Origin of the sequence: Anaerococcus sp. Marseille-Q7828, assembly GCF_949769285.1 — a bacterium.
Taxonomy (GTDB): domain Bacteria; phylum Bacillota; class Clostridia; order Tissierellales; family Peptoniphilaceae; genus Anaerococcus.
Genome location: NZ_OX458331.1, coordinates 1 through 57671 on the forward strand (window position 1 = coordinate 1; position 57671 = coordinate 57671).

53 protein-coding genes (1 of these 53 running past the window's edge) are annotated in these 57671 nt (G+C 35.1%); 15 read left to right on the top strand and 38 right to left on the bottom strand.

The genetic code is table 11. From position 1 onward, the window contains the following. From QNH69_RS00005 to rpsL, 4 genes are all read right to left on the bottom strand, one after another. Positions 1–806: elongation factor Tu (locus tag QNH69_RS00005; protein ID WP_282928607.1), on the bottom strand; the 806-nt coding region annotated here is incomplete at its 3' end. Positions 807–825: 19 nt separating this feature from the next. Then, positions 826–2898 (bottom strand): elongation factor G, encoded by a 2073-nt coding sequence (gene fusA, locus QNH69_RS00010; RefSeq protein ID WP_282928608.1) that lies wholly within the window; start codon positions 2896–2898, stop codon positions 826–828. Between the two features lie 14 nt (positions 2899–2912). After that, positions 2913–3383, bottom strand: a complete 471-nt coding sequence (gene rpsG / locus QNH69_RS00015; protein WP_044567735.1) for a 30S ribosomal protein S7 — start codon at positions 3381–3383, stop codon at positions 2913–2915. A gap of 139 nt (positions 3384–3522) precedes the next feature. Then, a complete protein-coding gene (gene rpsL / locus QNH69_RS00020; RefSeq protein WP_282928609.1) occupies positions 3523–3936 on the bottom strand; it encodes a 30S ribosomal protein S12 in 414 nt (137 codons plus the stop codon). Between the two features lie 162 nt (positions 3937–4098). Between rpsL and QNH69_RS00025 the strand changes: the two genes are divergently transcribed. Beyond that, positions 4099–5553: an FAD/NAD(P)-binding protein gene (locus tag QNH69_RS00025; protein ID WP_282928610.1), complete on the top strand. Its 1455-nt coding sequence runs from the start codon at positions 4099–4101 to the stop codon at positions 5551–5553. Positions 5554–5565: 12 nt separating this feature from the next. On the opposite strand, the gene QNH69_RS00030 is transcribed toward QNH69_RS00025, so the two are convergent. The 4 genes from QNH69_RS00030 to QNH69_RS00045 all read right to left on the bottom strand — a co-directional run bounded on the left by QNH69_RS00030 (position 5566) and on the right by QNH69_RS00045 (position 9917). Then, positions 5566–6318, bottom strand: a complete 753-nt coding sequence (locus QNH69_RS00030) for a MurR/RpiR family transcriptional regulator (protein ID WP_282928611.1) — start codon at positions 6316–6318, stop codon at positions 5566–5568. After that, positions 6305–6967, bottom strand: a complete 663-nt coding sequence (locus QNH69_RS00035) for a MurR/RpiR family transcriptional regulator (protein WP_282928612.1) — start codon at positions 6965–6967, stop codon at positions 6305–6307. Before QNH69_RS00035 ends, QNH69_RS00030 begins: the two co-directional genes overlap by 14 nt. An 83-nt stretch (positions 6968–7050) precedes the next feature. Continuing rightward, positions 7051–8379, bottom strand: coding sequence for a 6-phospho-alpha-glucosidase (locus QNH69_RS00040; protein WP_282928613.1), 1329 nt, complete (start codon positions 8377–8379; stop codon positions 7051–7053). Between the two features lie 23 nt (positions 8380–8402). Next, positions 8403–9917: an alpha-glucoside-specific PTS transporter subunit IIBC gene (locus QNH69_RS00045; RefSeq protein ID WP_282928614.1), complete on the bottom strand. Its 1515-nt coding sequence runs from the start codon at positions 9915–9917 to the stop codon at positions 8403–8405. Between the two features lie 315 nt (positions 9918–10232). Between QNH69_RS00045 and tpx the strand changes: the two genes are divergently transcribed. Then, on the top strand, positions 10233–10730 hold the full coding sequence (tpx, locus tag QNH69_RS00050) for a thiol peroxidase (RefSeq protein ID WP_282928615.1): 498 nt from the start codon (positions 10233–10235) through the stop codon (positions 10728–10730). Positions 10731–11211: 481 nt separating this feature from the next. On the opposite strand, the gene QNH69_RS00055 is transcribed toward tpx, so the two are convergent. From QNH69_RS00055 to QNH69_RS00065, 3 genes are all read right to left on the bottom strand, one after another. Beyond that, entirely contained in the window at positions 11212–11631 is a 420-nt protein-coding gene (locus QNH69_RS00055; protein WP_282928616.1) for a hypothetical protein, read from the bottom strand. A 57-nt stretch (positions 11632–11688) separates the two neighbouring features. Beyond that, a complete protein-coding gene (locus tag QNH69_RS00060) occupies positions 11689–11943 on the bottom strand; it encodes a transposase (protein ID WP_282928617.1) in 255 nt (84 codons plus the stop codon). Positions 11944–12254: 311 nt separating this feature from the next. Continuing rightward, positions 12255–16259 (bottom strand): protein kinase, encoded by a 4005-nt coding sequence (locus QNH69_RS00065; protein WP_282928618.1) that lies wholly within the window; start codon positions 16257–16259, stop codon positions 12255–12257. A gap of 240 nt (positions 16260–16499) precedes the next feature. On the opposite strand from QNH69_RS00065, the gene QNH69_RS00070 reads away from it, so the two are divergent. Next, entirely contained in the window at positions 16500–17501 is a 1002-nt protein-coding gene (locus QNH69_RS00070; protein WP_282928619.1) for an MsnO8 family LLM class oxidoreductase, read from the top strand. A 119-nt stretch (positions 17502–17620) separates the two neighbouring features. On the opposite strand, the gene rpoC is transcribed toward QNH69_RS00070, so the two are convergent. From rpoC to QNH69_RS00085, 3 genes are all read right to left on the bottom strand, one after another. Further along, complete coding sequence (gene rpoC, locus QNH69_RS00075; protein ID WP_282928620.1) at positions 17621–21187, bottom strand: DNA-directed RNA polymerase subunit beta'; 3567 nt, start codon at positions 21185–21187, stop codon at positions 17621–17623. 8 nt (positions 21188–21195) lie between these two features. Next, entirely contained in the window at positions 21196–24978 is a 3783-nt protein-coding gene (locus QNH69_RS00080; RefSeq protein ID WP_282928621.1) for a DNA-directed RNA polymerase subunit beta, read from the bottom strand. A 134-nt stretch (positions 24979–25112) separates the two neighbouring features. Then, complete coding sequence (locus QNH69_RS00085) at positions 25113–25619, bottom strand: nitroreductase family protein (protein ID WP_282928622.1); 507 nt, start codon at positions 25617–25619, stop codon at positions 25113–25115. A gap of 132 nt (positions 25620–25751) precedes the next feature. Between QNH69_RS00085 and QNH69_RS00090 the strand changes: the two genes are divergently transcribed. The 4 genes from QNH69_RS00090 to QNH69_RS00105 are packed head-to-tail and all read left to right on the top strand — an operon-like array spanning position 25752 to position 28884. Beyond that, positions 25752–26447, top strand: a complete 696-nt coding sequence (locus tag QNH69_RS00090) for a hypothetical protein (protein WP_282928623.1) — start codon at positions 25752–25754, stop codon at positions 26445–26447. Positions 26448–26466: 19 nt separating this feature from the next. Next, positions 26467–28365 carry a fructose-bisphosphatase class III gene (locus QNH69_RS00095; RefSeq protein WP_282928624.1) on the top strand — a complete coding sequence of 633 codons (1899 nt, stop codon included), beginning with the start codon at positions 26467–26469 and terminating at the stop codon, positions 28363–28365. Positions 28366–28373: 8 nt separating this feature from the next. Continuing rightward, complete coding sequence (locus tag QNH69_RS00100) at positions 28374–28622, top strand: hypothetical protein (RefSeq protein ID WP_282928625.1); 249 nt, start codon at positions 28374–28376, stop codon at positions 28620–28622. A gap of 16 nt (positions 28623–28638) precedes the next feature. Continuing rightward, entirely contained in the window at positions 28639–28884 is a 246-nt protein-coding gene (locus QNH69_RS00105) for a hypothetical protein (protein WP_282928626.1), read from the top strand. Between the two features lie 43 nt (positions 28885–28927). Here the strand turns inward: QNH69_RS00105 and QNH69_RS00110 are convergent, their stop codons facing one another. From QNH69_RS00110 to QNH69_RS00125, 4 genes are all read right to left on the bottom strand, one after another. Next, complete coding sequence (locus QNH69_RS00110) at positions 28928–29449, bottom strand: peptidylprolyl isomerase (protein WP_282928627.1); 522 nt, start codon at positions 29447–29449, stop codon at positions 28928–28930. A 12-nt stretch (positions 29450–29461) separates the two neighbouring features. Next, positions 29462–30214, bottom strand: coding sequence for a hypothetical protein (locus QNH69_RS00115; RefSeq protein WP_282928628.1), 753 nt, complete (start codon positions 30212–30214; stop codon positions 29462–29464). Between the two features lie 81 nt (positions 30215–30295). Continuing rightward, positions 30296–31693 (bottom strand): phosphatidylserine/phosphatidylglycerophosphate/cardiolipin synthase family protein, encoded by a 1398-nt coding sequence (locus QNH69_RS00120; protein WP_044567684.1) that lies wholly within the window; start codon positions 31691–31693, stop codon positions 30296–30298. 103 nt (positions 31694–31796) lie between these two features. Continuing rightward, positions 31797–32651 (bottom strand): SH3 domain-containing protein, encoded by an 855-nt coding sequence (locus QNH69_RS00125; protein ID WP_282928629.1) that lies wholly within the window; start codon positions 32649–32651, stop codon positions 31797–31799. 400 nt (positions 32652–33051) lie between these two features. Between QNH69_RS00125 and QNH69_RS00130 the strand changes: the two genes are divergently transcribed. Genes QNH69_RS00130 through QNH69_RS00140 form a run of 3 tightly spaced genes read left to right on the top strand, consistent with a single transcriptional unit; the run spans position 33052 to position 36406 of the window. After that, on the top strand, positions 33052–34107 hold the full coding sequence (locus tag QNH69_RS00130) for a D-alanine--D-alanine ligase family protein (protein ID WP_282928630.1): 1056 nt from the start codon (positions 33052–33054) through the stop codon (positions 34105–34107). Continuing rightward, positions 34085–35464, top strand: a complete 1380-nt coding sequence (murF, locus tag QNH69_RS00135) for a UDP-N-acetylmuramoyl-tripeptide--D-alanyl-D-alanine ligase (RefSeq protein WP_282928631.1) — start codon at positions 34085–34087, stop codon at positions 35462–35464. The genes QNH69_RS00130 and murF overlap by 23 nt, the downstream gene beginning before the upstream one ends. Before the next feature lie 9 nt (positions 35465–35473). Beyond that, positions 35474–36406 (top strand): 1-phosphofructokinase family hexose kinase, encoded by a 933-nt coding sequence (locus QNH69_RS00140; RefSeq protein WP_044567675.1) that lies wholly within the window; start codon positions 35474–35476, stop codon positions 36404–36406. A 52-nt stretch (positions 36407–36458) separates the two neighbouring features. Here QNH69_RS00140 and udp read toward each other — a convergent pair whose 3' ends face one another. The 6 genes from udp to cls all read right to left on the bottom strand — a co-directional run bounded on the left by udp (position 36459) and on the right by cls (position 41882). After that, positions 36459–37235, bottom strand: coding sequence for a uridine phosphorylase (udp, locus tag QNH69_RS00145; protein ID WP_282928632.1), 777 nt, complete (start codon positions 37233–37235; stop codon positions 36459–36461). Positions 37236–37243: 8 nt separating this feature from the next. Beyond that, on the bottom strand, positions 37244–37690 hold the full coding sequence (locus QNH69_RS00150; protein WP_282928633.1) for a deaminase: 447 nt from the start codon (positions 37688–37690) through the stop codon (positions 37244–37246). A 17-nt stretch (positions 37691–37707) separates the two neighbouring features. Continuing rightward, entirely contained in the window at positions 37708–38952 is a 1245-nt protein-coding gene (locus QNH69_RS00155) for a hypothetical protein (protein WP_282928634.1), read from the bottom strand. Continuing rightward, positions 38949–39815: an ATP-binding cassette domain-containing protein gene (locus QNH69_RS00160; protein ID WP_282928635.1), complete on the bottom strand. Its 867-nt coding sequence runs from the start codon at positions 39813–39815 to the stop codon at positions 38949–38951. The genes QNH69_RS00155 and QNH69_RS00160 overlap by 4 nt, the downstream gene beginning before the upstream one ends. Continuing rightward, positions 39812–40177 carry a GntR family transcriptional regulator gene (locus QNH69_RS00165; RefSeq protein WP_282928636.1) on the bottom strand — a complete coding sequence of 122 codons (366 nt, stop codon included), beginning with the start codon at positions 40175–40177 and terminating at the stop codon, positions 39812–39814. The genes QNH69_RS00160 and QNH69_RS00165 overlap by 4 nt, the downstream gene beginning before the upstream one ends. Before the next feature lie 112 nt (positions 40178–40289). Continuing rightward, a complete protein-coding gene (cls, locus tag QNH69_RS00170) occupies positions 40290–41882 on the bottom strand; it encodes a cardiolipin synthase (RefSeq protein WP_282928637.1) in 1593 nt (530 codons plus the stop codon). Positions 41883–41965: 83 nt separating this feature from the next. Here cls and QNH69_RS00175 point away from each other — a divergent pair, with 83 nt between their 5' ends. Both QNH69_RS00175 and QNH69_RS00180 read left to right on the top strand, forming a co-directional pair. Further along, a complete protein-coding gene (locus tag QNH69_RS00175; protein WP_282928638.1) occupies positions 41966–42739 on the top strand; it encodes a bifunctional hydroxymethylpyrimidine kinase/phosphomethylpyrimidine kinase in 774 nt (257 codons plus the stop codon). Continuing rightward, positions 42732–44072 (top strand): MATE family efflux transporter, encoded by a 1341-nt coding sequence (locus tag QNH69_RS00180; protein ID WP_282928639.1) that lies wholly within the window; start codon positions 42732–42734, stop codon positions 44070–44072. The genes QNH69_RS00175 and QNH69_RS00180 overlap by 8 nt, the downstream gene beginning before the upstream one ends. A 72-nt stretch (positions 44073–44144) precedes the next feature. Here QNH69_RS00180 and QNH69_RS00185 read toward each other — a convergent pair whose 3' ends face one another. The 6 genes from QNH69_RS00185 to dinB all read right to left on the bottom strand — a co-directional run bounded on the left by QNH69_RS00185 (position 44145) and on the right by dinB (position 50131). Next, a complete protein-coding gene (locus tag QNH69_RS00185; protein WP_282928640.1) occupies positions 44145–45335 on the bottom strand; it encodes an acetyl-CoA C-acetyltransferase in 1191 nt (396 codons plus the stop codon). Positions 45336–45566: 231 nt separating this feature from the next. Further along, complete coding sequence (locus QNH69_RS00190) at positions 45567–46907, bottom strand: acetyl-CoA hydrolase/transferase C-terminal domain-containing protein (RefSeq protein WP_282928641.1); 1341 nt, start codon at positions 46905–46907, stop codon at positions 45567–45569. Positions 46908–47516: 609 nt separating this feature from the next. Beyond that, entirely contained in the window at positions 47517–47999 is a 483-nt protein-coding gene (gene rlmH / locus QNH69_RS00195) for a 23S rRNA (pseudouridine(1915)-N(3))-methyltransferase RlmH (protein WP_282928642.1), read from the bottom strand. A 14-nt stretch (positions 48000–48013) separates the two neighbouring features. Then, on the bottom strand, positions 48014–48424 hold the full coding sequence (locus tag QNH69_RS00200; protein ID WP_044567647.1) for an ATP cone domain-containing protein: 411 nt from the start codon (positions 48422–48424) through the stop codon (positions 48014–48016). Beyond that, complete coding sequence (locus tag QNH69_RS00205; protein WP_282928643.1) at positions 48421–48852, bottom strand: DUF2188 domain-containing protein; 432 nt, start codon at positions 48850–48852, stop codon at positions 48421–48423. Before QNH69_RS00205 ends, QNH69_RS00200 begins: the two co-directional genes overlap by 4 nt. Before the next feature lie 37 nt (positions 48853–48889). Further along, positions 48890–50131 carry a DNA polymerase IV gene (dinB, locus tag QNH69_RS00210; RefSeq protein ID WP_282928644.1) on the bottom strand — a complete coding sequence of 414 codons (1242 nt, stop codon included), beginning with the start codon at positions 50129–50131 and terminating at the stop codon, positions 48890–48892. A gap of 136 nt (positions 50132–50267) precedes the next feature. Here dinB and QNH69_RS00215 point away from each other — a divergent pair, with 136 nt between their 5' ends. The 3 genes from QNH69_RS00215 to QNH69_RS00225 are packed head-to-tail and all read left to right on the top strand — an operon-like array spanning position 50268 to position 51757. Next, complete coding sequence (locus QNH69_RS00215) at positions 50268–50669, top strand: helix-turn-helix domain-containing protein (RefSeq protein WP_044567645.1); 402 nt, start codon at positions 50268–50270, stop codon at positions 50667–50669. Next, a complete protein-coding gene (locus QNH69_RS00220) occupies positions 50670–51215 on the top strand; it encodes an ImmA/IrrE family metallo-endopeptidase (RefSeq protein WP_044567643.1) in 546 nt (181 codons plus the stop codon). Continuing rightward, entirely contained in the window at positions 51215–51757 is a 543-nt protein-coding gene (locus QNH69_RS00225) for a class I SAM-dependent methyltransferase (protein WP_282928645.1), read from the top strand. The genes QNH69_RS00220 and QNH69_RS00225 overlap by 1 nt, the downstream gene beginning before the upstream one ends. 46 nt (positions 51758–51803) lie before the next feature. On the opposite strand, the gene QNH69_RS00230 is transcribed toward QNH69_RS00225, so the two are convergent. The 8 genes from QNH69_RS00230 to QNH69_RS00265 form a co-directional block, all read right to left on the bottom strand. Next, positions 51804–52919 carry a transglutaminase domain-containing protein gene (locus tag QNH69_RS00230; protein ID WP_282928646.1) on the bottom strand — a complete coding sequence of 372 codons (1116 nt, stop codon included), beginning with the start codon at positions 52917–52919 and terminating at the stop codon, positions 51804–51806. A 120-nt stretch (positions 52920–53039) separates the two neighbouring features. Beyond that, the gene (locus QNH69_RS00235) at positions 53040–53801 is read right to left on the bottom strand and encodes a hypothetical protein (protein WP_282928647.1); all 762 of its coding nucleotides are present in this window, start codon (positions 53799–53801) and stop codon (positions 53040–53042) included. A 15-nt stretch (positions 53802–53816) separates the two neighbouring features. Continuing rightward, positions 53817–54356, bottom strand: coding sequence for a hypothetical protein (locus QNH69_RS00240; protein WP_282928648.1), 540 nt, complete (start codon positions 54354–54356; stop codon positions 53817–53819). A gap of 34 nt (positions 54357–54390) precedes the next feature. Further along, positions 54391–55440 carry a hypothetical protein gene (locus tag QNH69_RS00245; RefSeq protein WP_282928649.1) on the bottom strand — a complete coding sequence of 350 codons (1050 nt, stop codon included), beginning with the start codon at positions 55438–55440 and terminating at the stop codon, positions 54391–54393. Between the two features lie 76 nt (positions 55441–55516). Further along, positions 55517–56002, bottom strand: coding sequence for a hypothetical protein (locus tag QNH69_RS00250; protein WP_282928650.1), 486 nt, complete (start codon positions 56000–56002; stop codon positions 55517–55519). A 110-nt stretch (positions 56003–56112) separates the two neighbouring features. After that, the gene (locus QNH69_RS00255) at positions 56113–56334 is read right to left on the bottom strand and encodes a DUF2922 domain-containing protein (RefSeq protein ID WP_282928651.1); all 222 of its coding nucleotides are present in this window, start codon (positions 56332–56334) and stop codon (positions 56113–56115) included. 11 nt (positions 56335–56345) lie between these two features. After that, positions 56346–56531: a hypothetical protein gene (locus QNH69_RS00260; protein WP_282928652.1), complete on the bottom strand. Its 186-nt coding sequence runs from the start codon at positions 56529–56531 to the stop codon at positions 56346–56348. Between the two features lie 295 nt (positions 56532–56826). Further along, positions 56827–57671 carry the 3' portion of an NAD(P)-dependent oxidoreductase gene (locus QNH69_RS00265; protein WP_282928653.1) on the bottom strand. It continues 157 nt past the right edge of the window, so only the last 845 of its 1002 coding nucleotides appear in the window; its start codon lies beyond the right edge, outside the window — the gene reads right to left on this strand; the stop codon is at positions 56827–56829.

Sequence of the window (57671 nt, forward strand, 5' to 3'; positions counted from 1 at the left end):
GATTTGTGGAACATTTCTACGCCTGTTACTACTGCGCTTGATGTTTTTTCTGTTAGGCCTACGATTTCTACTGTGTCGCCTACTTTTAATGTTCCTCTTTCTACTCTTCCTGTTGCTACTGTTCCACGGCCTGAGATTGTCATTACGTCTTCTACTGGCATTAGGAATGGTTGGTCGTTGTCTCTTTCTGGGATGTCAAAGTAGTTGTCTACTTCGTCCATTAGTTGTAGGATTTTGTCTGACCATTCGCCTTCTCCACCTTCTTGTAGGGATTTTAGGGCTGATCCTACTACTACTGGGCAGTTGTCGCCGTCGAATTCGTATTCGTTTAGTAGGTCTCTTACTTCCATTTCTACTAGTTCGATTAGTTCGTCATCGTCTACTTGGTCTTGTTTGTTTAGGAATACTGCGATTTTTGGTACGCCTACTTGTCTTGCTAGTAGGATGTGTTCTCTTGTTTGTGGCATTGGACCGTCTGCTGCAGATACTACGATGATTGCGCCGTCCATTTGTGCTGCTCCTGTGATCATGTTTTTAACGTAGTCAGCGTGGCCTGGTGCGTCGATGTGTGCGTAGTGTCTATTTTCTGTTTCGTATTCTACTACTGATGTGTTGATTGTGATTCCACGTTCTCTTTCTTCTGGAGCTTTGTCGATGTGTTCGTAGTCTACGAATTCACCTGTACCGTATTTTTTGTTTAGGGCTTGGGTAATTGCTGCTGTTGTTGTTGTTTTACCGTGGTCTACGTGACCGATTGTTCCGATATTAATATGTGGTTTGCTTCTTTCAAATTGTTGTTTAGACATTTTTTTCTCCTCGTATTAATTATTTATTTAGTACTTCTTCTTTTACTGATTCTGGTACTTGAGCATAGTGGTCAAATTGCATTGAATATGTTGCCCTACCTTGTGTTTTGGAACGTAAGTCTGTTGCGTATCCAAACATTTCTGATAGTGGAATGAAGGCATCTAGTACATGGATACCATCTTTTGGATTCATACCATCAATTTTACCACGTCTTGATGAAACGTCACCCATTACATCTCCAAGATACTCATCTGGAGTTGTAATTTCAACTTTTTCAATTGGTTCTAATAGAACTGGTTTTGCTTTTTCTACTGCATTTTTAAGACCCATTGATCCTGCTACGTGGAAGGCTACTTCTGAAGAGTCTACTTCGTGGTAAGAACCATCGTATAGAACAACGTGCATGTCAACCATTGGGTAACCACCAAGGATACCGCTAGCTGCTGCTTCACGTACACCTTCTTCAACTGGTCTGATATATTCTTTTGGTACAGAACCACCGACAATTTTAGATTCGAATGTGATTCCAGAGCCTTCTTCTCCTGGAGTAACTCTTAGGTGAACATCACCGTATTGACCAGAACCACCAGATTGTCTTACAAACTTACCTTGTGCTTCTGCTTCAGCTGTGATACCTTCTCTGTAAGCTACTTGTGGGTTACCGATGTTTGCTTCTACTTTGAATTCTCTTAGTAGTCTATCTACTATGATTTCAAGGTGAAGCTCACCCATTCCTGAGATTATTGTTTGGCCTGTTTCTTCATCAGATCTTGTTACGAATGTTGGATCTTCTTCAGCTAGTTTTTGTAGACCAATAATCATCTTATCTTGAGATGCTCTTGTCTTTGGTTCTATTGCAACTGAGATTACTGGATCTGGGAATTCCATCTTTTCAAGGATAATTTGATTTTCTTGATCACATAGGGAATCACCAGTTGTTGTATCTTTAAGTCCTAGTAATGCTACGATATCTCCTGCGTAACCTACTGGAATTTCCTCTTGTTTGTTAGAGTGCATTTGCATGATACGTCCAACACGTTCTCTCTTACCTTTTGTTGCATTGTAGATATATGAACCTGATTCTATTGTACCTGAGTATATTCTTGTATATATTAACTTACCTACATATGGGTCAGTTACAACTTTAAATGCTAATGCTGCTGTTGGTTCATTATCTCCAGGTTTTCTTTCCATTACTACTTCTTCATCTTTAGGATCTGTACCTGTGATATATGGTACATCAAGTGGAGATGGCATATATTCAATGACTGCATCTAGCAATGGTTGAACACCCTTGTTTTTGTAAGCTGAACCTAGTAAGCATGGGAAAATCTTTTGTTCGATTGTTCCTTTTCTGATAGCAGCTTTTATTTCTTCTACGCTTACTTCTTCTCCTTCAAGATATTTCATCATGATTGTATCATCAACTTCTGATAATTCTTCAAGAAGATTGTTTCTATATTCTTCAGCTGTTTCTTTTAATTCTTCTGGAATTTCTGAATAAACTGGGTGAGCACCAAGGTCTTCACTGTTATATGTTACAGCTTCCATTGTAATAAGGTCAACAGCACCTTGGAATTGTTGTTCAGCTCCTATTGGAATTTCTAGTGGAACTGCGTTTGCTTTTAGCTTATCTTTAATTGTTTCTACTGCCATGAAGAAATCTGCACCAGTAGCATCCATTTTGTTGATGAAACAAATTCTTGGGATGTGGTACTTGTCAGCTTGTCTCCATACAGTTTCAGATTGTGGTTCTACCCCGCTTTTTGCGTCAAATAAAGCTACCGCACTGTCAAGAACTCTAAGTGATCTTTCTACTTCTACAGTAAAATCCACGTGTCCTGGAGTATCGATAATATTTATTCTATGGTCTTTCCAAAAAGCTGTGGTTGCAGCAGAACCGATTGTAATACCACGTTCCTTTTCTTGGTCCATGGAGTCCATTACTGCTGTACCATCATGAGTATCACCAATTTTATAAATTTTACCAGTATAATATAGGATTCTTTCTGTTGTTGTTGTTTTACCCGCATCGATGTGGGCCATGATTCCTATGTTTCTAGTATCTTTTAGTGCTACTTGTCTAGGCATTTATCCCCCTAAAATTAATATCTGTAGTGTGCAAATGCTTTATTTGCTTCTGCAGCTCTATGCATTTCTTCTTTTCTCTTAACAGCTGCACCAGCGTTGTTAGATGCATCTAAGATTTCTTTAGATAATCTTTCAACCATAGTTTTTTCACCACGAGCTCTTGAAAAGTTTACTAACCATCTTAAAGCTAAAGTTTGTCTTCTTTCTGGTCTAACTTCCATAGGAACTTGGTAGTTAGCACCACCGATTCTACGTGCTTTAACTTCAAGTGTTGGCATAATATTTTCCATAGCTTGGTAGAATACTTCTAGCGCGTCATTGCCTGTTGTTTCTTCAACGATGTCAAAAGCATCGTAAACAATTTTTGTTGCAAGGCCTTTTTTGCCATCTAGCATAACGTTGTTGATAAGTTTTGTTACAACTCTATCGTTATACTTAGCGTCAGGCATTACTTCTCTTTTTGGTATATGTCCCTTTCTTGACACTTTGCTTCCCTCCTTTACCAATTATTAAGTAATATCATTAGTACTCAACTAATCATGTGTTGTTAGTGTGCATGCATATACCGAAATTTATAATCTTTATTTCTATATTATAGGTACATTATGCACTTAGTTTTAGATCCTAGTTTTGGTCTTTTTTAGCACCGTATTTAGATCTACCTTGTTTACGTCCGTTTACTCCTGCAGTATCAAGAGTACCTCTTATGATGTGGTAACGCACACCTGGAAGGTCTTTAACTCTACCACCTCTGATAAGCACAACACTGTGTTCTTGTAAGTTGTGTCCAATACCTGGGATGTAAGAAAGAACTTCAGCACCATTGGTTAGTCTAACTCTGGCTACTTTACGTAAAGCAGAGTTTGGCTTTTTAGGTGTTACTGTTCTAACTGATGTACAAACTCCACGTTTTTGTGGTGATTGGTTAGGAGTTGTTCTACTTTTTAGAGTATTGTAGTTGTAACCCAAAGCTGGAGTGTTTGATTTAGATTTTTCACTTTTTCTGCTTTTTCTAACAAGTTGGTTAATTGTAGGCATAATGCACCTCCTTTTCTTTTAATAATTAATCTTGGCGATTCTCACGCCAATACTTAATAACTTTACTATGTGTAAAGGCCAGTGTCAAATAATTTACTTAATTTATACAAATTTAGGGTAATAATTAGAATAATTAACTTCAAAAATCATAAAGGAGTAAAAATGAACATAGCAGTAGTAGGTTTCGGAGTAGGCGGAGCAAATATTCTAAAAACAATAATCGACCATAAAAACTATAATGACAAGATAAAAATCCATATCTTTGAAAAAAATGAAGAGCTAGGAGTTGGCCTCGCTTACGCAAAGGATACTAACTACAAACTTTTAAATGTCCACGAAAGGTATATGTCCCTAAATCTAGATAATCCTAATCATTTTAAAGACTGGCTTAAGGACAAAAATAAAGATGATAAAAAAATCGAAGGAATGGTCCCAAGAATTGTCTTTGCTTCCTATATAAAAGATACTTTTGGTAAATATATGGAAAATGAAAATGTAATTTTTCACCATGCTAAGGTAAAAGACATATATAAAGAAGGATCTACTTTTAGAATCGTAAGTGATAAAGGAAATTGTAATGAAGAATTTGACTCAGTCTTTCTTTCCATAGGCCAATCTTACTACAAAGATTCCTACAATTTAAAAGACTATAAAAATTATATCCACAATCCTTTCCCATTAAATGAAAAAATAGAGGGAATTAAAGATGGACAAAGTATTGGAATAATAGGAGCAGGACCTACAGCAATTGATATCTATAGGTATCTAAGAAATTTCAAAGATGTAACTTACCCCCTATATTTCTTCACCAAATCAAATGGATTTTCTCCTATAGATATTCCTTATTATGTAGATGATGACATTTGCTCTATCGATGAAAAATGGATAGAAGAAAATAAAGATTATGATGGGTTTGTAGAATTAGAAAAGGTCAAAAAGCAAATCAAAGACGACTTTGCTAAATACGGCCATGACCTCACAGATACTTACAATAAATACAAAGATACAGATATCAACGCCTACAATATGGCCCTAAAAGAAAATGACCTAGGTCTAAGCTTTGCCCAAACATACACCATGCAATTAACAGGCCATGCGGCCCTAATCTATAATAGCTTAAATGGCCTAGATAAGCTAGAAGTTGACAATAATTATCTAGAAATGATTGATTTTATAGTCACAAAAACTCCAACCATCACCATGCAAAATATAGTTGAAGATTACCACAAAGCAAAGATTAAAGTAATCAAAGGAACTAATGATGTCAAAGTAGATTCAGATGGCAAGTTTGTTGTAACAAGTGATAATGAAGAAGAAATAAAGACAGATGTCATTATAAATGCCCAAGGTTTTGAGAAAAACTTATTATCTGCCGTCAACGGCGATATATTATTGGCAAATCTTTATAAAAGAAAATATATAGAAGATGATGTAAATGGCAAGTTTATAAGAGTGGCCTACCCATCATATAAGCTAGTTAATAAAAAATTTGGACTTATGGAAAACTTCTACCTCAACGGCATGTGGGCAGGTGGCACAGACGTTTTAAACAACGACCTCAGATCGATTATAAAATCAGGCCAATTAGCAGCTTACGATTTTATGGATAAGATATAAATACCACAGCTTTTAGCTGTGGCATTCTAAAAATGAAATATACTTTAAAATCAAAAAATCATTTACAACATAAAACTGAGCGACTGGGGAAATTTTTGTCCTGCTCTCATATTCAAAGACCTCGTGAGTCACAAAGGGAATGCTGTAGTCAGATATTTGTGATAGTCTATTGTTGGAAAGCTTGGTTACAGATGCTATAATTGGCTTTTCTTTAAGATTATCTATGAAATTTAGTATCTCCTCATTCTCTCCTGATAAGGAGTAGACAAAGAGTATATCATCCTTTGTTATGAGATCTGTGATAGACTTCGGTGCTGACTTATCAAGCAAAAATACAGCCTTATCTACAGTAAGAAAATTCCTTTTTAGCTCATCAGCCGCATTTCTTTGGGTGTAGCCACTGGCTATGGCAAATATTCTGTTAGCCTTATATAATTTCTCATAAAATTCATTCAGATTTAAGGCCATCATCATTGACATAGTGAGATTTATGTCGTTTTTTGTGTATTCTATCTCATTTTCGTCAAAATTGCCCACATTAGAAGTTGACCATTTTACCACATATCTAAGCTCACTAAATCCATCAAGACCGAGTTTCTTAGAAAATCCAACTATAGAAGATGGACTTAAGTCAAGTAGTTCTCCTAGTTCATTTATATTTTTTTCAATAAACCTTACCTTGTTAATCATAATATATGAATAAATTTTAAGATCGTTTTTATTTAGTTTTTCATAGTTTTCAGTAACTAGTTCAGTTAAAATCATTCTTTACGGCCTCTTGGTATTTTTTAAAAAAATCCTCCAAATGCTTAGTATATAAGCTTAAGAAATTTATTTCAGATTTTGTGTCCCTATAATAGATGCTGTAGTCTGCCTTGTAAGCTTTGGTCTGTGGTAGACCAACATTGATTTTTAGGCAATCTGTATTGGCGATTTGTAGCATTAGTTGCTTGGCCAATGAATCATCAGCAAAGTCTACAATGAAAACTCCAGAATCTTCAAGCATTTCCCCAGTAAAGGCTAGAGTCTCTTCTCCACCACTGTATACTTCAGCAAGTATTCCAAGTTCTTCTAGTAAAATTTTGATTGTTTGTTTAATTATATTTTCGTAGCCACCATTGCCATATATCAAAATTTTGTCACAAGCATATAATTTTTTAAGAATATTATCTAAGTCTTCATCTAGACTCTCACCAGGACCGGATTCGTTATTACTATCATTTACAAAGAACTTAAGCTCACTATAGCCAGAGAAACCTAATTTTTTTGAAAATCTCAAAACGCTTGTACGAGATGTGTAGCACTTTTTTGCCAATTCATTGATTGACAAATTATATTCTATGCCATTATCTAAAATTTCTTTGGCAATTGTAAGATCGGTTGCACTTAGTTTGTCTTCATTTTCCTTTATCAAATTTGAAATATCGATACTATCACCTCAAATAAAAAAATCCTATTTGCATACATTATACGCAAATAGGATTTGTGCTTCCATTATTAGTTAAGTTCTGGCCAGTATTCTTTGTTTGCTTCTATAAGATCATCTAAGATTGCTTTTGCAACTTTAGCTGATGGAACAGTTTTGGATAGAGTTAGTGCTTGCCATAGTTTTAGGTATGATCCTTCAATCCAAGCTTCTACAACTAGTTTTTCTACTGATACTTGTTGTTCCATTAGTCCTTTTTGGAATTGTGGGATGTAGCCTTGGTTGATTTTTTCAAATCCATCTTTACCAACTAGGCATGGGATTTCTACCATTGCTGTTGGGTCAAAGTTTGGAACTGCACCTTCATTTGGTACTATTAGCAAGAATCTTTCTTTTGTATTCTCCGCTAAGGCACGTGCAAGGTCAACTATATATGTTGCGTGAGCATCTAGTTCTATTTCAACATCTTTTGCTGTTCCAGCATCGATTATTGATTGGCACATAGAAAATACGTCTTTTTCACGGTGTTCACGTACTTCGTCAACTCTTGTGTGATTTGGATCTGTGTGTTCTAGTACAAAGTCTGGGTAGAAGTAGTATTTCAAGTATGTGTTTGGAATTGTTTCTGGGTCAAGGGCGTAGACATCTTTTGCCTTGGTGAATGTTTCCATCCAAGATTCTTCTATGTGTTGGCCACTTCCTATACCATCAGCAAAGCCAGTTTTACTTACGTGTTCTTTGATTTGTGGTAGTAGGTCATTTCCTTCTTTGTCTTTGATAGCTGTAAACCAACCAAAGTGATTTAGTCCATAGTATGAGAAGTCAAGTTCTTGCCATTCTTTTAGTCCGACCATATCTGCCATCTTGTACATTAGGTCGATTGGCATATCGCAGATATTGATTACTTTTGAATCTGGTTTTAGTCTTCTTGTTGCTTCTGCTACTATTGCAGCTGGGTTTGAGTAGTTTAGCATCCATGCATCTGGTGAGTATTCTTCCATGTAGTCGATGATTTCTAGTACTCCACCAATTGAACGCATACCGTAAGCTATTCCACCTGGTCCACATGTCTCTTGGCCAAATACTCCGTGTTTTAGTGGAATTTTCTCATCCTTGTCACGCATGTCGTATTTGCCAACTCTAAGTTGTGCTAGGACAAAGTCTACATCTGTAAATCCTTCTTTAGGGTCTGTTGTGTATTGGAAATTAATTTCTGGGTGTCTTTCTTTTAGAATAATTTCCATAGCTCCACCAATTTTTGCTTGGCGTTCTTCGTCGTTGTCATATAACTTGATTGATCTGATTGGAAATTTGTCCAAGTTATCTAGTAACATTCCTATGATTCCTGGTGTAAATGTTGATCCACCACCTGCGATTACGATTGAATATTTGTTTGCCATAATTTTCTCCTTTTCTTTTCTACTTATTCGTTTTCTTCCAAAATTTCTCCAAATGCATCTGCAACATATTGGATATCCATTCCTACAATTACATGGACAGAATTACCGTTTTTGGCGGTACCATAAGTTCCGATTTCCTTAAAGTATTCATCACTTTCTACTTTGCTAGGATCAACAACATTGACCCTAAGTCTTGTTACACAGTTTGTAAAGTCCTTGATATTATCTGGACCACCAAGGCCTATTAGAATTTCATCGGCCACAGTTTCAAACTTATCGCCAGTATCTTTTTTATCAGCTTTTCCTCCATCTTTACTTGTATTGTTTCTTTCTCTGTATTCTTTCTTGGAGTAAAGTTTTGCGCTATCCTTATCAGAAGTTCTTCCAGGTGTCTTAAAGTCAAACTTTTCTATAAGGAAAGTAAAGACAAAATACCAAACTGCTATGGCAACTAGGCCTATAACTAGCATGACTAAGTAAGTTTTCCAATGGTTAGCTGCAAGTGGAATCCAGTTTAAGGACGCCATTTCTATAACTCCTCCAGAGTAGATACCGACAACTCCAAAGAGGTTCATTACCATAGATAGTATAGCTGCAAGTACTGCATGGACCACAAACAATTGTGGAGCTATAAATAGGAAGGTAAATTCTATTGGCTCTGTGACACCACTAAGGACTGCAGTTAAAGCTACTGGTATCATAAGGCCTGCTATCTTCTTTTTATTTTCTGGAAGGGCTGTCTTATAAAATGCAAGGGCTACACCCACACAGCCAAATATTTTTGACCAGCCTGTTGCTGTGAGTTGAGCATAAGGGGCAATTTCCTTAAGAGAACCAGTTGCTGCTGCAATCTCCGGTAGCTTTTGTGCCCAATAAGCATATATACCACCAGGTACAACCAAGCTATCATAAAACATTGGAGCATATAACAAGTGATGAAGTCCAAATGGAATTAGAAGTCTTTCTAGTAAAACGAATATACCAACTCCAAAAGTTCCAGAATTTAAAATCACATCTCTAAAAACATTCATTCCTGATTGAATCTTAGGCCAGATTAAAACTGCAAGAAAGGCAACAGGAATCATAAGTATAAAGCCAACTCCAAGTACAAAAGCTGATCCCTTGAAAACTCCAAGCGCTTCTGGAAGTCTCTTGTCAAAGTACCTATTATGTATCCATATAGCTATACCTGAAATAGCTAAAGCTCCCATCATTCCCATATCAAGGGTTTTTATGTTTGCTATCATTGCAAGACCACTAGCGCCACCTACTTCTTGGCTAAAGTCTACACCAAAAGTGCCACCCCAGTGTTTAAGAATTGTAGATACATAGTTTAAGAAAACTAAGTATATTACAAAAGCTTCCATGCTTGCACGAGCATTTTGTTTTCTTGCCAGTCCTATAGGTAGGGCAATAGCAAATAACAATGGCAGTTGATTAAATACAACCCATGCACCTGAGAGAATCATATCCCAGATACCAAACCATATGGTTCCTTCTGAAGCTATAGGTCCCATGATTACTTCTGTTGTAAACAAAGTACCAAAGCCAATTAGTAAAGCGATACTGCAAAAAGCATTACAGGTGTGAACATAGCTCCACCAAACTTCTGGATTTTCTCCATCATATGTTTTTCCTCCTTTGAAAACGAATTTTATTTACTTATATAATATTATGAGCTCAGAAGATTGTCAACAAACGTTGGTATTTAGGTATTTATATCCTACTATCTAAAAATATTTTATTTTTGTGAATTTTCACATCAAAAGTATTTCCCAAAATATTTAAAAAATCCTTATATATTTGGGTATAAGTATAAATGGAAACTTTTAGATTAAAGGAGAAGATTAAAAATGGATATAACATTCGCAGGAAACAAAGTAAATTTAATTGGAAACGAAATCAAAGTTGGAGATACTGCTCCAGCATTTAAGGCAACAAAAAACGACCTATCTGAATGGTCTAGCGAAGACAATGAAGGAAAAGTTGTAGTATACTCAGTTGCTCCATCACTTGATACTAGCGTTTGTGCTTTGCAAGCAAAAAGATTTAACAAAGAAGCAGCAGCTCTTGATGGTGTAAGTGTAGTTACAATCACTGAAGACCTACCATTCGCTCAAGCTAGATTTTGCTCTAACGAAGATATAGAAAATACAATTATGATTTCTGACTATCAGAATCGCGAGTTTGGTGAAAAATACGGATTTTTGATGAAAGAAAATAAATTACTTGCTCGTGGAGTTGTAGTAGTTGACAAAGAAGGCAAAGTTGCTTATGTAGAATACGTACCTGATGTCACAAACGAAGTTGACTTTGACAAAGCATTAGAAGAAGTTAAAAAACTAATCTAATAAATTATAATAGAGCTTAGGTGGTAAACCTTAAGCTCTTTTTTTATGAAATAATGATTAACAAAAAAGTAAAGGTGATGTTGCAGAATAAGTAAATCTATTCTGCTCATCACTTTTTTTCTTGTATATTTGTATAATCCATTAATTTTTGTAGAAGTTTTTAGTATGAGAATAAATTTTTCCACATTTTCCTTAAAATCTGTATCTGTCCTTGCATCTTATGAATTCTTTACCTTCTTGTGATATGTATTTGTCTTGAGTTTTATCGTAAATTAGGCTTTTCTTAAAACTTTGTTCCTTTTTATATTTTCGTGTTTTTGATTTTTCGTAGTTTGATGGTTTTATGTAGGATGTTAGATTATGTTCTGCTAGGTATACTTAGTTTTCTTCGCTTCCATATCCTGCATCTGCTACTATTTTATCTAGTTTGTTTGGATAGGTTTTTTGTAGTTTTTTTAAGAATGGTTTTAGGGTATACATATCATTTGGATGGTGGGATACATTTTCGCCTATGATGAAGACTGAGGCGCTTGCTAGGTCCTCCACGAGCCGGACGGGCTAGTTCATTGTAGGCTGGTTTTAGTTGACCGTTTCTCATATGGTCTTCTTTCATTCTCATGAAGGTTGCGTCATGGTCTGTTTTGGAGTAGGAGTTTCTGTTTTCTCCCATTATTTCTAGATGTTTCTCGTACGTTTCTAACTTATTTTTCCATTCTTTTAATTGTTCATAGTCTCGTTGAAGGTGATGTTTTCTTTTTCCTTGACCATGTACGAAGTTTATTTTCTTTTCTATACACTCTTTACTTACTGGATTAAATACTATTTTTACTACTTCTAATACTTGGGATGGTCTTAAGTCTTTATTTAAATCAAAGTGTTTTATTATTTTAATTCTTAGCATTTCTTGCCACTTTTCTATGCTTCCTCTCCGGGCAAAGCTGTATCTGTTGGCATAGGCTTATATTTTTGTTCCATCTATGTATATACTTGATAGGTCTATTTGATTTTCTTCTATCAGTATATGGACTACTTTATTTAGCAGATTAGGGGCTAGTGTTACTATTTTTTGTCTAAATCTATTTATTGTTGAGTGATCTGACGGATTTTGCCCATCAAGAAGATATTTTATTCTTAGATTATATTTGCATGATTTCTCTATTTCTCTTGATGAAAATATTCCTTCAGAGTAGCAGAATATTATTATCTCTAGCATGGTTACTGGATTTACGGTAGGTTTTCTTCCAAATTATGAGTAGACTTTTTTTATTTCCGTTAGGTCTATCCTTTTGATTATTTTTTTTACAAGCCTTAGTTTAACATCATCTTGAATGTATACTTCTGTATTTATGTTTAATTTTAATTGAATTGTATCATTAACTAGTGTAAAGTTAGTTAATGATTATGTATTACTATTTTGTTTCATAAATACATTGTATGAGAAAAAGACGAGGATGTTTAGTTTCCTCGTCTTTTTTCTATGTTAGGACTTTTGCAAAAGCCCTCTTATTATTATGATATGATTATTTACCCTATATCCCACCATTCTTTCTCACCTTTTGCAATATTTTTGATGTAATCAACTACACCATTATCTTTGATCATATCTCTATCTATGAAAAATACCCCTGCAGCTGCTGCAATCATCTTAATTTGACTTGTGTCATCGTGAGAGTTTGTTGCAACTAGTACAGGTTTGGCATCCATACCAAACTGCTTTGCGTGGTTGTTGATTTCGTATAAGTCTTCATTTCTTATATGTCTTTCAATGGTCGATATGATTATAGTAGTAAAGCCCTTGGTACATACTATATCCAAGAAGTTTTCTATAGGTAGACTATCTTCCCTATAATCATCGTAGGCTTTCCACCTTAGGTTTACTCTTAATTTTATCTCATCAAAGTAATCTGCATATTTTAAAAGATCAAAGTAGGTAAAGACCCTGAGTATATTGCCCTTATTTGTATAATTCCTAAAGAATTCTCTGAAAGCTACATCTCCAAATTCGTAGGAAAATACAACAGACTTATCTTTGGCTTGTACATAGGCTTGATCATTAATTTTGTTAAATATTCTAACATTACTTAACTCATTTGATAAGTCATACTCATCCATTATTTCATTGCTTATCTTGGCAAATTCTTTTGGATTTTCTACCTGGTATTCATATTCAAAAGCTAGTTTATCAGATACTACAAAATAAGAGTATTGATAGTTTTTCTTAGCTATTTCTTTTTTTATTAGATCAAAGCTTAGATTGTATTCGCATATATTATTAGATATAAATTTTCCCAGGGCCATAGACATTTGATTATTATAGGAATCAATTTTGATTTTGCCAGGATTTACCGGGAATTCATAATTATAAATTAATTCTTCTTTGACCAATTCATCCAATAGATGTTTTAGAGAAAGATATTTGGAAGCATCATTTCTTCTAAATGTAAAATCTCCAACTTCTATCAAAGAATGATCTTCTTCTTTTTCAAATTTATCTAAGTTTAATATATAGTCATTTTCGCTATATTTTATTGCACTGGCAAATTGATCCCAATCATTGGAATCTAGTTTTAGATATGTTTGCCAAATCACTTCATAGTGGTTGATCAACCTAGTGACATTGGTTAGACTTATATTATCATAGACTTGGGCATTGTTTAGGAAGAAGGTCTCTCCCACAGTAAGTGAAGATCTGACATTGTAAAAGTCCAGAGCCTTGTAGCTTCCATTCCATTTGTTTGATCCAATATATTCGACAAATGGAAGTCCTGTAAATTCGGATCTTTTACCGTCTAAGTGGCTATTTAGAGTCAAATCAACTAATGAATGTTCCTTATTGTAAAGTTGCATTTTTTCATAAGGAATCACTTCGATTTTCATAGATTTTTGCAATCTCTTATTTCTTAAAAAGTTTTCTATCCTATTAATCTTGTTTCTATCAACATCTTCATCTGATAAAAATATGAGTTTTTCTGGGTCAAATTTGATTGCTGCAATGATATTAGCCCACAGATTTTCATCATCATCTAAAAACGGCTTAAAGATAGTCTTTATATTGTTTGTAGAAATAAATGGTATAGAATCAACTATCATGTAATCTATTGCTCTGATATCAAATGTTTGATTTCTCTTAATCAGTAAGTTTAAGTCATCTTTAATCTGATAGTAATCATTTGTAAGTATACTCAAATCTGGGTTGGCTTTTTGGAGTATTTCTTCTATGTCATAGGTTAAAAGATTTAAAGTATTGTTTGAATAGTACTCGTTTTCCATGATGCTGTAGGACAATTTTACAAGTTTTACCCACAAAGGTCTGAGCTCTTTTAGATATTGGTTATCGTTCCAGAAAGTATTATTCAATATATTTAATATCCTTGATTTGATTTGCTCTTCCTTGTAGATAGTTTTTTCTTGTATTAAATTGTTGATATGAACGGAAATCTCATCTAATTCGTCGTTTTCTCCCTTTTTGACCCTATCTATATGGTTATTGACGATAAGTGGGTGGAATTTGTTTTGGAAGTCTGCATAGGATTTCTGGTCAACATAGGCATAAGAATTTAGCTCAGCTTCACTTGGAAGCTTAAAACCTTGAGCTATCATAAATCTATTCCAAGAGTGGTGTTCACATTCAGCTAAAATATCTCTAATATTTAATTCATCTTCATCTTGGCAAGCCTTTACGACCTTATTATAAAATAAAAATTCTCTATCATCTGTGTCATTCACGCCTGCCATATAAATCAGGTACTCAATGGATAGGGCAACCCTAATGGATGATTTTAAATTGTAGAAATCATCCTTTGAGAAGCTTTCCCATATGCTGTTATAGTCAATCCTCTCACCAAAATTCTTCAAGGCATGCAACCTATATATACTAAATGCCTTGTCTAAAATCCCATCATGGTGATTTTTGTTTCTGAAGGTCAAAGCTGATGCCAGATCTAGATTATAAAACTCTATATTCTTTCCATGCCTTATATCCACTTCGTGGTTATTCCTAGAATAGTTTAGGATAACTCTTTTTTGACCGTCATCTTTAAATTCATTGTATAAGGCATCAGCTAGATTGTAATAATCGTAACCAGTCTTATCCAAGATCAGTATGTAAGATTGGTCTATTCTTTCTTTTGATGATAGGAAATTTATATATGCATATGCCTGGTCAGTAATTTTTTCATTAATATTGCTCATGCTTAATTTGCTATTGAGAGATATTTCTGTAGTTTTTGCCAAAAGAGGGTTTTCTCTTAGCATATCATCATAGAATTTCTTTGGATTCTTATCATAAAATGATATGTTCAAATCCACTCCTTTTACATTTGCAATAGAAAATATAAAAGAAAATAGAACTCTCGAAATCTCATTGTTGCCAACTATAGCTACATCCATAGATTTTTTGCCGTCTTTGTCGACTATATAGTTATAAAGTCTCTTATAGTCAAGAAAATATGCAGCGGAAATTATATTGGCAAAGTCTTCGTTGTTTCTAAATCTAAGATAACTTTCTATATCGTCAAGACTATTTTTAAAATCATAGGCGCTAATATATCTATGTACTGTAAGTGAGTCTTGCAGTAATTTTATTATGCCTTCTGTAGCTTTTGATGTAAGCAGGATTTTGTTTGATTTATTGCTTAAGGTATCTTCCAGATTTCTCCTCAGATAATCCATATCTTCATTTTCTAGCTCAGTAGGATATCTGTCCATTAGTAGAAAGAAGAAGGTTACCCCCAGCATATAAACATCGATTTCTTCAGTAATGAAAAAATCTTTTCTATTAGCTATATCTGTTATAAACCTAAGTTCTGGAGGAATGAACGCCCTCTCATTTGGCATAGAAAATTCATTTATATATTCTAGCTCATTAAGGTCAATAGCCGCATCGAAGTCAAAAAGTTTCACCTTACCGTTGTTATAATCATAGAGAATATTGGCTGGTTTCAAATCCATATATATGATGTCTTTGTTGTGAAGGTGAACTAATATATCAGCGGTCTGCTTTAATATATCTACTATCCTAATCAAGTCTAGATTGTAATATTTATCAACACTTGTGGCCGTATCAACTTCGTATAGGGAATAAAGGTAAGAGTTATCAATCTCAACCCTATATGGCCTTACAATCCTGCTTTCCAAATAAGGATCCATATCAAGAATCCTTATGTGCTTACTGTAAGCATCTATAAAAGAATTTCGATCTTTTTTTATCCTATCTTCGCTTTCAAAATCTACAGGATCAAAATATAATTCCAATCTATTGAGTGGATTTCTTTCGGCAGTTATTTTTTCCTCGTCATAATTTGGATAAAACTCTTTCATAATCATCTTCTTTTTTGGTGGGTAAGTATCGTCTACTTCTACCTCATATACTAAAGATGATCCTCCTTGGCCGATGAGTTTTTTTACCTCAACCTCGTATTTGACCTCACCCATCATGGATATAATATTAAATTTTTCTCCAACAAGCGAAGTTCTTTTACTAGTTTGTTCACTTGTATTAATATTTTCTTGTGAAATCAAAGTGTCCATTTAGAATTCCTCTCATATCTAGGTCAGTAAATTACCCTTTAATTATGAAGTATGTTATAATATAAACATAAGTAAAGAATAAAAATAGTGTTATAATCATTATACAACATTTGTAAGATTTAAGATAGGCAGGCAATTTTCTACGATAAATTGTTACTAGGAAAATATATATTGATTTTTTTAGTGAATAATATATTTCAAAGAGTATAATTAATACAATAAATTACTAGGGAGGAAAATATGAAACTAGGAGTCCATGATTTGATGCTGAAGTCGCGTGGAATGACCAATCAAGAATTTTTTGATGATACGAGAAAATTAGTCCACACTTTAGATGAGATGGGATATGAAAGATATTGGTTTGCAGAACACCACGGTTATGAAAGTTTACTTGCCGTAGCTCCAGAAATATTGGCGAGCTATTTTCTAGCAGAAACTAAAAATATTCATGTAGGTGCTGGTGGTTGTATGATAATGCATTACTCGCCTCTTAAGATAGCAGAAGTTTTTAAAACTATGGCTGAACTAGCACCAGGTAGAGTTGATATCGGTATAGGAAGAGCTCCTGGAACTGGTGTATCAGAATCACGTGCATTAAATCACAAATTCGAAGATAAATCTCCAGAATTATTTGATGAGATTGAAATTATTTTGGATTACCTAGTTGACAAAAAACCAACAGACCCTATCTATAGACACGTAAAAGCTATACCAAACAAAAATGAACAAAAAGTTAATCCTACCATGTTAGGTTCTACTGGTAAGGCTGTGGAAAAAGCCGCAGAATTTGGACTACCATACTCTCACGCAAAATTCTTCTTATTTGAAACTCCAGCTGAAGTTTTCGATACTTACAGATCAAATTTCAAGGCTTCAGAATTTGCTGACAAACCATATACTTCAATGTCTTACAAGATGTTAATCAGTGATGATCAAGATGAACTTGAATATTTAGGAAAATCTTTTGAATACTTCCATATCCAACAAACCAAAGGTGATTGGAGTGGAATCCTAGATCCAGAAGAGCTAAAAGACTATCGCTTTAGCTTAAACGAACAAGCAGTACTAAAAAAAGCCTACGAACAAAGATTCTTACTTAAGGGCAGCAAACAAGAAATAGCTGATATCCTAGAAGACGAAATCGAAACATTCTACCTAGATGAAATCCTATGCTTCGCACCAATCTGGGGTATAGACAACAGAATCGCAACATACAAAGCATTAAAAGAAATATTTGAATAATATAATAATCAACCAGGGTTTTATAAGAATTCTGGTTGATTTTTTATTTTAAATTCTTTATATTTTATCAATCAAAAATGACCCCAAAATAATAATATTCTGGGGTCATAGAATTTTACCTATTTTTGATATTCTTCTTCTGCCGCTTCTCTTTCTTCCAATTCTTTTAGGTTAAGAGCAATCAGTACATCTTCTGCTTCTTTTGTCTCATAGTCGATTTCTACGTCGTTGTAGCGTTTCATACCAGTTCCTGCTGGTATTAGTTTACCTATGATGATATTTTCTTTTAGACCCATTAGGTCGTCAACTTTTCCTTTGATTGATGCATCTGTAAGAACTCTTGTTGTTTCTTGGAAGGATGCTGCTGATAACCATGAATCAGTAGCTAGAGATGCCTTTGTTATACCAAGAAGTTCTTGGGTATATTCTGCTGGTTTCTTGCCTTCTTCTATCATTTGATCGTTGATCCTATCAACTTCTCTGCGTTCTTGTAGAGATCCTGGTAGGAATTCTGTATCTCCTGATTCGTCAATTGTAACTTTCTTAAGCATTTGACGGGCAATTACTTCTATGTGTCTGTCGTCGATTTCTACACCTTGGATTCGGTATACTTTTTGTACTTCTTTGGTGATGTAGTTTTGTACACCAATCTTGCCTAGTACATTTAGTACATCGTGTGGATCTAGGGAACCTTCTGTTAGTTGGTCACCTTTTTCTACTACATCGCCATCGTGAACAAGTATTCTTGATCCGAATGGGATATTGTATTTTTGTGCATATCCATCTTCAGATAGTATTTCAACGTCAGTTTTCTTTTCGTTTTGGATAAGTGTTACTGTACCACTGTTTTCTGCAATATAAGCAAGTCCCTTTGGTTTTCTAGCTTCAAATAACTCTTCTACCCTTGGAAGACCTGATGTGATTCCAACACCTGCTATACCACCTGAGTGGAAGGTACGCATGGTTAGCTGGGTACCTGGTTCACCGATTGATTGGGCAGCAATGATTCCTACTGCTTCTCCAATATTTACTGGTTTACCAGTTGCAAGGTTTCTACCATAGCATTTTGCACAAACACCGTGTTCTGCCTTACATTCTAGAACTGAGCGTAGTTTTACTTTTTTAACGCCTGCTGCTACTATTCTATCTGCTGTATCTTCATCGATTAGTTGGTCTTTGTGGGCTAGGATTTCTCCATTTTCATCTTTGACATCTTCAAATGATGTACGGCCAACTATACGAGTGTATAGATTTTCTACTAATTCATTGCCATCTTTAAATTCGTAGGCTTCGACATAACCATTGGTATGGCAATCATCTTCTGTTACTATAACATCTTGAGATATGTCTACCATACGACGGGTTAGGTAACCAGAGTCTGCTGTACGTAGGGCGGTATCTGTAAGGCCCTTACGTGAACCGTGTGAAGATATAAAGTATTCTTGTACAGAAAGACCTTCACGGAAGTTTGCCTTTACTGGGATTTCTATTGTTTTACCATCGGCCTGACTCATAAGACCACGCATACCACCTAGCTGTCTGATTTGGTTGGTAGAACCACGGGCACCAGAGTCTGCAAAAATCTTGATGTTGTTGTCATCTCTTAGGTCTGTTAGTAGAGCGTCTGTTACTTTATCAGTTGTCACTCTCCAAATATCGATAACTTTTTCGTATCTTTCATCATCAGTGATAAGACCACGTCTATAAAGTTTTTCGTATCTATCAACTTCTGCATCAGCTTCTGCTATTATATCCCATTTTTCTTTTGGAATATTAACGTCAGCCATGGATACTGTAAGTCCTGATAGGGTTGAATACTTATATCCTGTTTGCTTGATATAGTCTAGTACTTCAGCTGTCTTGATATTGCCGTGTTTTCTAAAGCATCTATCAACTATGTCTTTTAGAACTCCAGAGTCTGCTACTTGGTTTATTTCAAGTGAATATGGGTCTTCCTTACGATTTATATATCCCAAATCTTGAGGAATTCCTTCGTTGTAGATGAATCTACCTACAGAAGATTCTACAATTTTGCCTGAATCTCCGGCATCTTTTTTGATTCTAACACCAATTTTACTTTGGTATTCTACAGCTCCTGAAAGAAGGGCTTTTTTCATCTCATTGGTTGATTCAAATACCATACCCTCACCCTTGGCACCTTCTTTGATAGTTGTAAGATAATATGCACCAAGAACCATATCTTGAGATGGAGTTGTAATTGGCTTACCATCTTTTAGACCTAAGATGTTGTTTGTTGACATCATTAGTAGTCTTGCTTCGATTTGTGCTTCGTTTGACAGTGGCAAGTGGATAGCCATTTGGTCCCCGTCAAAGTCGGCGTTAAATGCGTTACAAGCTAGTGGATGTAACTTGATTGCCTTACCTTCTACTAGAACTGGTTCAAATGCTTGTATACCAAGTCTATGTAGTGTAGGGGCACGGTTTAGTAAAACTGGGTGGTCTTTGATTACTTCTTCAAGTACTTCGTATACTCTAGGATCTTTCTTTTCTACCATTTTTTTGGCAGCTTTAAGATTGTGAGCCATGCCACGATCTACTACCTTATTCATAATAAATGGTTTAAATAGCTCTAGAGCCATTTCTTGAGGTAGACCACATTGGTTAAACTTAAGGTCTGGGCCTACTACGATTACAGAACGACCAGAATAGTCTACACGTTTACCAAGTAAGTTTTGACGGAAACGTCCAGATTTACCCTTTAGTAGGTCTGATAGAGACTTCATATTTCTGTTTGATGCGCCTGTTACAGCTCGTCCTCGACGGCCATTGTCAATTAGGGCATCGACAGCTTCTTGGAGCATTCTCTTTTCGTTACGAACGATAATTTCTGGTGCTCCTATATCAAGAAGTCTTTTTAGTCTGTTGTTTCTGTTGATTACACGTCTATAAAGATCGTTAAGGTCACTTGTTGCAAATCTACCACCTTCAAGTTGAACCATTGGTCTAAGTTCTGGTGGCATAACTGGAAGTACATCTAATATCATCCATTCAGGACGGTTGCCACTAGTCATAAAGGCATCAACAACTTCTAGACGTCTAGAAATTCTAACTTTCTTTTGACCTGTAGCATCTTCCAGTTCTTTCATTAGGGTTTCGTATTCTTTTTCTAGGTCAATGTTTGCTAAAAGTTCTTTTACAGCTTCAGCTCCCATTGCAGCCCTAAATTCTGTATCATCTGGGAATTTTTCTAAGGTATCTTGGTATTCACTTTCTGTGATATCTTGTTTTACCATTAGGTCTGTAGAACCAGGGTTGATTACTACATATGATGCAAAATATAGGATTTTTTCTAGTATCCTTGGGCTCATATCCAAGAGTAGACCCATCTTTGATGGAATACCTTTGAAGTACCAAATATGGGAAACTGGAGCAGCAAGTTCGATATGACCCATTCTTTCACGGCGAACTTTTGCCTTGGTTACTTCAACCCCACATTTTTCACAAACTACTCCCTTGTAGCGGATTCTCTTGTATTTACCACAAGAACATTCATAATCTTTTGTTGGTCCAAAGATTTTTTCACAAAATAGACCATCTTTTTCTGGCTTAAGGGTTCTATAATTGATTGTCTCTGGTTTTTTAACTTCACCATGAGACCAGGATCTGATTTTTTCAGGGGATGCGATTTTCATCCTCATCCCATCAAAAGTTTGTATTTCGCTCATAAATCTCCCTATTCTATTTCCTCAATACTAAATCCTTCGTTTTCAGAATCTTCATATAAATTTTCAAATTCTTTTTTTATTAATAAGTCATCTGAAGATTCAAGGTTTTCTTCATCGCTGGCTTTTACAGTATCTTCATTTGCTACTTTTTCAGCGTTTTGACTTAATAATTTACTTTGGGATTTAATCTTTGATGCATCTATTTTATCAACTTGACTGAACCTATCTTGTTCGTCAACATTTTCTTTTATTTCTATAACTGATCCATCATTATCAAGCAATTCAACATCCAAGGCTAGTGATTGTAGTTCTTTTACTAGTACTTTGAATGATTCTGGTGTGCCTGGTTCTGGTATATTTTCACCTTTTACTATGGCTTCGTAAGTTTTGACACGGCCTGTAACGTCGTCTGATTTAACAGTTAGGATTTCTTGTAGGGTGTGGCTTGCACCATAAGCTTCTAGGGCCCACACTTCCATTTCACCAAATCTTTGACCACCAAATTGTGCCTTACCACCAAGAGGTTGTTGGGTTACAAGTGAGTATGGTCCAATTGACCTAGCGTGGATCTTCTCTTCAACCATGTGGTGAAGTTTCAGCATGTACATGACACCTACAGTTACAGGATTTTCAAAGGCTTCTCCTGTACGACCATCACGAAGTTCGATTTTGCCTGTTTTGTTGATGTATGGAGCCTTAAGTGCTGCTTCTTCAAGAGCATCTTCTATTTCTGTATCCATTGCCCCATCAAATACTGGTGTTGCAACTTTCCAGCCCATAGTTCTTGCAGCAAGACCCATGTGAACTTCTAGTACTTGTCCAAGGTTCATACGACTTGGAATACCTAGTGGGTTTAGGCAGATTTGTACTGGTGTACCATCTGGTAAGAAAGGCATATCTTCTCTTGGCAATATACGAGAAACGACACCCTTGTTACCATGGCGACCGCACATCTTATCCCCTACCATGATCTTACGTTTGGTTGCTACATAAACTCTTATTACTTTGTTAACACCTGGAGATAGTTCGTCTCCATCTTTTTTGTCATATTCTTTTACATCTACGACAATACCTTGTTCACCATGTGGTACTTTAAGACTGGTATCGCGTACTTCACGAGCCTTTTCTCCAAAGATTGCACGTAGTAGTCTTTCTTCTGGTGAAAGTTCTGTTTCACCTTTTGGTGATACCTTACCAACTAGGATGTCTCCAGATGTTACTTCAGCTCCGATTCTTATAACCCCGTTTTCATCAAGATTTTTCTTCATATCGTCGCCAACATTTGGTATATCTTTGGTAATTTCTTCTGCACCAAGTTTTGTCTCACGAGCTTCACATTCGTGTTCTTCTATGTGAACTGAGGTTAGGACATCGTCGATTACAAGCTCTTCGTTAAGAAGCATAGCATCTTCGAAGTTGTAACCTTCCCATGTTGTAAAGGCTATTAGTATATTTTTACCAAGGGCAAGTTCACCATTTTCTGTTGATGGACCATCTGCAAGGATTTCATTTGCTTCAACGTGGTCATCAAGTTTTACTATTGGTCTTTGGTTGATTGTTGTACCTTGATTTGCTCTTTCAAATTTTAATAGATTGTATGTTTCTATCTCTCCATCGCTGTCTCTTTTGACTTTGATAGTTTGATCACCTACATAAACAACTTTTCCTGCATTTCTTGAAACCACACAAACACCAGAGTCTTTTGCAGCTCTATGTTCTATACCAGTTGCTATAATTGGAGCTTCTGATTTTAGTAGTGGTACTGCCTGACGTTGCATGTTGGCACCCATGAGGGCACGAGTAGAGTCGTCATTTTCCAAGAATGGAATCAGTGATGCTCCTACCGATACGATCTGTTGAGGAGAAACGTCCATGTATTGGATTTTTTCTCTAGGGTAAATATCATTTTCACCATTTAAACCACGGCCTGATACTCTCTCGTTTATAAATCTATCTTCATCATCAAGTGGTTCGTTGGCTTGGGCTATGATATATGAGTCTTCTATATCTGCTGTTAAGTAGTCTATCTCATCTGTTACATAGCCACCTTCTTTTACAATCCTATATGGTGTTTCTATGAAACCATATTTGTTGATTCTAGCATAGGTTGTAAGAGATGTGATAAGACCGATGTTTGGTCCTTCTGGGGTCTCTATTGGACAAATCCTACCATAGTGGGAATCGTGAACGTCACGCACTTCAACACCTGCACGGTCTCTTGACAAACCACCTGGTCCAAGAGCTGATAGTCTTCTTTTGTGAGTTAGCTCACTCATTGGATTTGTTTGGTCCATAAATTGTGAAAGTTGTGATGAACCAAAGAATTCTTTTATAACTGCTGTAACAGGTTTGATATTTATAAGTCCTTGTGGTGTTGCTAAATCTGGATCTTGGGTTGTCATTCTCTCACGAACAACTCTTTCCATACGAGCAAGACCTACTCTAAATTGGTTTTGAAGTAATTCACCAACACCACGAACCCTACGGTTTCCTAAGTGGTCGATGTCATCAACTTCACCTATACCTTCAAATAGGTTGAATTGGTAGTTTACTATAGCAAGTAGATCGCTACGAGTAATATTCTTTGGTGATAATTCTTTCTTTCTCTTAGTCATCATGTCAAGAATTTCTTCATTATCACTTGCACTATCAATTATTTCTCTCATAACTGGATAGTAAACTTTTTCTGAGAATTCATCTACGTCATAGTCTACATCTGAAAGTTCTTCAAAAGAATTTATATCAACAAAGTGATTGCCAACTATTCTTAAAATTTGGTCTTCACCATCGTTATTTAATTTTTTGATATCTACTGAATTAATACCAGAATTTTCAATTGCTATAGCAGTAGCTCTGTCGATAATTTCGCCTTCTTTGATGAATACTTCTCCAGTTTCACCATCGATTACATCACTAGCTGCAATTCTTCCTTCAATTCTTGGCCACAAAGCAAGTTTTAGGTTGTATTTGTACCTACCTACTTTTGCCAAATCATATCTTCTATCATCAAACAATAGGTTGTTTATGAGAGTTTGGGAAGATTCTAAACTTGCAGGATCTCCCGGCTTTAATTTTTTATATATTTCGATTAGCGCTTCTTCGCTAGTTTCAGAATTCTCTTTTTCTAAGGTTGTTCTAAGATGAGGAGTATCGCCAAGGGCTCTTATAATCTCATCATCACTTTCAAATAATAGGGCACGAACTAAAGTTGTTGCTGGAAGTTTTCTTGTTCTATCAAGACGAACATTTACAGTATGGCTAGCATCTGTATCAAATTCTATCCAGGCACCCCTATTTGGTATAACAGTTGAAGAATAAAGCTTATCACCTGATTTGTCAGTTTCTTCTGCATAATAAACACTAGGGCTTCTAACAAGTTGGCTAACTATTACCCTTTCAGCTCCGTTTATTACAAAAGTTGCTGAATCTGTCATCATTGGGAAATCTCCCATGAAAACTTCTTGTTCCTTAACTTCTTCTGTTTCCTTATTAATAAGTCTAGCTTTAACCTTCAAATCTCTTGAATAAGTTGTATCCTTATACTTTGATTCTTGGATAGAATATTTTGTTTCATCATCAAATTCATATCCAACAAATTCAAGAATAAGATTGCCATTGTAGTCCTCTATTGGAGATATATCCTCTAGGATTTCTCCAAGACCTTCTTTAAGGAACCAGTCATAGGAATCTTTCTGAACTTTTAGCAAATTAGGTAAATCTAAGACTTGAGGGAATTTAGAAAAACTCACACGCTCAGTTTTTCCAAAATACTCTTTGTGATATTGGGCCATTAATTAAAACTCCTTCACTATAAAAACACAATAAAAACACAAAAGGCTAAGAAAATTAGCCTTTATGAATGAATAAAATCTATCTGATTAGATTTCTAGCAATGCTTAATTATACCATCTAATCTTGGCGTTTGTCAAATATAATTTGTAATTATATTATGGTCTTTACCCTTAAGCTCATCCTCGCTATGGCCTACTATAATACCGCTAACTGGATAGTAACCCTCATCTAGCTTGAGCTTATCTATGTATTTGGCGTCTTTGCCTAAGTTATTGACCAGACCTCTGATATAGCAAGAACCAAGATTTAGACTTGTTGCAGCAAGGGCAATATTTTCCAGAACACAACCTGCATCCTCGTATTTGGAAGTATTGTCTTTGTTAGATGAAAAAATTATAAAGACTGGAGCATTATAAAGAGCATCACTTTCCTTGCCAGTAAATTCTTTGTATTCCTCGCTAATCTCTTTTATTAAAGACCTATCTTCTATAACCGTAAGCCTTGATGCATCGTACTGGCCCATGGCAATTGGGGCTTTGTTTGCAGCATCAAGGAGTATTTTTATATCCTCCTCACTTATTTTTTCATCTGTGAACTTTCTTGTAGAAACACGTTTACTTAATACATCATAAAAATCCATAAATACCTCACTTTACTATTACTATACAAACAAGATCTAGCTTTTCGAGTATAAATTTTAATTATACCACAAATTAATATTTTTACTCTAAATAATTCCTATTTATGTTATAATAAAAGTAACGGAGGACTTATGAAAGAATTAGTTAAATTATTTTCTACTATTACCGGTATTTTTAGATCGGTAGTTACAATTGTTTTTTTGCTAGCCATAGCTTTTGTAGCCCTAGTTGATGTCAACCTTCTGATGGCTGCAGTTGATATAGCAGGATTTCCTAATATAGCAAAAGGACTTATAAAAGCAATATTAATCGGGATTTTTGCGCTTAGTTTTATAATTAATGTCATAATCACAAGACACATCTTTAAGGCAGGGACCACCGGCAAATACCACATATCAAACCTATGCTTCGCCCTTATTTTTATAATAATCGACGCCTTCATATTTGTAATGTTAAGAGATACAAAGACAATCCTTATTTACATTATTATGGCCCTAAACGCACTAATTGTTATAAATTCAATCTTGGGACTTATTGCAAAATCAAGGGGAGCTTACGAAGATGAGCATATCCTAGAAGAAGATGTCAAACCTAAAGAATATATTGAGTTTGAAAATAAAAATGACGTAGTAAAAGCAAATAACGATAAAATAAAAATTGACGATACAAGCAAAGTGAAGACAAGTGACTCTAACTACCAACTTTTGGAAAAAGATAAAAAGATGGTTTATGAAAGCAGTCCAAAAACAAATAAAGACCAGGGGCAAACAGTACGAATAGCAAAGAAGAAAGAAAAGAAAGAAAATAATGTAGGAGAAGAACAATAAAATAAAAAAGGATATAGAAATGGATGAAAGTTATTACAAATTATTAAAAGAGAACTACAATTCAAAAAGAGAAGTAAGAAACGAACTAATTTCCCTTAGTTCAAAACTATACCTACCAAAAGGAACTGAGTATTTTTTCTCTGACATCCACGGTGAGGCAAGTGCATTTTTGCAACTATTAAAGTCTGCATCAGGCAATATCAGGGAAAAAACATCCATAAACTTTGGCGATACCTTGCTTAAAGAAGAACAAGATAGGCTGACCGAACTTGTTTATAATCCAAAAGAAGTCTTGCACGAATTGGAATTAAAAAACGAGCTTACAGAAGATTTCCTAACTATCAATATCCACAGGCTCATAAGCTTATTTAGATTTGTATCGACCAAGTACGCCAAAGACTATGTAAAGGAAAAATTCGGTGACTTATTCTCACCGATAGTAGATGAGTTGCTCTATACCAACGATTCCGAATACAACAAGAAAACCTACTATGATAAACTCGTAGAAAATGTTGTAAAGTATGGGGCCGGTAAAGATTTTATTATACTAATTTCAACTTTTATCCAAAGAATTAGCGTCGACAAACTACATGTTGTTGGTGATATATTTGATAGAGGACCTGCTCCTCAGGTCATTATAGATGAACTTATAGGGTTCCCAAATATTGATATTCAATGGGGCAACCATGACATAGAATGGATGGGGGCAGTTTGTGGCAATAAGGCTCTAACAGCTGCCTGCCTTGCAAATGCCATCCAATACAGCAACTTTGATATGCTAGAAGATGGTTATGGGATAAATCTTAGACCTTTGTATGAATTTGCCATGACAACATACGGCGATGATCCAGCTGAGATCTTTATGCCAAGGGTTTTTGACAAAAACTTATATGACAATATAAACGATGAAGTTGCTGCAAAAATGTTTAAGGCAATTTCTATAATAAGATACAAACTTGACGGCAAACTCCTAGAAAGAAATCCAGAATTTAAGATGGATGATAGGAATTTCCTAAGGCATATTGACTACAAAAATATGACCTACAAAGGAGTTCCTCTAAAAGATACAAACCTACCTACAGTAGATCCAGATGATCCTCTAAAGCTCACACCTGAAGAAGAATGTGTAATATCTGTCCTACAAAAAGATTTCAAAAGAAGTGTGAAATTAAACAAGCATATCAAGTTCTTATACGAAAACGGCAGCCTATATAAAGTCGAGAATGGTTCTTTATTATTCCACGGTTGTATTCCACTAAAAGAAGATGGAACTTTCACAGAAATCGAAATAAAGGGCAAAAAATACTGGGGCAAGAGCCTTATGGATAAGCTTGAAGAAATCACTCGCGATGCTTATTACAAAAATGATGACTACTCCATAGACTTTATCTGGTATCTATTTAACGGCAAATACTCCCCTATCTTTGGCAAATCTCAATTTTCATATTTTGAAAATTTATTTGTAGATGACAAGAAATTAAGAGAAGAAGTCTACAACCCATATTTCTCACTTTGCAATAAGGAAGAAATTGTGGATATGATCTTGGACGAATTTGAAGTCAAAAGCGATAGAAGAAGGATCATTAATGGTCACGTACCTGTAAAAACCAAAAAAGGTGACAGCCCTGTAAAGGCAAAGGGCAAGCTATATGTCATAGACGGTGGCATATCCAAACCTTACCAAGCAAAAACTGGCATAGCTGGCTATACCTTAGTCTTTAACTCCCATGCAGTCTCCCTTGCAGAACACAGCAATTACGAGTCGATAACAGATGGAGCTAGCTCTTATAAGCCAAATATCAGAGAAGTTGAAGTCCTTCATCCAAGGATGCTAATCAAAGATACTGACGAAGGCAAAACAATTCAGGAAAGAATCAAGGTCCTAGAAAAACTATTAGAAAAATACGATAATCTATAGGAGATAAAATGGATTTTAAAAAGTCACGAACAATAACACTAATACTAGCACTTGTGGGTCTTGCTTTGGTAATAAGGGACTTTGTATTATATCATGGTCAAATGAGAGCCTTATTCTATGTTGGTTGGATACTTCTCTTAGGAGCATATATCATAGATCACAAATATAAAAGGTGCCCACACTGTGATAGCTACCTTAAAGAAAGTCCTAATGAAAATTCCTACTGCCCAAACTGTGGCAAGAAAATTTTTGATTGATAAATGAGGAGTAATTATGGACATAAAAAAGGCCAGTAAAATAAACCTTGGATTGGGATTAGTTGGACTTGTCATACTGGTATATGACTTTTTAACAAATGGAAGACTCTCAATTTATTCAATAATAGTTTTCCTTATACTCTTCATTATTACGCTTATTATTGAAAAGAAATTTTTCAATTGCCCGTATTGTAATCATCATATCAAAAGAGATGACTTTTTTAGGAAAACTTGCAGAAATTGCGGCAAAGAAATTGATTAACAAAAAGACGTTGGTATAACATCATCCACCAACGTCTTTTAAATTACATTTTTTCTACTTCTGGGTACTCTTCACCGAAAGTATCAACGGTAACTTTTTTCATTTTTTGTTCTTCTTTTGGTCTATCTGACCTATCTGTTACAGTTTCTGCAATTCTATCAACTACTTCCATACCTTCGATCACTTTGCCAAATGCAGCATAGTCACCATCTAGGTGTGGACTATCCTTATGCATGATAAAAAATTGGCTACCGGCAGAGTTAGGCATTATAGACCTTGCCATTGATAAAACTCCAGCGCTATGTTTCAGATTATTTTCGAAACCATTTGAGCTAAATTCGCCTTTGATAGAATATCCTGGACCACCCATTCCTGTTCCCTCTGGGTCTCCACCTTGGATCATAAATCCTTTTATTACTCTATGGAAGATTATTCCATCATAAAATCCTTGATTAACTAAGGATATGAAGTTGTTTACTGTATTTGGGGCAATTTCTGGATAAAGTTCAGCTTTTATTATATCGCCATTTTCCATTTCAATTGTTAGTATCGGATTATTTTGCATATTATTTCTCCTTTAATTATCAAAGTCTAGGTCAGAAAATATGATAGATCCTGGGTTAAAACCTGTGTATTCAGAAATACCATCGTCAAGTTCTATGCGTTTTTTCTCATAGATTTTTCTTTGACTTATACTTTCTGCTACTTGGTTAAACTTAGCTATATCAAAATCTTTAATAATTTCATCTGCCTTGAACTTTTCTTTGAATGAATAATTGTTTTTAATAGTAAATTTGTTCTTGGATGAGTTGTATTTGATAGTAGTTCCATTTATGTCTTCAAGTAGAACAAAGTGGTCATCTTTCTTGTTAAGAGTTGATTTGTTGATTAGAGATGCTATGAGCTTTTCGTCATAGTCATTTTCTTTGATATCTTTTAGATATTCTATTAGGTAATCTTCTAATTTTTTGCTTTCATTGTTATATTCATTTTTTATTTCAGCTTGGAAATTTTCACTAAGTTCTTCAAAATGATCTTCGTCCAGTTTGTAGATATTAAACAATCTTAGTATTTCGTAGTCTAAGCTTAGAGCTGTAATAGAATCTAGATTTTCTACAGTCTTCTTGCCATTATAAGCTACAATTTTCCTACCTTCTGTATCTACATATACTTCGCGATTTTTATAGTGAAATTTTATCCTAGAACCCTTGTATTCAGCTGTATACAAATCTAGAATAAGGCTAATATCTGTTTCGTCATCAGCTAGTAATTTATTAATTTTTGCATTATCGACTAAATCTCTTAAATAGTAATTAATATCTTGAGACATTCAAAATCCCCCTAATTTTTCATCACTTTGTAACTATTATACTATATATTTGTAAAATCATTGTAAAATCTTTTTTTATTATTAGAATAAGAATCTAAAAGGAAATAATAGAATGACCAATAGTAGAGATATCACTTTCTTAGCTGGGCTAGCTTTTTCATAGGCTTTGCCTGTTGAATTTATGATTTGTCCATCCTTTTTTACAATGCTAGCATCATCTTGGTAATAAGCAAAATCTTTTTTTATAAGCTTGTTAAAGTCTTTTCCATTTATTACTAACATTAGTTCCGTATCAATGTAAACCGACCTCATATCCCAATTAAAACTACCCACAGCTGCAAGATCATCATCAATTGTAAAAGCCTTGCCGTGGTATGAGTTTTCCTTAGAATTCAAAAGTATATTTACACCGAGCGTTTTAAATTTCCTTTTATTGATTAACAAGTCTCCAGTTCCTATCAAATTAGCATTGTTAGCAGCAGAATTGGTAAATAAACTTGTATCAGCGTTATCGGCTATTTGTTCGATTGTTTCATACATTTTTCTATCAGCTATAAAATATGGGCTGTGGATAGTAACATTATCCTTTGCATTTAGCATAAGTTTGCTTATTTCATAAAAAGCCTCTGGCTCCTTGCTATAAAAATCTATAGGGTTTGTTATAAGACTTGCCTTATTAATCTTTACCGCCTTGTCTTTGTAGTTTATTTTTTCGAAATTTCCTGGATTTTGATTTTTATTAGCCTCATATATATGAATTAGTTCCTTTATCAAAGCATCATTGTGCCTATTACTTGCAAATATTGCCACCTGATCTAAATCTTGTCCTTTATTATAAACACTGTAAAAATAATCTGTAAGTTCACTTAATACATCCTTATCTCCAGCTTTTTCCATGTATAATAAAACATCCCAATCATAGCTTTGTTTTTTGTCAGAAATTAAAAATCTATCTTCTAGATTTCTCCCTCCCAAAAATAGAATTTCATCATCCACTATCATGTACTTATCATGCATTCTGCCATTCAAAGACCGTGGTTTTAAGATTCTTATGGGATTATAAATCTTTATATTCACATTATCAAAGCTAGCTAGTGCCTTGTAGTAATTGTTTTTGCCAGCATTGACCCAAAGACTGTTACCATCTAGAATGATGTCTATATCTACTCCTCTTTTAGCAGCTTCTATTAGGCTTGCCATATAGAGCTTGCCAGACTCATCTGACCTTAACCTATATGAGCCTATTATTAACTTATCCTTGGCATTATCAATAGCCCTTATGCGCTCAATTCTAGCCTGGTCATTGTCTCTTATGGGGTAAGCATAGGCAATGGAACTATCATTTTGATAAAATTTACCTATATCAAAGTCTTTTTTATATCCTTCTGATACATCCTTTCGCCATACAAACGGGATAGATGACCCTATTATTATGTATAGGATTATTATTAATATTATCCCGAGTAATTTTTTTCTCATAATTCCTCATTTCTATTTACTATAACTTTACTTTTAATAAATGAAGAAACAAAAAAATCTCCAAACCTATAGGCTTAGAGATTCTAAATTACTTATTTAATTATTAATACCAACCATTAGCTGCCCAGAATTGTTGAGCTGCTTCCCATGATCCGTATCTTTGTGCAACATAGTTATCAGCTGCTGCTTCTTGTTCAGCTGGTGATGCGCCATAGTGAACTAGTGATGGGTTTAATTGGTATCTACCGTAGTAACCACCGTTTGGATTGTAAGCTGTGTATGAACCGTTAGATTCTCTTTGAGCTATCCATTCTTTTGCCCAGCTTGATGATCCTTGGTATGATTGTTGAGATTGTTGTGTTTGTTGTGCTGGTTGTTGGTAAGTTTGTGTTGTTTCTACATATTCATATGTTTGTTTTGGTTGGATAGCTGCTACATTATTATTTGCTTTATTTGTTGTAGCTTGTGTAGCGTATTTGTTTTCGTTAGCTTTTCTAAATGTTTCTAGTAGGTTGTTGTAAACATAACCTTCTTTGTCATTTACTTTTACTTTTACATAACCATTTTCAGCAACTTCTGTAACTTCTACTAGAGTTCCAGCAGGAAGTACGCTGATAACTTCAGAGTCTATTGTTGGTTTGTTTCTAAAGTTTGTATCTGTAATAATCTTATCTTCATCTAATATATGGAAGAATCTTTTTGCTACATATGCATCTTTACCCTCATAATCTATGTGTAGCCAATCGCCCTCATTAGATTTTATTTGGTATGCTTTTTCTCCATTTGAGATAAGTCCTAATACATTATCTCCCATTTTTGCTTCGCTTCTAACATTTACTGCACTTGCTAGTTCTTTGTCGATAATAACCTTAGCTGCATCTGCATCTTTTGCAGAAAATCCAATTACACTTGGTACTATTAGTGCTGCTGCTAGGGCATACTTTTTAAAATTAAACATTGATATATATATTCCTTTCATAGTCATAATTGACTTACTCTTCTTAATTTTCTTATTTTGTAATAATGGTTACAAAATATTAACAGAATGTTTTTTACAAGAGCTATTATACAGGCTAATTGTGTAGAAATTATGTAGCCATTAGAAAAATGTGGATATTTTGTAAGCTTTTTATGTATTATTGTTATTTCAACGTTTCCACGCAAAGTGCTTTTTAGATTTTATCATTCATTTAGGCAGAAACTATTAATTTTTACTATAATTCATTATTTTCGACAAAATATTCTTGTAACTAGTCAATACGGTAATTGTTACAAATTGTCTATTTTAGGCTAATTATTTGCCCAGTTTTCTTCTATGTAGTAAAATTTTATATATTAAAGAAGAAAGTGAGATTTATATGATTAATGTCTATTTGCTTTTTGGAGGTCCATCAAGCGAGCACGATATTTCTTTACGAAGTGCCCTAAATATTAGTAAAAACTTAGATAAAAACAAATACAAGCTAAAACTTGTCTACATTGATAAGAAAGGACATTTTTCCGAATGCTTTTCTTATATAGATACTAATGATGAGTTTTCCTTAGTAAAAGAAACAAATGATAACAAAGCTTTTAGCATAGGGGCTTTCCTCCTAGAATTAAAAGAAAATGATCCTGCAAATACTGTAATAATTCCTGCTATCCACGGAACATACGGTGAAGACGGTACTATCCAAGGATTTTTGGATTGCATAGGCTACCCTTATATAGGAAATGGTCTCCTATCTTCTGCTATATGCATGGATAAGGTTACAAGTAATGATATTTTTTACAAAAATGGATTTAACCAAGCCAAATATCTTTACACTTATAAAGAAGGTCTCAATAATGATTTTTTGGAAAAATGTATCAAAGAAATTGGCTTTCCTTTAATTGTTAAGCCATCTGCCAACGGATCTTCTGTCGGCGTAAGCAAGGTTACAAATAAGGATGAGCTAGAAAAAGCAATAAAGCTCGCCTTAGAATATGACGAAAAGGCCTTAGTTGAAGAGCTTATAGAAGGCCAAGAGATAGAAATTGCTGTCATTGCCAATGGGGATAGCATTGACGCATCAAAGCCTGCAGCCTACCTTACAAATCACACTTTCCTAGATTATGATGCCAAATATTTTGACAAGGAAACTGTCGAACAACTTCCATATAAAATGGATAGTGATGATCAAACACGAGCCATTGAATTTGCCAAAAAATGTTATACAGCAGCCGGTTGCCAAGGTTTTGCTAGGGTAGATATCTTTTATAGTAAGGATAAAAACCTATATATAAATGAAATCAACACCTTCCCTGGCTTTACACCTACTTCATTTTTTGCAAGACTTTGTATGCTTATGTATGATGAAAGCTTTTCTCTTATCCTTGATAGGCTAATTGAAGATGGATTAAGGAGATATGATGATAAAAAGAAGACTAGATGAAATTGCTGCCATGGTCGGTGGAGTTCTTTCTGATCCTGACAAAAAAGACCTTATTATAGAAGGAGTTTCCACAGATTCTAGAACTATTGACGAAAATAACTTGTACATCCCTCTGGTTGGAGAAGTTTTTGATGGCAGAATCTTCATCAAGGAATGTGAAGAAAAGGGCGCAAGTGCTTTTTTGATAGATGAGGATTTTAAATTAAATAAAAATATTACTATTCCTTACATAATAGTAGAAGATACCAAAAAAGCCTTAAGAGACTTAGCCAAGGCTTATAGGGACCAGCTTGATATAAAAATCGTTGCTATAACAGGTTCTAATGGCAAGACAAGTACCAAAGACATCCTAGCCCAAGTACTTGCTGAAAAGTACAAAGTTCAAAAGACTATAGGAAACCTAAACAATGACATAGGAGTTCCAAAAACTTTGCTTGAGCTAAATGAAGATACAGAAATTGGTGTAATAGAGCTTGGCACTGACAATTTTGGAGACATATCTCTTACAACAAATCTAGTTTCGCCAGATATTGCAGGCATCCTAAATATAGGCGATAGCCACTTACTTAACTTAAAATCTAAAGAAGGCATAGCAAAGGCAAAGATGGAAATAACAGAAGCCCTAAAAAAAGATGGGGTTTTCATATATAATATAGATGATGAAACTTTAAGAAAAGAAGTTCCAAATTATAAGCTAGACGTAAGAGTTCTTACTTTTGGTATGGATGATAGTGCAGACTACAAGATTGAAAAAATATCATCTAGCTACCAAGGCATAGAGTTTAGACACGATAGTGATATCTTCTCCTTAAAACTTGTTGGAGACCACCAAATCTATAATGCTGGATTTGCAGCTATGGTAGCTTCATTATTGGGACTAAGTACTGAAGAAATCCAAAAAGGATTTAGAAAATGCCAATCATCAAAAAATAGGGCCGAGCTCATAGAATTAGATGGTTTTGATATCCTAGATGATGCTTATAAGTCAAATCCCCAAGCCCTACTAACTGGACTTGATATGACCTATATGCTAAATGGCTACAGCAAAAAAATTGTTGTTTTAGCCGATATGCTTGAACTAGGTGATGATGAAGAAAGTTTACACTTTGAAATAGGAGAAAAAATCAATCCAAACCAAATAGACTACTGCCTATTCTATGGTCCCCTATCCAAACATATGTACGAAGGAGCCTTGCAAAATTTCCCAAAATCCAGAGCCTTTTATTTTGAAGATAAGGAAGATATTTGTAACAAGCTAAAACAATTGATAAGCAAATCAACCCTGGTCTTTGTAAAAGGATCTCACGGTATGCATATGGAAGAAATAATCGAGTGCATCAGAAATCTAAATATATAAGGAGCGACTATGATTTATACTGTAACCCTAAACCCATCAATTGATCTTTTTGTAGAACTTGATGAGCTAACTATGGGTCAAAGAAACAACATATTAGCGGAAAGAACCCTACCAGGTGGAAAAGCCCTAAATGTATCTAGAGTCCTATCTGCCCTTAGAATTCCAACTGTTGCCACTGGTTTTGTCGGTGGTTACCAAGGTGAATTCATCAAACAATGGCTTAGAAACGAAGATATTACCGCTGACTTTGTCGAAACTGAGGCAGAGAACCGTACCAATATCAAAATTTTTAAAAACAAGGAAGAAACTGTAATCAACTATCCTGGTAAGAGAATATCAGCAAAGGAACTAGACGAGCTTCTTTACTACCTATCTAGGGTTAGAGAGGGAGATGTGCTAATCTTTGGTGGTTCTGTACCTCCAATGGAAGAAAGCCAAAGTAGAGACATCTACGATAGACTTGTATCAGTAGCAACATCAAATAAGGCCAAATTTGTTGCAGACGTGCCAAGCCAATATTTGATGAATGTTGTTAAGGCAAAACCTGCTCTAGTAAAACCAAACGGCGAAGATATAGAAAGAATTTTCGGTGTAGAAATCGCAGATAGAAATGATTATATACCTTATGGCAAAAAGCTTAGAGAAATGGGAGCGGAGAATGTAATCATCTCCTACGGAGCCCAAGGCTCTATGCTATTTACCGGAGATAAGGTCTATGGATCAAATGAGATAGACGATGGTAGAGAGATCATAAATACAACAGCTTGTAGAGATTCTATGATTGCTGGTTTCTTGGGATCCAAGGTAAAAGATGGCAGCCCAGTAGAAGCCTACAAGATGTCAATTGCTGCCGCATCTGCTACAGCCCGTGTCCTAGACTTGCCAACTCACGATGAAATTATAGGCATGCTAGATTACGTTAATATCGAAGAAATAGAATAAATTAAAAATTGCCCCTAAGCTTAACTTTGTGCGAAGCTTAGGGGCAATTTTGCTAGGATTTTCTCTTATCTTTTTCTATTAATTTTCTCAAGGCTTCAATGCCTACTTTGATAGCCATTTCTGTGTCGTGGACTACTGGATTTTCTAGGCCCTGTTTTTCTCTTTCTTGGTTTGCCACTACTAAAAAGCAGGATCCTGCTCTAACTCTTAGGTAGTTTGCTACTGTAAAAAGGGCAGCAGATTCCATCTCACTTGCAAGAGTTCCCATTTTCACCCAGGCATTCCACTTATTTTCTAGTTCATAGGAAATAGGCATTTTGTCTGGTTCATGTTGGCCATAGAAGCTATCCTTGCATTGAACTACTCCAACATGACTAGTTAGATTTAATGAATTAGCAGCATCTTTTAGTGCACTTGTCACTTCAAAATTACTTACTGCTGGAAATTCTATTGGGGCGTATTCGCGGCTGGTACCCTCTGCTCTTATTGCTGCATTGGCTATTACTACATCTCCACTTTTTACATCTGTTTGCATGCCACCACAGGTTCCTACCCTGATAAAGGTATGAGCTCCTGATTTGACCAACTCTTCCATAGCTATGGCAGCTGATGGTCCACCTATTCCTGTTGATGTTACAGAAACTTTTTCTCCATCAAGATAGCCTGTATAGGTCACATATTCACGTCTATCAGCAACTAACTTTGGATTGTCAAAATGTGCCGCAATTTTTTCACATCTTTTTGGATCTCCTGGCAATATTACATACTTGCCAATCATATCTTCATTTACACCCACATGATATTGGGTGTTATCTTCGCTATAATGCATAGTCTCTCCTAATCTAAATCTGGCAGTTCAATCTTTTCATAGCTTATATTATTGCGCTCTAGAAGCTCTATTGCATATTCATCTACCCTATAGGCTTCTCTATAGTAAATCTTTTTTATTCCTGCTTGGATCAAGCTTTTTGTACAGTTTAGGCATGGGAAATGAGTAACATAAGCCTTGCAACCTTTTACTGAAATACCTTCCTTGGCACAATACAAAAGTGCGTTCATTTCAGCATGGATGGTTGCTATACAGTGGCCATCTCGCATGGTATGGCCTATCTCATCACAATGAGGATTGCCTTTGATAGAGCCATTGTAACCAGTAGTTACTATCCTATTGTCCTCGTTTACTATCACACAACCTACATAAGCCCTATCACAAGTGCCACGTTCTGACACTGTGATAGCTAGGTTCATAAAATATTCATCCCAAGTTAATCGATCTTTTGCCATAAAGTTCTCCTTAAAGTCTAAAATTTAAGTCTTACTTTAAATAGAATATCAAATAGTTTTATACTTATCAAGAGTGCAACTACATATATTATAAGCTCTAGTATCATACTTCCCATACCACTGATTGGAGCTGACCCTATTAAGTATAAAACTGTTGTAAATGATAATATACCCCAAATCTTGGCAATGTATTCAACTGGCTTTGATATTATTAGGTAACCAGATTTTTCTGAAGATGACTTGCTGTTGATTAGATAGGCGAGCAAGGTCCAAAGTCCAGCCACTATTATATAGCCTATTATATTTGGATAATCCATCTTTACGTTGATTAGGGAGAAAAATGGCTTTAATACGCCTGGTAAATTTTCAACAAATTTAGAAAAGCTACTAGATGCACTGCTTGCAAAATCCGGAGCAAAAATCATCAAAAATACATCAACTATATATCTTAGTAATTCTATGGATCCTATGGCAATGATTCCAAGGCCAGCGTGACCTAAAAAGTTTCCTGCAATCATACCTGTAGATACAGTTATAAAACTTGTCGCAAATATTAATAGGATTGATTGTAAGATAGGATCTCCTAATTTTGAAAAATCCATCAAAGGTGCAAAATCTGATGAGCTAATCATTGCTATATTTAAAAGCAAATTGATTAAAAACATAGCTAGGCCAATTATAAATACAACTAGGGCCTTCATCCAAACTTCATCTCTTTTCTTCCATGGAAACATCAAGGTGAAATCATAAAAGGACAATGACTGTTCTAGAGAAGTTATAAGCATAGCTAAGATTGCAACTAGAACTACTATACCAAACGCAGTGTCCTCTATATAATAAGTAAAGATATTAGAAACTTCTAAGTTGGATTCTTTGATATTTTGAAAAGTCCTATAATTTGATTCATATTCCCAAAACTTGGACCCATACTTATTTATGGCCTTATCAGAATAATCATTCCAATCTTCATCAGCAAGATTTTTCATTTCTTCATCTGTAAGGATTCCATATTTTTCGGCATATTTATCAGCTATAGTAGAAGCCTCATCCAAATACTCTTTTGTTATTTTACCATCATTATCGATGCTTATATCCAAATCTTCAGCCATGACATTTACAGAACCCCTTAGATTTTCTGCTTCATTTTTTAGCCTTGCCCTAGATTGTAAACCGTATGTCATAGCAATCATTAAGGATATCAATAATATCCAGATTCCATATCTTTTTACGGTAATCTTAAATAAGTTTTTAAAATCACTCATTTTCTAGCTCCTTCTTCTAGGTAGAAGTAATCTTCCACCTTTACTTCTAGCTTGTCATATTGGACTATCTCAGAATCAGCCAAAAGTTCATCTAAAAATTCGCCCTTAGCATCAATAAGTATGGTATAGACCCTACCAATATTTGATATAATGACCGATTTATTTCTTATATTTTCTGGCAATTTATCCTTTACTACAATTTGCAATTTATTTAGTGATAGATTTTCCTCATCGTGAGTCTTGTTCAATACTCCCTCTTTTGATAGGTAGTATATCTCATCACAAATACCCGATAGGTCAGAAAGCTCGTGGCTTGATGCAAAAACAGCACAACCCTTATCCCTTGCGTCTAGTAAGTATTCGATGATGCGACGTCTATTTAGGATATCCATACCATCTAAGACCTCATCGACCAAGATGACCTTGGCATTTGATGCAAGCACACAGATAAGACCAAGAAGGTTTTTCTCACCCTTTGAAAGGTTTCTTATATTTGCCTTAGGATTATAAGAAAATTTTCCTATCTCCTCATTGAAAAAATCTTTATCAAAGGTCGGATAAAGTATTTCATAGTATTCTGGAAGCTGGTCAATCTTGTAATAATTGAAATAATCGAACCTATCTGGCAAATATGCCAAATTCTCTATAGTCCTAGGATTGATGTCCAAAGACTTGCCATCTATTTTAATTTTGCCTGAATCTTCTTTGTATATACCTGCTATTATCTTAAGTAGAGTAGTTTTCCCGCTACCATTTCTACCAACAAGTCCCGTTATGATTCCCTCTTCTAGACTAAAAGTTACATTGTCCAAAACTTTATTGTCATCAAAGGCCTTATTTACATTGATGGCTTCTACAATCATAAATCTTTACCTGCTCTTTCATATAACTTTATAACATCATCTAGGGTAATGCCTAGATATTTTGCCTCTATAAAATCATCTGTTAATTTCTTGTTCAAATCATCTATTCTATCTAGGAATTTCGCGTCATCAAAGGATATAAATGTACCTATTCCTGCCTGAGTTTCGATAATTCCTTGCCTATCCAACTCTTTAAATGCCTTGGAAACTGTTGCTTGGTTAACTAATAGTTCTCTCGATAGCTCCCTAACTGATGGGAACCTATCGCCATTTCTAAAATATCCCTTTGCAATAGCTAGCTTTGTTTGATCAACTATCTGCATATAAAGAGGTGTATCCAAATTTGCATTTAATTCAAACAATTTGTCCTCCTTTTAGTGTAGGGTATGATGCCATACACCTTATAAATAAATTATAGCATCTTTATGTCATTTGTCAATTTGTCAAAGAAAAAAGAGCACTATAAGTGCTCAATTAAAACAAGGTTGCAAATGGTTTAGCCACATATCCCACTGCCTTAGTTATCAAAGGTCTATTTTTGGCATCTTCTAGGCTTATCGGACTTCCTATAGAGAAAAATACATCAAAGTCTTCTTTGATTTGACCAATAGCAGATGTATCTTTCATCCAAACCCCACACTCAAAGTTTAAGTATAAGGCTCTGTAGTCAAGATTGATGGTGCCGACAAAGGCATTGGAGTCATCAGATAACCACACCTTAGAGTGGCAAAAACCCGGCGTATACTCATATATTCTCACACCATTTGATATCAAATGTACATAGTGACTCTTTGCCAAGGCAAAGGCTATTTTTTTATCCGGTATATGAGGCATACAAATCCTAACATCTACCCCTCTTTTTGTAGCATTTGTGATTGCATTTATTATCTCATCTTCAAGGATTAGGTAAGGTGTCATAAAATATACATAGTCTGTGGCATTGTTTAGCATAGTTAGGATGGAGTTTTTGGCAAAGTACTCATCATCCATTGGACTATCAGAAAATGGTATACATAAACCTGCTCCATCTGGATCAGATTTTCTTGGCAAGTATCTAGCAAAGCTATCCACTTCGTCAGGAGAATCCGACCACATTTGTAGAAACATCAAAGTGAGAGATTCTACTGCAGCTCCCTTTAGTCTTAGGCCACAATCTTTCCAATGGCCAAACCTTTCATAGACATTTATATACTCATCAGCCAAGTTTATCCCACCAGTAAAGGCGTATTCGTTATCTATAACAAATATTTTTCTATGGTCTCTATTGTTGTAGTAGGTTGATACTATTGGAATCATTGGTGAAAATACCTTGCATTTTATCCCAAGTGAATTCATCTCTTCAACAAAGTTAGACTTAACCCTTACTAAAGAATTGGTTCCATCAAATAAGAGCCTAACTTCTACTCCCTCTTCGACTTTTTTAACCAGTTCTTCAAGGATTGTCCCCCACATATATCCATAAGAAATTATAAATATCTCTATAAATATAAAGTCTCTAGCTCCTCTGATAGCTGTTAAGATATCAGCAAAGACATCCTCACCTACTGGATAATATTTTGTGGATGTCTTATCATAGGTCACAAAACCACCCAAATCATAAAAATAGTTTTGGTAGTTGTACAATTCCTTGTCATTTTCTTTTAGGTCATATACCAAAGATAAATCTCTGTTATAAAGTTTCCTAGAAACTCTTTCCATATCTAAGACTCTCTTTTGCTCTTTCCTATAGCCGATGCTAAGGTGGTCAAGCAAGAATACAGCTGTAGAGAAACTTGGAAAGATTGCAATAAGCATAAACCAAGATATTTTATAAGAAGGGTTTATGGAATCCATATTTAGAATTATAAGCATTATAGCCATTCTTAGTACCGTATCTCCTCCTATCAATAAAGATACGTCGATATTTATGTAATGGTAGAGGTATACCATAAATCCTATTTGAAGAAGTATCAACAAAATAAATACACCTGCTCTGCTAAATACTAAAGAAAGCAAGGATTTTTTTGTTTTCTTTACATACTTATTCTCATTTATTTTTTCCATTATCTTTACATATTCATTATTCATAATAATATTATAGCAAATTTCACCCTTTAAGTAAAAGAAAAAAATAGGATAATGAATACTATAGAATAAGGAGTTGGAAAATAATGAGTCAAATATTACTTATAAATGATTTCGTATCAAGGGGCAAGATTGCTGGCAATATGGTTGATCCTGTTCTATCCCATGCTGGCCATGATGTTTACTTCCTGCCAACCGCTCTGATTTCCCACAACTTTTCTCTGGGCAATGTAGCAACACTTGATACAAATAAATACATAAAAGATTGTCTAAATGTATGGAAGAAGTTAGATTTTAACTTTGACCTTGTTTTTATTGGATATATAGAAAACATAGAGCAAAAAAATATCATAGTTGATTATCTAAAAACTCTAGCTGACCAAGTTTTAGTAATAATGGACCCTATTATGGGTGATGATGGGTCCCTTTATCCAGGGCTTGATGATGAGAAAATACAAATATATAAAGAAATCCTAACATATGCTGATATTATCATCCCAAATCATACCGAGGCAAGCCTCTTAGACTTGGATAATTTTGATGACTTGCTAGAACATAACAAGAAATATGTCATAACAAGTGTAGAAGAAGATGAGAAATCCTACACTTTAGGAATTTCAGATAAACTTCATAGAGTTTTTTATGAAAAATTAGATGCAAAATACGCTGGAACAGGAGATCTTTTTGATGCCTTGTTTATAAACAATTATCTAGAAACTTGCGATTTCAATTTGTCAATTGAAAAAACAGTTGAAGATATGAGCAAGATACTTAGGATGCAAAAAGAGGAATTTGAAGATAATATTTCAATAGCCATTGAAGCAATCCTGCCAAAGATTGAGGGAGGCTACAATGCTTGAAAAAAAATATTACCGCAGGGCCCTATCCATAGCTTGGCCAGCAGTATTTGAATCATTTTTTATAGCGCTAGCAGGTATCATAGATACCTTTATGATTTCTGCTCTTGGACCTTCAGCTGTAGCTTCTATAGGTCTTACAACCCAGCCAAAGTTCTTGGCTCTTACTGTATTTTTTGCAATCACTAGTGCAGTATCAGCCCTAGTTGCTAGGCGTCAGGGTGAGGGAAATAGGGAAAAAGCCAACCAAACCTTGGTTACTTCTCTACTCATTTCTATGATCTTTGTAGTCATAGTGACAGTTGTTATGGTAGCTTTCGCTGATCCTATCTTAAAATTTGCAGGTTCTACTGAAGAAACCCACGAAATGGCCAAGGAGTATTTTGTCATAATAATCCTTGGAACAGTTTTTAATGCCATATGCTGGTGTATAAACTCAGCCCACAGAGGTGCTGGAAACACACAAGTTGCCTTTGTAACAAACCTTGTTGCATCAGTAGTAAATATTATCTTTAACTTCCTACTAATCCAAGGAAAGCTAGGTTTTCCTGCTTTAGGAACAAAGGGAGCTGCTATTGCAACAGTCTTAGGTACCGTTGTAGAAATGATTATGTGCTTTTATTCCCTAAGCAAGCGCAACTCATACCTAAGTTTTAGAGAAATGAAAAAAGTTCCTATGAAAATTGATAAGACAATTTCTAAGGAAATCTCTAGACTCGGGGTTAATATTTTTATTGAAATTATGTCAATGAGAATTGGATTTTTCGTTACAGCTCTTACAGCAGCAAGGCTAGGAACAGAAAGCTTCGCTCTCCACAATGTCGGTATGAATTTACTAAGCTTATCTTTCTCCTTTGGAGATGGGATGAGTGTTGCTGTTATCACCCTCACAGGTAACTCCCTTGGGGCTGGCAACAAAGATGAGGCCATAGTCTACGGCAGGGCCTGCCAGCAAATAGGTCTTATAATGAGTTTGACCATATCCGCCATATTCTTTATATTTGGTAGATCGATATTTGGACTATTTTTTGCCGACCAAGCCTTGGCCGACCAAAGCCTTATCATTATAAAATACCTTGGATTCATAGTTATAATGCAAGTACTCCAAGTTATCTTTGGTGGTTCACTAAGGTCAGCAGGAGATGTAAAATACACCCTGGCAGTAGCTATTGTATCTGTATCCATAATCAGAACTGCAGTAACATTGATTACTGTAAATATGTTAAAGCTAGGCTTAGACGGAATCTGGATAGGTATTTTGTCAGACCAAACCAGTAGATTTATCGGTCTAAGACATAGGTTTAAACAAGGAAAATGGGTAGACCTAAAAATCTAGAATTTAAAAAATGACCCAGCTTAGGGAAGGCAAAATATTGCTTTCCCTAGCAAGGGTCATTTTTATTTGCTATTAATCTTCCATTCTAATTAGAACTGCATCACCTTGAGCTCCACCAGAGCATATTGCTGCAACTCCTAATTTAGCATTTCTTTGCTTCATAGCGCTTACTAATTGCATGATAATTCTACCACCTGTAGCTCCTATTGGGTGACCAAAGGCAATAGCTCCACCATTTACATTTAGTTTTTCATCTGGTATTGCAACGATTTGTTGAGTTCTGTTTACAACCGCTGCAAAGGCTTCGTTTACTTCAAATACATCAATATCATCTACAGTAAGGTCATTAGCTTCTAGAAGCTTTTTGATTGATTCTCCTGGTACATCTACTATATATGGTGAATCTTTTGATACCCAAGCTGTATCTACAATTGTTGCAAGAGGTTTGATTCCAAGTTCTTCTGCCTTGGCTCTGCTTGCTATAACTAGGGCTGATGCACCATCATTTGTTGCTGGAGCATTACCAGCTGTTACTGTGTTTTCTTTGAAAAATAAGCCAGATAGTTTTGCTAGAGTTTCTTCTGTTACACCTTTTCTAGGTTGTTCATCCTTGTCAACTATGATTGGATCGCCTTTTCTTTGTGGAACTTCAACTGGAACTATATCTTCATCTAGACGACCAGCTTCCATAGCTTCCTCAGCTCTTTGTTGGCTTATTGCAGCCCATCTATCTTGTTCTTGTCTGCTTATCTTGTACTCAGCTGCTGTTTTACCTGCAGAAGATCCCATGTGTTGGTCATACCAAGGGTCCCAAAGTCCATCTGTTACCATGAGGTCCTTAAATTCTGCATTAAACATTCTATGACCCCATCTCATATCTTTACTTGCAAATGGTGCATTGGACATCGATTCCATACCACCCGCAATTGCAAGGTCGATATTGCCAGCACGAATCATCATATCAGCAAGTGTTACTGCTGTAAAACTTGATGCACAAACCTTATTGATTGTTTGTGAAGGTACAGACCAATCAATGCCTGCAGCTCTTGTAGCTTGACGGGATGGTATTTGTCCCTCACCAGCTTGCAAAACATTTCCCATAAGCACATAGTCTATATCGCTATCCTTGATACCAGCCTTATCAATGGCTCCACGGATTGCAATACCACCAAGTTCTGTAGCTTCTAGTGGCCTTAATGCTCCTCCAAATTTACCAAATGGAGTTCTCGCATAGGCAAGTATAACACTTTCTCTTTTTTCCATAATTCTTAAGCCTTCCTTATATTTTAAAATTTTTATACAATTAATTAACTAGACAGTTACACTATATTACTAAAATAGTTTTTTGCAAACATTTTCACTTAATAATGAATATTCATAAAATTATGGTGACCTTGTTTATTATCTAACATTATTTAAAGATAAAATAACAATATAAATTCATATAAAAATAGCGAAGTGCATCATATACACTCCGCCATTCGTTAGTTTATTTTATTTATTTGAAAGTCTCCAAATACCTAGTTTTTCAGCTTCTTTTATTAGTTCATCTCTATTATCTGGATGAGCTAGTTCTATTAGAGCTTCTGCTGCTTGCCATGTTGATAGGCCTTTGAAATTTTTGATACCTTGTTCTGTAGCTATATAGTGAGTATTGCTTCTAACTGCAGTTGCTTGGGTACCTGGCTTAAATGTAGGAACGATATTTGAAATTCTCTTGCCTTCTTTGTCAACTCTAGAAGATTTAAGGGCAACTATTGAACGACCACCCTTAGATCTATAAGCACCTAGGATAAAGTCAAGAGCTCCACCTGCTCCAGAAATATGTCTTGTTCCAACTGTTTCAGAAGAAATTTGTCCCCATAAATCTACTTCCATAGCAGTATTTATAGATACAAAGTTATCTAAGGATGCTATGGCATCTATATCGTTGGCATAATCTACAGGAACTGCCATAAGTTCTTCGTTGCCATCTATATAGTCATAAAGTTCTTGGCTGCCTGCTGCAAAAGCATACGTTTGGCGTCCTATATCGTGATTTTTCTTTCTACCTGTAATTTTGCCAGCCATTGCCATATCTACAAAGGAATCCACATACATCTCAGTATGAACACCTAGGTCTTTTAGGTCTGATTTAGCAATTTCTGAACCTATAGCATTTGGAAGTCCACCTATACCAATTTGTAGGCAGTCGCCATCTCTTAGAAGTCCCACAACGTGTTCAGCAACTTGTAGTTCTTCTTCACCAAATTTTGCCTTACCAAGGGTTAGCATATCACTATTTGCTTCGTAAACATAATCAACATCTTTAATATTGATATAGTTTTGATATCCACCTAGAGCAACTGGAACATTTTCATTTACTTCAAGTATTATTTTGTCAGCCATTTCAAAAGTAGCCATTGTGTGACTTGCAGATAGGCCAAAGTTGAAGTTACCGTGTTTATCCATTGGTGCAACTTGGGTTACAGCGACATTTAGTCTTCCAGCATTTTCCCTTACATATCTTGGAAGTTCACTGTATTTGATAGGAATGAAGAAAGCGCCATATTTGTTATTGTTTATTAGACTTCTTTCAGTTCCTGATGAGTGCCAAGAATGGTAGATGAAGTGCTCACCTGTTTGGTCGGCCTCACCTATAGCAAGTTTGTAAGGAACAACCCCGCCTTTTATCTTGACATCGTGAAGTTCATCCACTCTCTTTGCCAAAGCTTCATCAAAAGCCTTTGCTGTTAGAGCGCACCAACCTATATCTACCCAGTCGCCATCTTTAACCATTCCAGCAGCTTTATCTGCTGTAATTAGCTTCTCTTCATACATTTTTTTATAGTCCATAATACTTCTCCTCAATTTAAAATCGTTTTCTTATATTTAAATTATATCAAATTGATATTAAATATCAACAAAATACAATTTCTAACAAAGTTTTATATAGAAATAGATACTTTGGCCAGCAAGTGTAAAAACTTTTCATATCTTATTTTCACTTGTTGTGGCCTAATAGAAAATAAAGTGACTTGTTCGTTCTCTACTTATTACTTCATATCAGATATGACAGGTTATAAATCGGCCACCCTAGATGATCGATCGTCCTCTCGAAAACCCTCTTGGGCTTGCACGAAAATCGTAGCTACGCTACTTACCGTGCTTTCGCACTATTTTTCGGCATAAACGTCCGTTTATAGGACATTTATGTGCTTAGTTCTCTAGATTCATTGACAAGATAAAAGCTTATCAATTCATCTCAGAGATGGCCGATTATAAATCGGCCACCCTAAATGCTGTCCTCTCTAAAACCCTCTCGGGGTTTTCTCGCTTAGTTTTTCGGACTCAAAACTAGCCCGTCCGGCTCGGGGAGGACCTACGCTTCTACGTTCGTCTCGAAAATGAAAAATGGTCCAGGAGCTCGGACAAAAATTGCAGTTTCCACCCAAGATGCTGGGACTATTTATGGTACGGATGTCCATTTATTATCCTGTAGGCTCTGTATATTTGTTCTGTTAGTATTACTCTCATTAGTTGGTGGGGGTAGGTCATTTTTCCGAAGGATAGTTTTTTGTTGGATCTTTGGCTTACTTCTTTTGCTAGGCCGTTTGAGCCTCCTATTACGAATACTAGGTTTCTGCCGAAGCCTTCGGCCATTTCGTCTTCTATGAATTTGGCAAATTCTATGCTGTCCATTTGTTTGCCTAGGATTTCTAGGCTTACTACATAGTCTTCTTTGCTTATTTTGCCAAGTATTCTCTCTCCTTCTTTTTCCTTTACTTGCTCTAGTTCTTTTTCTGATAGATTTTCTGCTGCCATTTCGTCTGCTACTTCTATTATCTCTACCTTGTTGTAAGTTTGCATTCTTTTTAAGTATTCGTCTATGGCATCTTTGTAAAATTTTTCTTTAATTTTTCCTACTGCTATAATTTTTATATCCATTTTTGCCCTTAGTTCTAGTTGTATTGATTTTGTACGTAGTGGACATAAGAATCATAAATTTGACTGTAGCCTTCATTTACTAAGGCATTTTTGACATATTCTTTGATTTCATCTGTTCTAAATACTTTTCTATTTCTTTCTTTCATGCTTTTTTCAACATCTTTTATCAATATTTCAATGTCTGATGTGTTTAGTTGTTGCTTATTTTCATCTGCAGCATTTTTTATGGACCTTATTAGCTTATCAAATGAGTATTCTTCTATGTTGCCACTTCTTTTGATTACAAAAGTCTTATCACTTGTTGAATTGTCTAGGTAGTTCTTTATTGCATCAATTTTTAGCTTGTCCATCTCTTCTGCTAATTGATCTATGTTGTAGTTTTTGTCTTTTAGGTATTCGTTTACAATATTACTTAATTCGCTCATTTTGATCCTTCCTTTGTCTTTGTTATTACTTTGCTTTGGCGATTTTCTGCTATTTCTTCTGCTCGTTTTTTGGCTGTTTGCTTTTTATCGTAATAGCCTTCTACTTGGTCTGCTCCCTTTGATTTTACTTGCCACTTTTCCTTATCGTGGTTGTAGGAAACTTCTACATCGGAATCTTGGAGCCTTGCTCCGCTTTTGCCTTCAGATTTCTTGTGATCTTTCAAATCTTTTTTGCGTATTTGCTCTTTTTCAGCCTTGCTGGCATCACGTGCCCAGTCTTTGGCTTGGGCTATGGCTATGGCTATAGCATTGTCTTCATCGTAGCCGTCTTCTAGCATAGCATTGGCAATGTCTATTGCCTTATCTCTTACTATCTTGTCCAAGTTTTTCATCGAGTTTGGATAATTTCTTCTATCAAATACCATCATCTCACCTCTTTTGTTTGCTTTATATATTTCTACCCATTTACATATTATAATGCCTACTTGGTAGGGTTACTATTTCTGTCATATCACTTGGAAGCCCTATATCTTTCTTGAGGGCTGCAAAGGTTATGGAGTTTTTGCCGTATTTTTTTCTAATCTTATACAAGCAAGTGTCAACATCTTCACTTTTTTGAAACTTCTCATGGTTTAAAAAAACATCCATTTGGCTGCCTCCCCCTTGGCCTCTAAGGTTGATGGCACGAATACCCACTGCCCTGACCGGAAAGGCCCAACGGTATTTTTCTTTGAAAATTTCCATGGCTTCTCTTACTAAAATTATTGACGATTGGCTTGCCATATTTATTTTTTTTGAAAAATTGAAACTTTGAAGCTCGCTGTTTCTTACAAATACTTCCACTCCCATGGCCTCAAGCTCTGCCTCTCTAAGCCTTCTTGATACAGAAAAGGAAAGTTCTTGGAGGACGTTGAAAACTTCCTCATCACTATTTAAATCTCTCCTTGTTGTAGAACTATTGCCTATGGATTTGATGGCTTCTTTGTGGTCACGGTCTACAACTGGCCTTATGTCCATACCATTGCAATACTGCCAGAGATAAACACCATTTACACCAAGCAAATTTTTCATAAGTTTAATCGGCGTCTGGCTAATATCACCCAGAGTAAAGATGCCAATCTTATTTAATTTTCTCTCTGTGGCAGGACCTATACCTACCAAGTCACGAACAGGAAGTGGCCATACTTTTTCTTTGAAATTTTCCTCGCTTATTACAGTAGTGGCGTCAGGCTTTTTCATATCACTTCCTAGCTTTGCAAAAATTTTACAAAAACTTACCCCAACACTTACACTTATGCCTATTTCTTCTTTCATTCTCTTTCTAATCTCTTCTGCTATCTCTTCTCCAGATCCAAATAGGTGGACAGATCCTGTCACATCCAAATAGCACTCATCAAGGCCAAAGGGCTCTACCTGGTTGGTGTACTCGTAGTAAAGGGCTCTAGCCATCTTTGAGTGTCTCAAGTACTCTTCATAATGGGGTGGAACTATGGTAAGATCTGGACACTTGCTCATAGCCTGCCAAATAGGCTCTCCTGTCTTTACTCCCATCTTTTTTGCCTTCTCGCTTTTGGCAAGTATTATCCCATGGCGATTTGCTGGATTTCCTGCTACAGCCATTGGAATTCCCTTAAGTTCTGGATTTAACTTTGCTTCTATGGATGCATAGCAAGCGTTCATATCTGAATGTAAAATTACTCTATTCATTAAAAACTCCTATTGATATTCTTAGACTTTGAATGTATAATATAGACAACAAACGACTTTTGAGACTATTGTAAGACATTTAGAGTCTTATGTCAACAGGAAATTTTTAGTCATTAAACGACCATAAGGAGAAACAATGCCATTTGCAAAAAAATTAAAAGAATTAAGAGAAAGCAAAAATATGACCCAGGAAGAATTGGCGAATTATTGCCAGGTCTCCCTCAAAACTATATCAAGATACGAATCTGGCCAAAGCAAGCCAAGATATAGGAAGACTTACGATGCCCTAGCAGAAGCCTTGGATACTACCCACGATTATTTGGTGACAGATGAGGAAGACTTCATCCTATCAGCCAGAGAACGCTATGGCAGTGTTGGAGCAAAAGATGCTGAGGAAATGGTAAGGGGAGTAATAGGTCTTATGGCAGGTGGCGAAGTCCCGGAAAAGGACAAAAAGGCAATACTAGATGCCATAAGCGAAGCCTACTATATAGCCAAGACAGAAAACAAAAAATATTCACCAAACAAGGGAAAATAAATGCCTGTATCATATGATAAAATTTATTTGGATACAAAAAACTTAATAAAAAAACACAAAAGTCGAGATCCCAAAGAAATCCTAGAAGATCGCGGAGTATTTCTCTTGCCTTTTTCTACCAGGACAAAGCTTTTGGGTATGTATAAGATCATCAAAAGAAACCGCTTTGTTTTCTACAATCCCTATGTAGGAGATCCAATCATAAATATGGTTTTGGCCCACGAGCTAGGCCACGACTTCTACCACAGGGATGAAGTCAAAGATGGCCTTGCAGAATATCAACTTTTTGATATAAAGACTGATATGGAGATAGAAGCAAATATCTTTGCAGCACATCTCTTGATAAATGAAGATTCCCTCATAGATGATATAAAACAAGGCTACACCTACAATGAATTGGCAAGTCTTTACGATGTAAACGTAAATCTCATGATTTTTAAGCTCAATGAAATGCATAGGATGGGTATGCCTATAGTTAAAAATGAAGCAGACTCAAAGTTTTTTACTCAAATTGATGGCAACAATGAAAATTTTGGTAATTACTAATGATTGAAAAAACCACAGAACTTGTAAAAGAAATTATAAAAAGAGAAAAAAATATCAATATTGCTGTAGATATGACAGCTGGCAATGGTTACGATAGTAAGTTTATTTTGGAAAATCTTAATCCAAAAACCCTCTATGCCTTTGATATCCAAAAAGAAGCCAAGGAAAATACAGAATATCTCATAGGAAATAGAGATGATTTTAAATTTATCCTAGATAGCCATGCAAATATTGATAAATACATAAGAGAAGAGATTGATTTGGCTGTCTATAACCTAGGTTACCTGCCAAGAGGAGATAAAAATATCACCACAAAAGAAGATTCTACCCTAGAGAGCTTAGAAAAGGTACTAAATTTACTGGCCAAAAATGGCAAGGTCCTCATTACGGTATACCCAGGACATGAGGAGGGTTTCTTGGAAAGTCAAAGCCTAGAAAAATATTTAGGAAATTTAGATCAAAAAGATTTTGTAGTCCTTGAATTCTCCTACAAAAACCAAAAAAATATGCCCCCATATGTATACATGGTAGGCAAAAAATAAGCATAGAAAAAGGTTAGCTACATATTTTGTAGACTAACCTTATTTTTTAGTCATTTACAACCCTATACTTACCGTCAATCTCTCTAATAACAGATTTCTTAAGTCCAGTATTTATAGTCGAATTTCCCTTTGGTCTATTGATATCTTCGTCTATACTTCTTGAAGCTTCCATTTCTCTATCGCTTTTTAGGAAGTAATCATATATTACAAAATCTTCTATATTTTCAACATAGCCATCAGAGAATGTTATGGTTGGATCATCCCATGTTGTATCTATGTTAAACCAATATCCATCAATCTTGACCATATTCCAAATATGAGCTTCTCCAGTTTTCTTAGAAAAACCAGTCGCATAGCGGACGTCAAGTCCTGCCTTGGTTCCTAGTTTGTCAAATAAAGTCGCATAGGCATTGCAAACGCCACCATTGCCAAATAAGATACTTGATGGATGGTGGATGGAATATCCTCCGCTCATATCATTACTATCTCCCCTATTGTAAAAGTTCCTTTTTACAATAAAATCGTGGATTTTGAGAGCTTTTTGATAGTCGCTGTCACTTGAGCTGATATTTTCGCTGACCCATTGGTTGGCAAAATCTTCGACCATTTTCTCTGATTCATTGCCTTCCCTGTAGATTACAGAATATGTTGCTGAGTCTACATAAACCTTGCCAGCCTTGGACTTGTTTGGATTGTACTTGGTGGACACATTTGCCTTGTCATACATACTATAGTAAAAATACCGGTCTTCTTTGGCAGTTTCCAAGAACCAGTCTGTTAATTGTTTATTATTTGAGTAAGAGTTGACATTTACGACAAATTTTTCATTTCTCTTGTCAAGATTTGCCTTGATTTGATTCTTTACCCTTATATTTGTATTGTCCTTTGGTCCGTACTTGCTCTTAAATTCGTATACTTCTTTTAAGATTTCTTCGGATTCGGCTAGTAGTCTTTGTATCTTGACCCTTGTTTGTCCAGAAACAGTACGCGGGAAATTTTTGAGCAGATATTTCGCTGCCGCAACTTGATATTCTAATGGTGAAGGATCTAGATTTTCTGCTAGTTCTTCATTTGATATAGCATAGGCATGATTTATATTCATTGAACACCAGCCAAAAGTCATGGCCAGGGATAGGGATAAAGTTAAAAGCTTTCTTTTCATATACTTCCTCACTAAATTGTTAATTTTACATCATTATATTAAGTATACAATTTTTGTAAGATTTATAAAGGCTTATAAATAAAAAATCCCCTTAAAAGGGGACTTTTCACGCTAAATTAATTATTTTTTAAGCTCGCTTAGAACAATTTCAGATTCTTTGATAAGTTCTTTAGATTCTTTAATCATTGTTTTTAATTTTTCAGCTACATTTTTCACTGTTTTAGGATAATTTTTTAGTAAGTTTTCTGCAACTTGGATTTGCATTTTATTTTTTTCAATTGAGTTTTCTAGGTCAATGATACGAGCTTTTCTGTTGCTTTCTTTTACAAAAGTATCAGCTGCATTTTTAAGATTTACGCTAGCTTCCTTTATCTCAGCATCTGTTGCGTCATCATTATTATAAACATTTAATGCCTTTGCATAAGCCTTACTTAGATTATCATATTCTTTTTGGTTGTATTCGCCTACATCAGACTTATAAATAAGGTCTTTAGCTGGGTACATTTGAAGTTTTAGGCTAACTCTTAGTTTTCCTGTTTCTTCTAGTGGATTTGTGGTGTCTTCTATTTGATTTCTAGCTTCAAATACTTCTTGAGCTGCTGCCTTAAATTGTTCTTCTGTTGTAGACTCATTTTCTAATAATTCTTTTGCATAACCAATGCTTACTCTGTATACGGTTTTTTCACCATCATTAGCATTTTTGTAGGCATCACTTTCTCTGAAAGTACTATCTTCTCTTACAAATCTGCTTAATGTGTTTTTATAAGTAAGTTCTCCCTGTGATGCATAGCTTACATTGTCTAAAGAATTGCTAGTAATAGGTCCTAGAAAAGAAAATGATACAGCTAATGCTATAGGCAACACTTTTTTAATATTTTTCATTTTATTCTCCTTTTATTATAAAGTTTTTAATAAGGCTTGTGCTTCTTTTACAATGGCATTTGATTCTTCGATCATCTTTAAAAGTTTTGGTCTAACTCTTTGTACTGTCTTTGGATAATTTTTTAGAAGTGAGTTTACTACTTGTACTTGTAATTGGTTATCACTTATTGCTTTTTCCAAATCTCTTTTTACTTTGATTTTTTGGGCTATACCTTCTGCTTCCTTGTAGATTGCATTTACTGCATCATTTATCCTCTTTGTCGCTAGCCTTAGATCCTCATATGTGGCATCTTGGCGTGATAGTTGAAGTTCTCCATCAGAGATGGCAGCTTCGTATTCACTTTTTAGCCCTTGGCTGGCATAGGAAAAGTAAACTTCAGAATTTACAATCTTTACAGAAGCATCTACAGCTTTTTGTAGTTCTGCTCTTTGGTTTTCTATAGTATTTACATTTTCTTCAGCAGCATAGGATACGCTGCTTTCATTAAAGCTTGTGGCAGCTGGTACTAAGATAAGTGCCAAGGCCAAGCTTAGTATTTTGTTTTTTAATTTCATATTAAACTCCTATCTTAAGTATAGTCTTAGGATATTAGCCTTGAACATTTTCAACTTCATCAAGGAATTGTTGGGTTTCTTTTACCAAAGCATCAGATTCTTTTAGTAATTGTTCTAATTTAGGTTTTACACTTTGGATTGTCTTTGGTTTTGTTTCTAGTAGGTAGCGTAGAGCTTGTGCTTGAATCTTGTGTTCTACTAGAGAATTCCTAAGTTCAACTACTAAAGCCTTTAGCTCCTTATCTTTTTCGCTATCAACTTTAACTAGTGAATCCTTGGCAGCTTTTAGAGCGTCAAGACTTGTTTGATATTGTTCTTTTGTAGAATTTGTAGAATTTGCTGTAGTTTGAGCTGCAACTAAAGCTTTTTTAAATACTAGGTAAGATTTTTCAGTATATGAAGCCTTATCAACATTGCCAGCTTCTTTAATTTCTTCTTTGAGAGCTTCTTTTACTTTGCTAGTACTTTCTACTTCCTCTATAGAAGTACGAGCATCTTTTAATGATTTTAGTGCTTGCTCATATTCTGTTGTTGAAATATTTTCAAACATACTTAAAGCAGTTTTTGCCATTGAAATAGCTTTTTCATAAGCATTTTGTTGGCTTAAGCTAGCATTCTTGTAGGCATCACTTGCTTTGAAACTAGCATTTTCATAGAATAAATCTCTAAGTTCCTTAGTATTTACTTCTGTTCCGGTCAAATTATCATAATTATCTAAAACTTCTGACAATTTAGAATTAATTGTATTAGTTGCTGTATTAAATTCATTGTCAAAAACATAGGATTTAGTATTATCTGGGCTATATTTTTCTATAGTTTTTTCTAGATCGGCAAGACTTCCATCAAATATATATTTCTTATCCTTATCTGCTTCATTGATGTATTTAACTGATTTTTTTACTTCTTTTAGTTCAGCTAATCTTGCAAGAGCATCTTTATAAGTTTTCTCATATTTATCTTTGGCTGTCATTGCACTTGTTTGACTTGCATTTGTATCAGCCGCAAATGAAGTTTTTACACTTGGTGTGACTACTGACAATGCAAGTGCTAAAGCAAGTGCAGGTTTTAATAATTTATTTTTCATATTCTTCTCCTTTTTAATTAAGAGCTTCTTATAATTTGCTAGCATTATACCTTTTGCTAGCCTAAATGAAAAGCTTTTAGTATCTTATCAAATGAGTATATGCTTGTGGTATACGTGGCGGATTTACTTGTAATTTCTCCCCAGTCAAGGAGTAAATCAAATCAGCTGCTTGTAATTTTAGTTCGTGAGATTCTATCAAAAGATTGACCAATTTTTCTTCTTTGCCCTTGATAGTTTTTGGATATTTTTCTAGTATTTCTTCAATAGATTTTACACTTATGTCATTTCTATTAAAAGATTCTTTAAGTTCTGTTATATAGGCTGCTTCTTTTTGAGTTTCTTTTTTGTCTTTAGTTTTGTCTTCACTTGGCAAAACATCTTTTTCTTTGCTGTCAGATTTTTCAAGACCCGTAAGCTCACTAATTTGATCCATTTGCTCATGAAGTTGATTTAATAGCTTAAGAGCTTCTGTCTCTGAGGCAAAAGAAGTAGATGGGCTTAATATTGCTAGAGATATGGCACAAGTTCCTACTAGTTTTACTGTATTTTTAAAGTTTTTCATAAATTTCCCGCTCCTTAAAATTATATAGATTTCTATTAAAATATTACCCAATATAGTAGCTTTGAAACTTAGAAAGCAAAAAAGACCCCAACATTGGGGTCTTTATATATCTAGGCTATATCTATATCTTCTTTATTGACTGTTTCGATTTGCGCCTTAGTTTTTGCAGCAATTGGACCGTTTTTGGTCACTAGTACTTTTGAATTTACAATCTTATCCATGGCAGTTTTCACTTCTTCATTTGCGTATTCTTCCTTTGGATAATCTATTGTAAAAGATTTGGCATTTGCTAGGTCGTCTTTGAAATATAATTTTAATTTTCTACTTGTCATCTATGTCCTCCTTATAGTCTTTCTTCCTTGATGAGATAAGCTTCATGTTCATTGCCGCCATTTAAACTAGCAAAGGCTTGGGCAAAGACTCTTAGTTGTTCACTTGTGGCTTCTTTATTAATCTTTGAAAATGTCTTTGATACTTTTCTATCAGTATTATCAGCATCTGTTACTTTAAATCTGATTTGTAATTTCATTTCTTCCTCCTAATTTTTTTTGTAAGTTGCCTTACACTTGTATATAGAATTTATAGGAGAAAATTCCCGACTTATTTTAATTTTTGATAAAAAAATCTGACCCTAAAATATGCTCTTTGATTAAAGCATAAAATGGTCAGATTTTAATTATTCAAGTATAAGCAATCTTTATATTATTTTTCTTTAAGAAGCTACTTTAGCTACAGCCTTGCATCTACAATCACTTTTTGTGGGCCTATTGGTAAAAGAAAGAACTGTATAAGGCTTAAATAGTTAATATTCTTTGCTATCATGCCTATTTTTGTGTATTAGCCCAGGCCAATGTTTCCTTTAGTACTGCTTCTGTGTCTTCTTCTCTTACCCTAAGTTCATCAAAAGCCACGTCTGTTGGTAGTCTAAATTCCATAGAGTTTGCCCTTAGCATATTTACTTGGCGAATGCCGTGTTCGACGCCCTTTTTATCTGTAAGTTCTTGATCTTCTTTGTAGGCTTCTTCCAATTCTTCAAAGCTCATAACTTGAAGCTTTGTTTTCTCTTCTTGACCTAGTTCTTCTACAATCTTTTTGTAGAAGTCTTCATATGAAATATATCCCGTTGCAAGTGGATAGGTCCTCCTATGTTGGCCATTTTCTAGGGCAGATATGGCAGCTTGTCCTACTTGGTCAGCTGTAACTGTTGCAGCTCCACCAGAAGTTACAGGCATAAAGTCTTGGCCACGGAGCATATCGACAAACATTGACCATAGAGGAATCTTGCCTTCCATTGTTCCAAATATATATGGCAGTCTTAGGACAGAAACATTCATTGATCCTTCGCCACCATACATGGCAAGCTTTTCTTGTAGAAGTCTTGTTTCTACATAAGGTTCCTTGTGGTAGTTGTACTCGCGAAGTTCTGCATTATTTTCGCCAAACTCAGCTGTATAGGAACCAAATACAACGAAGTTTTTGACTCCAGCTTCTTTAGCAAGACGGGCAAGTCTTTGAGTTGGCAAGACGTTTTTTTCGTAGAAAAACTTACGAGCTGGTTTTTCAGGTACTATCCTCTCATCGACGCCACCAGCATAAACAAAACCATCACAATCTTTTAACATGGCAATGATTTCTTGATCAGAAAGATTGAAAAAGTTTGTGATGATAA

What these genes read in the sequence shown, in the direction of transcription:
- fusA (WP_282928608.1), bottom strand. Translation starts at nt 2,898, where the DNA reads ATGCCTAGACAAGTAGCACTAAAAGATACTAGAAACATAGGAATCATG.
- rpsL (WP_282928609.1), bottom strand. Translation starts at nt 3,936, where the DNA reads ATGCCTACAATTAACCAACTTGTTAGAAAAAGCAGAAAAAGTGAAAAA.
- QNH69_RS00025 (WP_282928610.1), top strand. Translation starts at nt 4,099, where the DNA reads ATGAACATAGCAGTAGTAGGTTTCGGAGTAGGCGGAGCAAATATTCTA.
- QNH69_RS00030 (WP_282928611.1), bottom strand. Translation starts at nt 6,318, where the DNA reads ATGATTTTAACTGAACTAGTTACTGAAAACTATGAAAAACTAAATAAA.
- QNH69_RS00040 (WP_282928613.1), bottom strand. Translation starts at nt 8,379, where the DNA reads ATGGCAAACAAATATTCAATCGTAATCGCAGGTGGTGGATCAACATTT.
- tpx (WP_282928615.1), top strand. Translation starts at nt 10,233, where the DNA reads ATGGATATAACATTCGCAGGAAACAAAGTAAATTTAATTGGAAACGAA.
- QNH69_RS00055 (WP_282928616.1), bottom strand. Translation starts at nt 11,631, where the DNA reads ATGCTAAGAATTAAAATAATAAAACACTTTGATTTAAATAAAGACTTA.
- QNH69_RS00060 (WP_282928617.1), bottom strand. Translation starts at nt 11,943, where the DNA reads ATGCTAGAGATAATAATATTCTGCTACTCTGAAGGAATATTTTCATCA.
- QNH69_RS00065 (WP_282928618.1), bottom strand. Translation starts at nt 16,259, where the DNA reads ATGGACACTTTGATTTCACAAGAAAATATTAATACAAGTGAACAAACT.
- QNH69_RS00070 (WP_282928619.1), top strand. Translation starts at nt 16,500, where the DNA reads ATGAAACTAGGAGTCCATGATTTGATGCTGAAGTCGCGTGGAATGACC.
- rpoC (WP_282928620.1), bottom strand. Translation starts at nt 21,187, where the DNA reads ATGAGCGAAATACAAACTTTTGATGGGATGAGGATGAAAATCGCATCC.
- QNH69_RS00080 (WP_282928621.1), bottom strand. Translation starts at nt 24,978, where the DNA reads ATGGCCCAATATCACAAAGAGTATTTTGGAAAAACTGAGCGTGTGAGT.
- QNH69_RS00085 (WP_282928622.1), bottom strand. Translation starts at nt 25,619, where the DNA reads ATGGATTTTTATGATGTATTAAGTAAACGTGTTTCTACAAGAAAGTTC.
- QNH69_RS00090 (WP_282928623.1), top strand. Translation starts at nt 25,752, where the DNA reads ATGAAAGAATTAGTTAAATTATTTTCTACTATTACCGGTATTTTTAGA.
- QNH69_RS00095 (WP_282928624.1), top strand. Translation starts at nt 26,467, where the DNA reads ATGGATGAAAGTTATTACAAATTATTAAAAGAGAACTACAATTCAAAA.
- QNH69_RS00100 (WP_282928625.1), top strand. Translation starts at nt 28,374, where the DNA reads ATGGATTTTAAAAAGTCACGAACAATAACACTAATACTAGCACTTGTG.
- QNH69_RS00105 (WP_282928626.1), top strand. Translation starts at nt 28,639, where the DNA reads ATGGACATAAAAAAGGCCAGTAAAATAAACCTTGGATTGGGATTAGTT.
- QNH69_RS00110 (WP_282928627.1), bottom strand. Translation starts at nt 29,449, where the DNA reads ATGCAAAATAATCCGATACTAACAATTGAAATGGAAAATGGCGATATA.
- QNH69_RS00115 (WP_282928628.1), bottom strand. Translation starts at nt 30,214, where the DNA reads ATGTCTCAAGATATTAATTACTATTTAAGAGATTTAGTCGATAATGCA.
- QNH69_RS00120 (WP_044567684.1), bottom strand. Translation starts at nt 31,693, where the DNA reads ATGAGAAAAAAATTACTCGGGATAATATTAATAATAATCCTATACATA.
- QNH69_RS00125 (WP_282928629.1), bottom strand. Translation starts at nt 32,651, where the DNA reads ATGTTTAATTTTAAAAAGTATGCCCTAGCAGCAGCACTAATAGTACCA.
- QNH69_RS00130 (WP_282928630.1), top strand. Translation starts at nt 33,052, where the DNA reads ATGATTAATGTCTATTTGCTTTTTGGAGGTCCATCAAGCGAGCACGAT.
- murF (WP_282928631.1), top strand. Translation starts at nt 34,085, where the DNA reads ATGATAAAAAGAAGACTAGATGAAATTGCTGCCATGGTCGGTGGAGTT.
- QNH69_RS00140 (WP_044567675.1), top strand. Translation starts at nt 35,474, where the DNA reads ATGATTTATACTGTAACCCTAAACCCATCAATTGATCTTTTTGTAGAA.
- udp (WP_282928632.1), bottom strand. Translation starts at nt 37,235, where the DNA reads ATGCATTATAGCGAAGATAACACCCAATATCATGTGGGTGTAAATGAA.
- QNH69_RS00150 (WP_282928633.1), bottom strand. Translation starts at nt 37,690, where the DNA reads ATGGCAAAAGATCGATTAACTTGGGATGAATATTTTATGAACCTAGCT.
- QNH69_RS00155 (WP_282928634.1), bottom strand. Translation starts at nt 38,952, where the DNA reads ATGAGTGATTTTAAAAACTTATTTAAGATTACCGTAAAAAGATATGGA.
- QNH69_RS00160 (WP_282928635.1), bottom strand. Translation starts at nt 39,815, where the DNA reads ATGATTGTAGAAGCCATCAATGTAAATAAGGCCTTTGATGACAATAAA.
- cls (WP_282928637.1), bottom strand. Translation starts at nt 41,882, where the DNA reads ATGAATAATGAATATGTAAAGATAATGGAAAAAATAAATGAGAATAAG.
- QNH69_RS00175 (WP_282928638.1), top strand. Translation starts at nt 41,966, where the DNA reads ATGAGTCAAATATTACTTATAAATGATTTCGTATCAAGGGGCAAGATT.
- QNH69_RS00180 (WP_282928639.1), top strand. Translation starts at nt 42,732, where the DNA reads ATGCTTGAAAAAAAATATTACCGCAGGGCCCTATCCATAGCTTGGCCA.
- QNH69_RS00185 (WP_282928640.1), bottom strand. Translation starts at nt 45,335, where the DNA reads ATGGAAAAAAGAGAAAGTGTTATACTTGCCTATGCGAGAACTCCATTT.
- QNH69_RS00190 (WP_282928641.1), bottom strand. Translation starts at nt 46,907, where the DNA reads ATGGACTATAAAAAAATGTATGAAGAGAAGCTAATTACAGCAGATAAA.
- rlmH (WP_282928642.1), bottom strand. Translation starts at nt 47,999, where the DNA reads ATGGATATAAAAATTATAGCAGTAGGAAAAATTAAAGAAAAATTTTAC.
- QNH69_RS00200 (WP_044567647.1), bottom strand. Translation starts at nt 48,424, where the DNA reads ATGAGCGAATTAAGTAATATTGTAAACGAATACCTAAAAGACAAAAAC.
- QNH69_RS00205 (WP_282928643.1), bottom strand. Translation starts at nt 48,852, where the DNA reads ATGATGGTATTTGATAGAAGAAATTATCCAAACTCGATGAAAAACTTG.
- dinB (WP_282928644.1), bottom strand. Translation starts at nt 50,131, where the DNA reads ATGAATAGAGTAATTTTACATTCAGATATGAACGCTTGCTATGCATCC.
- QNH69_RS00215 (WP_044567645.1), top strand. Translation starts at nt 50,268, where the DNA reads ATGCCATTTGCAAAAAAATTAAAAGAATTAAGAGAAAGCAAAAATATG.
- QNH69_RS00220 (WP_044567643.1), top strand. Translation starts at nt 50,670, where the DNA reads ATGCCTGTATCATATGATAAAATTTATTTGGATACAAAAAACTTAATA.
- QNH69_RS00225 (WP_282928645.1), top strand. Translation starts at nt 51,215, where the DNA reads ATGATTGAAAAAACCACAGAACTTGTAAAAGAAATTATAAAAAGAGAA.
- QNH69_RS00230 (WP_282928646.1), bottom strand. Translation starts at nt 52,919, where the DNA reads ATGAAAAGAAAGCTTTTAACTTTATCCCTATCCCTGGCCATGACTTTT.
- QNH69_RS00235 (WP_282928647.1), bottom strand. Translation starts at nt 53,801, where the DNA reads ATGAAAAATATTAAAAAAGTGTTGCCTATAGCATTAGCTGTATCATTT.
- QNH69_RS00240 (WP_282928648.1), bottom strand. Translation starts at nt 54,356, where the DNA reads ATGAAATTAAAAAACAAAATACTAAGCTTGGCCTTGGCACTTATCTTA.
- QNH69_RS00245 (WP_282928649.1), bottom strand. Translation starts at nt 55,440, where the DNA reads ATGAAAAATAAATTATTAAAACCTGCACTTGCTTTAGCACTTGCATTG.
- QNH69_RS00250 (WP_282928650.1), bottom strand. Translation starts at nt 56,002, where the DNA reads ATGAAAAACTTTAAAAATACAGTAAAACTAGTAGGAACTTGTGCCATA.
- QNH69_RS00255 (WP_282928651.1), bottom strand. Translation starts at nt 56,334, where the DNA reads ATGACAAGTAGAAAATTAAAATTATATTTCAAAGACGACCTAGCAAAT.
- QNH69_RS00260 (WP_282928652.1), bottom strand. Translation starts at nt 56,531, where the DNA reads ATGAAATTACAAATCAGATTTAAAGTAACAGATGCTGATAATACTGAT.